Annotated in this window: 49 protein-coding genes (2 of these 49 cut by a window edge); 27 read left to right on the plus strand and 22 right to left on the minus strand. The window is 65.9% G+C overall.

Translation table 11 applies throughout. The features are described from left to right. From P7F68_RS04725 to greA, 4 genes are all read left to right on the plus strand, one after another. Positions 1 to 534, plus strand: the final stretch of a protein-coding gene (locus P7F68_RS04725) for a response regulator (RefSeq protein WP_277831096.1). It extends 1920 nt beyond the left edge of the window; 534 of the gene's 2454 nt are visible here — the last part of the coding sequence; the start codon falls outside the window, past its left edge; the stop codon is at positions 532 to 534. Between the two features lie 345 nt (positions 535 to 879). Next, positions 880 to 2022 (plus strand): glutamine-hydrolyzing carbamoyl-phosphate synthase small subunit, encoded by a 1143-nt coding sequence (gene carA, locus P7F68_RS04730; protein WP_277831098.1) that lies wholly within the window; start codon positions 880 to 882, stop codon positions 2020 to 2022. 88 nt (positions 2023 to 2110) lie between these two features. Next, positions 2111 to 5341 carry a carbamoyl-phosphate synthase large subunit gene (gene carB, locus P7F68_RS04735; protein ID WP_002928135.1) on the plus strand — a complete coding sequence of 1077 codons (3231 nt, stop codon included), beginning with the start codon at positions 2111 to 2113 and terminating at the stop codon, positions 5339 to 5341. After that, on the plus strand, positions 5338 to 5814 hold the full coding sequence (gene greA, locus P7F68_RS04740) for a transcription elongation factor GreA (RefSeq protein WP_002928138.1): 477 nt from the start codon (positions 5338 to 5340) through the stop codon (positions 5812 to 5814). Before carB ends, greA begins: the two co-directional genes overlap by 4 nt. Positions 5815 to 5900: 86 nt before the next feature. Here greA and yhbY read toward each other — a convergent pair whose 3' ends face one another. Then, positions 5901 to 6356, minus strand: coding sequence for a ribosome assembly RNA-binding protein YhbY (gene yhbY, locus P7F68_RS04745; RefSeq protein ID WP_277831102.1), 456 nt, complete (start codon positions 6354 to 6356; stop codon positions 5901 to 5903). Between the two features lie 97 nt (positions 6357 to 6453). Between yhbY and P7F68_RS04750 the strand changes: the two genes are divergently transcribed. From P7F68_RS04750 to pstB, 8 genes are all read left to right on the plus strand, one after another. Further along, positions 6454 to 7077, plus strand: coding sequence for an RlmE family RNA methyltransferase (locus P7F68_RS04750; RefSeq protein ID WP_277831104.1), 624 nt, complete (start codon positions 6454 to 6456; stop codon positions 7075 to 7077). Positions 7078 to 7199: 122 nt separating this feature from the next. Further along, positions 7200 to 9092 (plus strand): ATP-dependent zinc metalloprotease FtsH, encoded by a 1893-nt coding sequence (gene ftsH, locus P7F68_RS04755; RefSeq protein WP_002943801.1) that lies wholly within the window; start codon positions 7200 to 7202, stop codon positions 9090 to 9092. Positions 9093 to 9222: 130 nt separating this feature from the next. Continuing rightward, complete coding sequence (gene folP / locus P7F68_RS04760) at positions 9223 to 10053, plus strand: dihydropteroate synthase (RefSeq protein WP_002928143.1); 831 nt, start codon at positions 9223 to 9225, stop codon at positions 10051 to 10053. Positions 10054 to 10084: 31 nt separating this feature from the next. Further along, positions 10085 to 11437, plus strand: a complete 1353-nt coding sequence (gene glmM, locus P7F68_RS04765) for a phosphoglucosamine mutase (protein ID WP_002928147.1) — start codon at positions 10085 to 10087, stop codon at positions 11435 to 11437. Positions 11438 to 11711: 274 nt separating this feature from the next. Next, complete coding sequence (locus P7F68_RS04770; protein WP_002943800.1) at positions 11712 to 12689, plus strand: PstS family phosphate ABC transporter substrate-binding protein; 978 nt, start codon at positions 11712 to 11714, stop codon at positions 12687 to 12689. A gap of 77 nt (positions 12690 to 12766) precedes the next feature. Beyond that, on the plus strand, positions 12767 to 15400 hold the full coding sequence (locus P7F68_RS04775; RefSeq protein ID WP_277831109.1) for an ABC transporter permease subunit: 2634 nt from the start codon (positions 12767 to 12769) through the stop codon (positions 15398 to 15400). A 50-nt stretch (positions 15401 to 15450) separates the two neighbouring features. Next, entirely contained in the window at positions 15451 to 17172 is a 1722-nt protein-coding gene (gene pstA, locus P7F68_RS04780) for a phosphate ABC transporter permease PstA (RefSeq protein WP_277831111.1), read from the plus strand. Between the two features lie 19 nt (positions 17173 to 17191). Beyond that, positions 17192 to 18013 carry a phosphate ABC transporter ATP-binding protein PstB gene (gene pstB, locus P7F68_RS04785; RefSeq protein ID WP_002943794.1) on the plus strand — a complete coding sequence of 274 codons (822 nt, stop codon included), beginning with the start codon at positions 17192 to 17194 and terminating at the stop codon, positions 18011 to 18013. A 123-nt stretch (positions 18014 to 18136) separates the two neighbouring features. Here the strand turns inward: pstB and P7F68_RS04790 are convergent, their stop codons facing one another. After that, complete coding sequence (locus P7F68_RS04790; RefSeq protein WP_277831115.1) at positions 18137 to 18976, minus strand: aldo/keto reductase; 840 nt, start codon at positions 18974 to 18976, stop codon at positions 18137 to 18139. Between the two features lie 244 nt (positions 18977 to 19220). Here P7F68_RS04790 and P7F68_RS04795 point away from each other — a divergent pair, with 244 nt between their 5' ends. Further along, complete coding sequence (locus P7F68_RS04795) at positions 19221 to 21869, plus strand: molybdopterin-dependent oxidoreductase (protein ID WP_277831117.1); 2649 nt, start codon at positions 19221 to 19223, stop codon at positions 21867 to 21869. Between the two features lie 68 nt (positions 21870 to 21937). Here the strand turns inward: P7F68_RS04795 and torT are convergent, their stop codons facing one another. Then, complete coding sequence (gene torT, locus P7F68_RS04800; RefSeq protein ID WP_277831119.1) at positions 21938 to 23077, minus strand: TMAO reductase system periplasmic protein TorT; 1140 nt, start codon at positions 23075 to 23077, stop codon at positions 21938 to 21940. 153 nt (positions 23078 to 23230) lie between these two features. Here torT and P7F68_RS04805 point away from each other — a divergent pair, with 153 nt between their 5' ends. After that, complete coding sequence (locus P7F68_RS04805; RefSeq protein WP_002936909.1) at positions 23231 to 26221, plus strand: ATP-binding protein; 2991 nt, start codon at positions 23231 to 23233, stop codon at positions 26219 to 26221. Positions 26222 to 26408: 187 nt separating this feature from the next. Here the strand turns inward: P7F68_RS04805 and P7F68_RS04810 are convergent, their stop codons facing one another. The 7 genes from P7F68_RS04810 to P7F68_RS04840 form a co-directional block, all read right to left on the minus strand. Next, a complete protein-coding gene (locus P7F68_RS04810) occupies positions 26409 to 27152 on the minus strand; it encodes a response regulator (protein WP_277831125.1) in 744 nt (247 codons plus the stop codon). Next, positions 27145 to 28830: a glucose-6-phosphate isomerase gene (gene pgi, locus P7F68_RS04815; RefSeq protein WP_277831127.1), complete on the minus strand. Its 1686-nt coding sequence runs from the start codon at positions 28828 to 28830 to the stop codon at positions 27145 to 27147. Before pgi ends, P7F68_RS04810 begins: the two co-directional genes overlap by 8 nt. A gap of 122 nt (positions 28831 to 28952) precedes the next feature. Then, on the minus strand, positions 28953 to 29867 hold the full coding sequence (gene yghU / locus P7F68_RS04820) for a glutathione-dependent disulfide-bond oxidoreductase (protein WP_277831129.1): 915 nt from the start codon (positions 29865 to 29867) through the stop codon (positions 28953 to 28955). Between the two features lie 88 nt (positions 29868 to 29955). After that, entirely contained in the window at positions 29956 to 30192 is a 237-nt protein-coding gene (locus tag P7F68_RS04825) for a DUF2789 domain-containing protein (RefSeq protein WP_198291745.1), read from the minus strand. Further along, positions 30131 to 30451, minus strand: a complete 321-nt coding sequence (locus P7F68_RS04830) for a thioredoxin family protein (RefSeq protein WP_277831229.1) — start codon at positions 30449 to 30451, stop codon at positions 30131 to 30133. The genes P7F68_RS04825 and P7F68_RS04830 overlap by 62 nt, the downstream gene beginning before the upstream one ends. Positions 30452 to 30466: 15 nt before the next feature. Next, a complete protein-coding gene (locus tag P7F68_RS04835) occupies positions 30467 to 31171 on the minus strand; it encodes a hypothetical protein (RefSeq protein ID WP_338405585.1) in 705 nt (234 codons plus the stop codon). A gap of 129 nt (positions 31172 to 31300) precedes the next feature. After that, a complete protein-coding gene (locus P7F68_RS04840; protein ID WP_277831135.1) occupies positions 31301 to 31747 on the minus strand; it encodes a MarR family winged helix-turn-helix transcriptional regulator in 447 nt (148 codons plus the stop codon). A 61-nt stretch (positions 31748 to 31808) separates the two neighbouring features. Between P7F68_RS04840 and P7F68_RS04845 the strand changes: the two genes are divergently transcribed. The 3 genes from P7F68_RS04845 to P7F68_RS04855 all read left to right on the plus strand — a co-directional run bounded on the left by P7F68_RS04845 (position 31809) and on the right by P7F68_RS04855 (position 34910). Beyond that, the gene (locus tag P7F68_RS04845; protein WP_277831137.1) at positions 31809 to 32993 is read left to right on the plus strand and encodes an aminotransferase-like domain-containing protein; all 1185 of its coding nucleotides are present in this window, start codon (positions 31809 to 31811) and stop codon (positions 32991 to 32993) included. A 95-nt stretch (positions 32994 to 33088) separates the two neighbouring features. Then, positions 33089 to 33700 (plus strand): sigma-70 family RNA polymerase sigma factor, encoded by a 612-nt coding sequence (locus P7F68_RS04850; RefSeq protein ID WP_277831139.1) that lies wholly within the window; start codon positions 33089 to 33091, stop codon positions 33698 to 33700. Positions 33701 to 33962: 262 nt separating this feature from the next. Next, entirely contained in the window at positions 33963 to 34910 is a 948-nt protein-coding gene (locus P7F68_RS04855; protein WP_277831141.1) for a toll/interleukin-1 receptor domain-containing protein, read from the plus strand. 25 nt (positions 34911 to 34935) lie between these two features. Here the strand turns inward: P7F68_RS04855 and P7F68_RS04860 are convergent, their stop codons facing one another. The 9 genes from P7F68_RS04860 to P7F68_RS04900 form a co-directional block, all read right to left on the minus strand. Next, a complete protein-coding gene (locus P7F68_RS04860) occupies positions 34936 to 35133 on the minus strand; it encodes a zf-HC2 domain-containing protein (RefSeq protein WP_277831143.1) in 198 nt (65 codons plus the stop codon). 325 nt (positions 35134 to 35458) lie between these two features. Continuing rightward, entirely contained in the window at positions 35459 to 36574 is a 1116-nt protein-coding gene (locus P7F68_RS04865) for an FAD-dependent oxidoreductase (RefSeq protein ID WP_277831145.1), read from the minus strand. Next, a complete protein-coding gene (locus P7F68_RS04870) occupies positions 36571 to 37227 on the minus strand; it encodes a TIGR04282 family arsenosugar biosynthesis glycosyltransferase (protein ID WP_277831147.1) in 657 nt (218 codons plus the stop codon). The genes P7F68_RS04865 and P7F68_RS04870 overlap by 4 nt, the downstream gene beginning before the upstream one ends. Beyond that, complete coding sequence (locus tag P7F68_RS04875) at positions 37224 to 37925, minus strand: TIGR04283 family arsenosugar biosynthesis glycosyltransferase (protein ID WP_277831149.1); 702 nt, start codon at positions 37923 to 37925, stop codon at positions 37224 to 37226. Before P7F68_RS04875 ends, P7F68_RS04870 begins: the two co-directional genes overlap by 4 nt. A gap of 45 nt (positions 37926 to 37970) precedes the next feature. Further along, entirely contained in the window at positions 37971 to 38741 is a 771-nt protein-coding gene (locus tag P7F68_RS04880) for a DUF3047 domain-containing protein (protein WP_277831151.1), read from the minus strand. A gap of 97 nt (positions 38742 to 38838) precedes the next feature. Further along, positions 38839 to 40983: an FAD-dependent oxidoreductase gene (locus P7F68_RS04885; RefSeq protein WP_277831153.1), complete on the minus strand. Its 2145-nt coding sequence runs from the start codon at positions 40981 to 40983 to the stop codon at positions 38839 to 38841. Between the two features lie 20 nt (positions 40984 to 41003). Continuing rightward, positions 41004 to 41966, minus strand: coding sequence for an arsenosugar biosynthesis radical SAM (seleno)protein ArsS (arsS, locus tag P7F68_RS04890; RefSeq protein ID WP_277831155.1), 963 nt, complete (start codon positions 41964 to 41966; stop codon positions 41004 to 41006). Between the two features lie 153 nt (positions 41967 to 42119). Beyond that, a complete protein-coding gene (locus tag P7F68_RS04895; protein ID WP_277831157.1) occupies positions 42120 to 42998 on the minus strand; it encodes a universal stress protein in 879 nt (292 codons plus the stop codon). Between the two features lie 10 nt (positions 42999 to 43008). After that, positions 43009 to 44484 (minus strand): SulP family inorganic anion transporter, encoded by a 1476-nt coding sequence (locus P7F68_RS04900; RefSeq protein ID WP_277831159.1) that lies wholly within the window; start codon positions 44482 to 44484, stop codon positions 43009 to 43011. Between the two features lie 484 nt (positions 44485 to 44968). On the opposite strand from P7F68_RS04900, the gene P7F68_RS04905 reads away from it, so the two are divergent. Then, complete coding sequence (locus P7F68_RS04905; RefSeq protein ID WP_277831161.1) at positions 44969 to 46324, plus strand: permease; 1356 nt, start codon at positions 44969 to 44971, stop codon at positions 46322 to 46324. An 18-nt stretch (positions 46325 to 46342) separates the two neighbouring features. Here P7F68_RS04905 and P7F68_RS04910 read toward each other — a convergent pair whose 3' ends face one another. Both P7F68_RS04910 and P7F68_RS04915 read right to left on the minus strand, forming a co-directional pair. Then, on the minus strand, positions 46343 to 46573 hold the full coding sequence (locus P7F68_RS04910; protein ID WP_002936953.1) for a thioredoxin family protein: 231 nt from the start codon (positions 46571 to 46573) through the stop codon (positions 46343 to 46345). Then, the gene (locus tag P7F68_RS04915) at positions 46570 to 47913 is read right to left on the minus strand and encodes a hypothetical protein (RefSeq protein ID WP_277831164.1); all 1344 of its coding nucleotides are present in this window, start codon (positions 47911 to 47913) and stop codon (positions 46570 to 46572) included. The genes P7F68_RS04910 and P7F68_RS04915 overlap by 4 nt, the downstream gene beginning before the upstream one ends. Positions 47914 to 48156: 243 nt before the next feature. Here P7F68_RS04915 and P7F68_RS04920 point away from each other — a divergent pair, with 243 nt between their 5' ends. The 6 genes from P7F68_RS04920 to arsH all read left to right on the plus strand — a co-directional run bounded on the left by P7F68_RS04920 (position 48157) and on the right by arsH (position 53198). Beyond that, complete coding sequence (locus tag P7F68_RS04920; protein WP_277831166.1) at positions 48157 to 49200, plus strand: ArsJ-associated glyceraldehyde-3-phosphate dehydrogenase; 1044 nt, start codon at positions 48157 to 48159, stop codon at positions 49198 to 49200. Between the two features lie 5 nt (positions 49201 to 49205). After that, entirely contained in the window at positions 49206 to 50465 is a 1260-nt protein-coding gene (gene arsJ, locus P7F68_RS04925; RefSeq protein WP_002936955.1) for an organoarsenical effux MFS transporter ArsJ, read from the plus strand. Between the two features lie 22 nt (positions 50466 to 50487). Next, positions 50488 to 50820 (plus strand): ArsR/SmtB family transcription factor, encoded by a 333-nt coding sequence (locus tag P7F68_RS04930; protein WP_002928258.1) that lies wholly within the window; start codon positions 50488 to 50490, stop codon positions 50818 to 50820. 164 nt (positions 50821 to 50984) lie between these two features. After that, positions 50985 to 52046, plus strand: a complete 1062-nt coding sequence (gene arsB, locus P7F68_RS04935; RefSeq protein WP_277831170.1) for an ACR3 family arsenite efflux transporter — start codon at positions 50985 to 50987, stop codon at positions 52044 to 52046. Beyond that, positions 52046 to 52468: an arsenate reductase (glutaredoxin) gene (gene arsC / locus P7F68_RS04940; protein WP_277831172.1), complete on the plus strand. Its 423-nt coding sequence runs from the start codon at positions 52046 to 52048 to the stop codon at positions 52466 to 52468. Before arsB ends, arsC begins: the two co-directional genes overlap by 1 nt. Next, complete coding sequence (gene arsH / locus P7F68_RS04945; RefSeq protein ID WP_277831174.1) at positions 52446 to 53198, plus strand: arsenical resistance protein ArsH; 753 nt, start codon at positions 52446 to 52448, stop codon at positions 53196 to 53198. The genes arsC and arsH overlap by 23 nt, the downstream gene beginning before the upstream one ends. 99 nt (positions 53199 to 53297) lie before the next feature. Here arsH and P7F68_RS04950 read toward each other — a convergent pair whose 3' ends face one another. Next, entirely contained in the window at positions 53298 to 54578 is a 1281-nt protein-coding gene (locus tag P7F68_RS04950; RefSeq protein ID WP_277831177.1) for an NrdH-redoxin, read from the minus strand. Between the two features lie 209 nt (positions 54579 to 54787). Between P7F68_RS04950 and P7F68_RS04955 the strand changes: the two genes are divergently transcribed. From P7F68_RS04955 to P7F68_RS04965, 3 genes are all read left to right on the plus strand, one after another. Further along, positions 54788 to 56104, plus strand: a complete 1317-nt coding sequence (locus P7F68_RS04955) for an enoyl ACP reductase FabMG family protein (protein WP_277831179.1) — start codon at positions 54788 to 54790, stop codon at positions 56102 to 56104. Next, a complete protein-coding gene (locus P7F68_RS04960; protein WP_002928273.1) occupies positions 56104 to 56325 on the plus strand; it encodes a VF530 family protein in 222 nt (73 codons plus the stop codon). The genes P7F68_RS04955 and P7F68_RS04960 overlap by 1 nt, the downstream gene beginning before the upstream one ends. 153 nt (positions 56326 to 56478) lie before the next feature. Continuing rightward, positions 56479 to 57671, plus strand: the 5' portion of a protein-coding gene (locus P7F68_RS04965; protein WP_277831182.1) for a YdgA family protein. It continues 220 nt past the right edge of the window; only the first 1193 of its 1413 coding nucleotides appear in the window; it begins with the start codon at positions 56479 to 56481; its stop codon lies beyond the right edge, outside the window.

Below are 57671 nucleotides of genomic sequence, written 5' to 3' on the forward strand. Positions count from 1 at the left end.
ATCATTGCCATGACTGCGCATGCGATGGAGGGCGACCGGCAGCGTTGCCTGGACGCCGGTATGGACGACTATGTCTCGAAGCCGGTTCATCCTCGCGAGCTGCTGGCCGCGATCGAGCGCGCCTGTGGTGAGCGCGCAGGGGGCGAAGCGGATGAAGAGGCCGACGTCAGCCTGCTCGAGCTCGGCGAGGCGGGGCGCAGGCAGATCGCCTGCCTGGACGAGGCACGTGCGATGTTCGACGGTGACGAGGATATCGTCCGCCAGTTGGTCGACGTGTTTCTCCGCGATCACGAGCGCACGGTGGTCGAATTGCAGCGCGCGTCATCGGCGATGGACTACGCCCAGCTCGCCGAGATCGGTCACGCGGTCAAGGGGTCGGTGGGCTTGTTCTCTGCCAATCGGGCGGTCGAGGCTGCACGCAAGCTCGAGTCGCTCGCGCGTACCAGCGATCCAGAGGCGGCGACCTCGCAGGCGCGCATCCTCATTTCCGAGCTCGGCTTGCTCGCGCGCGTGTTGCGTAACGACTCGGCGTAGGGGGCTGGCCATCCCGGACGGCCTGCTCGGGTGTCGAATCCATCGTGGGGTTTGCCTTCAAAGGCCCAAAAATATACAATTTCGCAGTTTTCATCGACCCGGGCATGAAAGGTTTCTTCCCCGAATTAAACACTTTCGTCTGCGGTGCGGCCGCGGATCGGTTGTCGTCGTGATTGACGACCATCGTTCGGGTCATGGCGAATTGGAGCCAGGTGGCGATGACTGCCGGCTCAACAAGCGGGATTGGCCCCGAGGCCCGTCCCGCTTTTTGTACGTCTTGCTTTTTCTCGTATCGGGGCGCGCCATGCGTGTCCCGGATCTACAAGCTGAATCCAGGAGCTTCTCGTGAGTGCATACCCGTCCGCCCTTCTTGCGCTTGCCGACGGAACGATCTTCCACGGCAAGGGTATCGGCGCGGTTGGCAGCACGGTTGGCGAGGTCGTGTTCAACACATCGATGTCGGGTTACCAGGAAATCCTGACCGACCCGAGCTATTCCCGCCAGATCGTCACGCTGACCTACCCGCACATCGGCAATACCGGTGTCAATGCCGAGGACGTCGAGTCCACCCGCGTCCACGCAGCCGGCCTCGTCATTCGCGACCTGCCGCTGCTGCCCTCCAACTTCCGCATGACGCAACGTCTGGACGCCTACCTGCGCGCCGAGAACATCGTCGCGATCGCCGGGCTCGATACCCGCAAGCTCACCCGCGTGCTGCGCGAGAAGGGGGCGCAGGCCGGCTGCATCGTCACTGCCGCAGACGGCGAGGCGCTGAATGCAGATGCCGCCATCGCCCAGGCGCGCGCGTTCCCGGGCCTGGCCGGCATGGACCTGGCCAAGGTCGTGAGCGCGACCGAGTCGTACGACTGGAAGCAGGCCGAGTGGAAGCTTGACCAGGGCTACGTCGATCAGGCCGAGCCGCGCTTCCACGTCGTCGCCTACGATTTCGGCGTCAAGTTCAACATCCTGCGCATGCTGGCCGAACGTGGCTGCCGCCTGACCGTGGTGCCGGCGCAGACGCCCGCCGAGGACGTGCTGGCGCTCAAGCCGGATGGGGTGTTCCTGTCCAACGGCCCGGGCGACCCCGAGCCGTGCGACTACGCCATCGAGGCCATCCGCGAGATCGTCGCCACGCGCACGCCCACCTTCGGCATCTGCCTTGGCCATCAGCTGCTGGCGCTCGCCTCCGGGGCGAAGACCATGAAGATGAGCACCGGCCACCATGGCGCGAACCATCCAGTGAAGGACCTCGACACCGGCAAGGTGCTGATCACCAGCCAGAACCATGGCTTCGCCGTCGATCCGTCGACGATGCCGGCGAACCTGAGGGTGACCCACGTGTCGCTGTTCGACGGCACCAACCAGGGTATCGCGCGCACCGATGTGCCGGCCTTCTCCTTCCAGGGACACCCGGAAGCCAGCCCCGGTCCGCACGACGTCGCCTATCTGTTCGACCGCTTCATCGGTCTGATGGAAGCCGCCAAGTAAGCCGTCACCGGGCAGGTCACGGCCTGCCGCTACTGTTTTGGACGCGCGCGCATCCTGCGCGCCGTCGAGGAATCATCGAGGCAAGACAATGCCGAAACGTACAGACATCAAGAGCATCCTGATCATCGGCGCAGGCCCGATCATCATCGGCCAGGCCTGCGAGTTCGACTACTCCGGCGCCCAGGCCTGCAAGGCCCTGCGCGAGGAAGGCTTCCGCGTCATCCTGGTCAACTCGAACCCGGCCACGATCATGACCGATCCCGAGACGGCCGACGTGACCTACATCGAGCCGATCACCTGGCAGGTCGTCGAGCGCATCATCGAGAAGGAGCGCCCCGACGCCATCCTGCCGACCATGGGCGGACAGACGGCGCTCAACTGCGCGCTCGACCTCGGCCGCCACGGCGTGCTGGCCAAGTACGGCGTGGAACTGATCGGCGCCTCCGAGGAGGCCATCGACAAGGCCGAAGACCGCCTCAAGTTCAAGGACGCGATGACCAAGATCGGTCTCGGTTCGGCGCGCTCGGGCATCGCCCACAGCATGGAAGAGGCGCTGCAGGTGCAGGGCGGCATCGGTTTCCCGGTCATCATCCGCCCGAGCTTCACGCTCGGCGGTACCGGCGGCGGCATCGCCTACAACATGGAAGAGTTCCACGAGATCTGCAAGCGCGGTCTCGAGGCCAGCCCGACCAACGAACTGCTGATCGAAGAGTCGCTGCTCGGCTGGAAGGAATACGAGATGGAAGTCGTGCGCGACCGCGCCGACAACTGCATCATCGTGTGCTCGATCGAGAACCTCGATCCCATGGGTGTGCACACCGGCGACTCGATCACCGTCGCGCCGTCGCAGACGCTGACCGACAAGGAATACCAGATCATGCGCAACGCCTCGATCGCGGTGCTGCGCGAGATCGGGGTGGATACCGGGGGCTCGAACGTGCAGTTCGCCATCAACCCCCAGGATGGTCGCATGATCGTCATCGAGATGAACCCGCGCGTGTCGCGTTCGTCGGCGCTGGCGTCCAAGGCCACCGGTTTCCCGATCGCCAAGGTCGCGGCCAAGCTGGCGGTGGGCTATACGCTCGACGAGCTCAAGAACGACATCACCGGCGGCGCCACGCCAGCCTCGTTCGAGCCTTCGATCGACTACGTCGTCACCAAGATTCCGCGTTTCGCCTTCGAGAAGTTCCCCCAGGCCAACGACCGCCTCACCACCCAGATGAAGTCGGTGGGCGAGGTCATGGCCATGGGCCGCAGCTTCCAGGAGTCCTTCCAGAAGGCCCTGCGCGGCCTCGAAGTGGGCGCCTACGGCCTGGACGAGATCGAGGCCGACAGCGCAGACCTCGAGCACGAACTCTCCAGCGCCGGCCCGCAGCGCATCTGGTACGTCGGCCAGGCCTTCCGTGAGGGCATGAGCCTCGAGCAGGTGCACAACCTCACCAAGATCGACCCCTGGTTCCTCGCCCAGATCGAGGACATCGTGCTGTCCGAGAAGGCGCTTGCCGGCCGCTCGCTGAAGGCGATCCAGGCTGCCGAACTGCGCGACCTGAAGCGCAAGGGCTTCTCCGACCGCCGCCTGGCCAAGCTGCTCAACGCCGACGAGACCGCGGTGCGCCTGCATCGCCACGCGCTCGGCGTGCGCCCGGTGTTCAAGCGCGTCGACACCTGCGCGGCAGAGTTCGCCACCTCGACCGCCTACATGTACTCCTCCTACGAGGACGAGTGCGAGGCACGTCCGACCGACAAGAAGAAGATCATGGTGCTTGGCGGCGGTCCGAACCGCATCGGCCAGGGCATCGAGTTCGACTATTGCTGCGTGCATGCCGCGCTCGCCCTGCGCGAGGATGGCTATGAAACCATCATGGTCAACTGCAACCCGGAGACCGTGTCCACCGACTACGACACTTCGGACCGCCTGTACTTCGAGCCGATCACGCTCGAGGACCTGCTCGAGATCGTGCACATCGAGAAGCCGGTCGGCGTGATCGTGCAGTTCGGCGGTCAGACGCCGCTCAAGCGCGCCCAGGCGCTGCAGGACAACGGCGTGCCCATCATCGGTACCAGCCCCGACATGATCGACGCCGCCGAGGACCGCGAGCGCTTCCAGAAGCTGCTCAACGACCTTGGCCTGCGTCAGCCGCCCAACCGTACCGCGCGTACGCCCGAAGAGGCCGTGCGCCTCGCGGCCGAGATCGGCTACCCGCTCGTGGTGCGCCCGTCCTACGTGCTGGGTGGCCGCGCGATGGAGATCGTGCACGAGCAGAAGGATCTCGAGCGCTACATGCGCGAGGCGGTCAAGGTGTCCAACGAGTCGCCGGTGCTGCTCGACCGCTTCCTCAATGACGCCACAGAGGTGGACGTCGATGCGCTGTCCGACGGCAAGCAGGTGATGATCGGCGGCATCATGGAACACATCGAGCAGGCCGGCGTGCACTCGGGCGACTCCGCGTGCTCGCTGCCGCCCTACACGCTGTCGGCCAAATTGCAGGACGAGCTGCGCCGCCAGACCGAGGCGATGGCGCGCGCGCTCAACGTCGTCGGCCTGATGAACGTGCAGTTTGCGATCCAGGGCGAGGGCGACAACGCGGTCGTGTATGTGCTGGAGGTGAATCCGCGCGCCTCGCGTACGGTGCCCTTCGTGTCCAAGGCCTGCTCGTTGCCGCTGGCGAAGATCGCGGCGCGCTGCATGGCGGGCCAGAGCCTGGTCAGCCAGGGCGTCACCGGCGAGATCGTGCCGCCTTACTACTCGGTCAAGGAGGCAGTGTTCCCCTTCGTCAAGTTCCCGGGCGTGGATACCATCCTCGGGCCGGAGATGAAGTCCACCGGCGAGGTCATGGGCGTCGGCCGCAGCTTCGCCGAGGCCTTCGTCAAGAGCCAGATCGGCGCGGGCGTCAAGCTGCCGACCAGCGGCGCGGTGTTCATCAGCGTCAAGCCGAGCGACCGCCCTGTCGCGGTGGAAGTGGCACGCGAGCTGCACGACCTTGGCTTCACCCTGGTTGCCACGCGCGGCACCGCTTCGGTAATCGAGGCCGCAGGCATCCCGGTTGCTGTGGTCAATAAGGTCAACGAGGGGCGTCCGCACATCGTGGACATGATCAAGAACGAAGAGATCGTCATGGTCATCAACACGGTCGAGGAGAAGCGCCAGGCGATCACCGATTCGCGCTCGATCCGTACCAGCGCGCTGGCCGCCAAGCTGTCGATCTTCACCACGATCGAGGGCGCTCGCGCCGCGTGCATGGGCATGCGCCATCTCGCTGGCGGGCTCGATGTCTATTCCGTGCAGGATCTGCACACCGAGCTGAAGCAGCAAGCATGAACAAGACTCCGTTGACCGTCGCAGGTGCAGAGAAGCTGCGCGCCGAACTGCACCGCCTGAAGACCGTGGACCGTCCGAACGTGATTGCGGCGATCGCCGAAGCGCGCTCGCATGGCGACTTGTCCGAAAACGCCGAGTACGAGGCTGCCAAGGACCGCCAGGGCTTCATCGAAGGCCGCATCATGGAGGTCGAGGCCAAGCTCGCCAATGCCCAGATCATCGACCCCAAGCTGCTCGATGCCGATGGCCGTTGCGTGTTCGGTGCCACGGTCGAGCTCGAGGACATGGATGCCGGGCAGGTCGTGACCTACCAGATCGTCGGTGACGACGAGGCCGATATCAAGGAGAACAAGATCTCGATCAGCTCGCCGATCGCGCGTGCGCTGATTGGCAAGTTCGCCGGCGATATTGCGGAGGTTCAGGCACCGGGCGGCGTGCGCGAATTCGAGATCATCGACGTACGCTACGTCTGATTGTCGCCGGACGTGAAGAAGGCGGTGCGATGCACCGCCTTCTCGCATGGCCGGCTCAGGCGTGGCGCCGATCACGGCGCCATACTTCAGCGGCCGCGTGCTCCAGTTGTACGGCCGCGTGCAGCCGGCGCGCGGGCGGGTGAACGACGGGTTTCTGCGCTTGCCTTGGCAAGGGCGGCACGGCGCGCAGCGGCGGCGAAGGCCGCAGCGGACTTGGCGGTCGCGGCCCGGGCGGGTTTCTTTTCGGGTGCTGCAGCGGGCCTGTCTTGCTCACGGCGTTCGCGCCAGACGACGAGGATGCTGCCGATGTGCTGCACAGCCTGGGCTTCCAGGCTCGCACACAGCGCTTGCATGAGGGCGTCACGCTGTTCGCGTTCGGTGCCCTGGACCTTGACCTTGATGAGTTCGTGCGCCTGCAGCGCGCGTTCGATCTCGGCGAGGACGGCAGGCGTAAGGCCGTTACCGGCGATGGTGACCACCGGGTTGAGGTGATGGGCGCGGGCGCGCAGGTCGCGGCGCTGCGCCGGGGTAAGCTCGGTCATTGAGATTCTCTGGATACTTGAAGCATCGGGAACCGGATTCTACTCCGACGAAGGCCTAGCGGCCGTGTGGAAATGCCCCTTAGTGGCGGATGGAGCGATGAAAAAGAACAAGACGAGCCGGGCCTGGGTCCATGACCATGTGAATGATCCCTACGTCCAGCGGGCGCAGGCAGATGGTTACCGCGCTCGCGCGGCTTACAAGCTGCTCGAGATCGACGAACGCGACCACCTCCTGCGCCCCGGCGCAGTCGTGGTCGATCTAGGCGCGGCGCCGGGCTCGTGGTGCCAGGTGGCAGTCAAGCGCTGCGGGCCGAAGGCGAGGGTGTTCGCGCTCGATCTGCTGCCGATGGAGCCTGTTGCGGGCGTTGATTTCATCCTCGGCGACTTCACCGAGGACAGCGTGCTCGAACTGCTCGAGGCCCGTCTCGAGGGCGCGCGGGTCGACGTCGTGCTCTCGGACATGGCGCCCAACCTGTCGGGTGTTGCAACCGTTGACCAGGCGCGCTCGATCCATCTGTGCGAACTGGCACTCGATTTCGCGGCGCGGCATCTCAAGCCGGGGGGGCAGTTTGTCGTAAAGGTTTTCCAGGGCGAGGGCTTCATGGACTTTCGCAAGCAGATGGAGGGCGCATTTGCGTTGGTCCAGGTGCGCAAGCCGAAGGCCTCGAGGGACCGCAGTGCCGAGGTTTATCTCGTCGGCAAGGGGCCGCAGACAGCCTGACCGGCATGCCGGCGCGGGGATTGCCTTTGCCAATCGCCGTCATTGGTTTGCCGGTGGGAACGTTCACCACTAGAATCGGTCTGTCGCGTACATGGCCGGAATGGCTTTCGGGGAATAGAAAGTTGAACAATCTCTTCAAGAATCTCGCGATCTGGATGGTTATCGGCGTCGTGCTGATGACGGTATTCAACCAGTTCAATGCGCGCCAGGCTCCCATGAACACCATGGAGTACTCCCAGTTCCTGGAAGAAGCCAAGGCGGGACGCATCACGAGAGCGACGGTGGACGGTCGCGTGCTCAAGGCAACCACGCAGGAAGGACGCACCATCACGGTCTATACGCCGGGCGTGCAGGATATCTGGATGGTGTCCGACCTCATGCGCTACGGCGTGCAGGTCAACGCCTCCAAGCCCGACGAGGAGCAGTCCTTCCTTGCGAGCGTGTTCGTCTCCTGGTTCCCGATGCTGCTGCTGATCGGCGTATGGATCTTCTTCATGCGTCAGATGCAGGGCGGGGGCAAGGGCGGTGCGTTCTCCTTCGGCAAGAGCAAGGCGCGCATGCTCGACGAGTCGGCCAACTCCATCACCTTTGCCGACGTTGCCGGTTGCGACGAGGCCAAGGAAGAGGTCTTCGAGCTGGTCGAGTTTCTGCGTGACCCCTCCAAGTTCCAGAAGCTCGGCGGACGCATCCCCAAGGGTGTGCTCATGGTGGGCTCGCCCGGTACTGGCAAGACCTTGCTCGCCAAAGCGATCGCGGGCGAAGCCAAGGTGCCGTTCTTCTCCATCTCCGGCTCGGACTTCGTCGAGATGTTCGTCGGTGTGGGTGCGGCACGGGTGCGCGACATGTTCGAGCAGGCCAAGAAGCACGCGCCTTGCATCATCTTCATCGACGAGATCGATGCCGTTGGACGCCAGCGCGGTGCTGGCCTGGGTGGTGGCAACGACGAGCGCGAACAGACCCTCAACCAGCTGCTGGTCGAGATGGACGGCTTCGAAGGCCAGACCGGCGTCATCGTGATCGCGGCCACCAACCGGCCTGATGTGCTCGATCCCGCGCTGCTGCGCCCGGGGCGCTTCGACCGCCAGGTCGTCGTTTCGCTGCCCGATATCCGTGGTCGCGAGCAGATCCTCAAGGTGCACATGCGCAAGGTGCCGATTGCACCCGATGTCGACCCGCAGGTGCTGGCGCGTGGAACGCCAGGTTTTGCCGGCGCCGACCTCGCCAACCTGGTCAATGAGGCAGCACTTTTCGCTGCGCGCGGCAACAAGCGCCTGGTCGACATGGACGACTTCGAACGCGCCAAGGACAAGATCATGATGGGCGCCGAGCGCCGCTCGGTGGTCATGCCCGAGGAAGAGCGCCGCAACACGGCCTACCACGAGTCGGGCCATGCCGTCGTCGCGCGGCTGCTCGACAAGACCGACCCGGTGCACAAGGTCACGATCATTCCGCGCGGTCGTGCACTGGGCGTGACCATGCAGCTGCCCACCGAAGATCGCTACAGTCAGGACCGCGAGCGTCTGCTGCAAACCATTGCGGTGCTGTTCGGCGGTCGAATCGCCGAAGAGATCTTCATGAAGCAGATGACCACCGGCGCGTCGAACGACTTTGCACGTGCCACCGACCTGGCACGTCGCATGGTCACGCAGTGGGGCATGTCCGACAATCTCGGACCGATGGTGTATGGCGAGGAGGAAGGCGAGATCTTCCTTGGCCGCCAGGTCACCACGCACCGCAACGTGTCCGAGGCAACGATGCAGAAGGTCGACGCCGAGATTCGTCGCATCATCGATCAGCAGTACGGTCTGGCCCGGCGTCTGATCGAAGACAACAGCGACAAGGTCGAGGCCATGACCAAGGCGCTGCTCGAATGGGAGACCATCGACGCCGACCAGGTCAACGACATCATGGACGGTCGCCCGCCGCGTCCGCCCAAGCCGGTTGCCGCACCGACGCCCCGTCCCAAGGACGATGCGCCAGGTGCAGCACCCAACGCGGCTGCGCCTGCTGCCTGAGCGCTTACGTTGTATTGCTTGCGGGCCTCCGGGCCCGTCCCCTGAAAGGGCCGGTCGATCCGGCCCTTTTTCATGATGGGCCGATGACGATGCAGCCCATTCCGATTCCTCCGTTGCCGAGTGAGTGTTCATGAGCATCCTGCAATGCGGTCGCTTCCGCCTCGATCTTGCCCAGCCCAAGGTGATGGCGATCATCAACCTGACCGATGACTCGTTTTCGGGCGATGGCGTGCATGGCGACGTTGCCGCCGCCCTTGGTCGCGCCGAGCGAGCGATCGAGGAGGGGGCCGACATGCTCGACATTGGCGCCGAGTCCTCGCGCCCGGGCGCCGAACCGGTGACCGAGGCGCAGGAGCTGGAGCGTGTGGTGCGCTTCGTCGAGCACGCGCGCGGCTGGCAGGTGCCATTGTCGATCGACACCCTGAAGCCCGCAGTGATGCGCGAGGCACTTGCGGCCGGCGCAGACATGATCAACGACATCAACGCCTTTCGTGCCCCTGGCGCGATCGATGCCGTGGCTGCCGGCGACGCAGCCGTGTGCGTGATGCACATGCAGGGCGAGCCGCGCACCATGCAGCTCGACCCGCGCTACGACGATGTCGTGGGCGAGGTGGCAGCCTTTCTCGATGAACGGGTGGCGGCGCTTCAGTCTGCGGGCGTCGATCGCGGGCGCATTGTCCTCGACCCCGGTTTTGGCTTCGGCAAGCGCACGGTGCATAACTACACCTTGCTGCGCGAACTCGCCCGCTTCGGCGCGGGCGGGCTGCCTGTGCTGGCGGGCATGTCGCGCAAGTCGATGCTGGGTGCAGTCACGGGGCGTGAGGTCGGCGAGCGCACGGCGGCGAGTGTGGCCGCGGCCCTGATCGCGGTACAGCGTGGGGCGGGCATCGTGCGTGTACATGACGTTGCTCCCACGGTGGACGTCCTCAAGGTATGGCAGGCGGTGTCGGCAGTGTCATAATCGCGCTTTCGTCTAGTTCACGGGAGCAGGGATGGGGCGCAAGTATTTCGGTACCGATGGGGTGCGCGGCCGCGTGGGTGAGGAGCCGATCACACCCGAGTTCGTGATGCGCCTGGGTTACGCCGCGGGCGTGACTCTGGTGGCGCGGGAAAAGCTGCCTGCGGGAGAGCACCCCGCAGTGCTGATCGGCAAGGACACGCGCGTCTCGGGCTATATGCTCGAAGCGGCGCTCGAGGCCGGTTTTGCCGCGGCGGGGGTCAACGTGATGCTCGCCGGGCCCATCCCGACGCCTGCCGTGGCCTACCTCACCCGCGCCCTGCGGTTGCAGGCCGGGGTCGTCATCTCCGCTTCTCATAACCCCTTCTACGATAACGGCATCAAGTTCTTCTCCGCCGGTGGTACGAAGCTGCCGGATGCGGTAGAGGCCGAGATCGAAGCCCACCTTGACGAACCGATGGGCTGCGTGGATTCGGCGCAGCTCGGACGCGCGCGCCGGGTGGAGGATGCGGCAGGGCGCTACATCGAGTTCTGCAAGAGCACCTTTCCCAACGAGCTCGACCTGCGCGGCCTGCGCATCGCGGTCGATTGCGCACACGGCGCTGCCTACCACATTGCGCCCAAGGTGTTGCACGAGCTTGGCGCCGAAGTGTTGCCCGTCGGGGTGGAGCCCAACGGGCTCAACATCAACGACGGCGTGGGTGCGACCCGTCCGGAGAATCTGCGCAGCGCAGTGCTGGCACAGGGAGCGGACCTCGGCATCGCGCTCGATGGCGATGCAGACCGCCTGATGATGGTCGATGCGCGCGGCGAGATCTACGACGGCGACAAGCTGCTCTACGTGATCGCGCGAGCGCGCCATGCCGAAGACCGGCTCGATGGTGTGGTCGGTACGCTGATGAGCAATCTCGGCTTCGAGCACGCAATCGGCCGCCTCGGTGCCCCCTTCGCCCGCGCAAAGGTGGGCGACCGCTATGTGCTCGAACTCTTGCACGAGCGCGGCTGGAAACTCGGCGGCGAGAACTCGGGCCATATCATCTGTCTCGATCGCCACACCACGGGCGATGGCATGGTCTCTGCCCTGCAGGTGTTGGCCGCGCTCAAGCAGCGCGGAGAGACGCTGGCAGATGCCTGCGCCGACCTGGTGTTCTACCCACAGCGCCTCATCAACGTGCGCATGGCAGCGGGTTTCGACTGGCAGGCCGACGCCACGATTGCACGTGCGCGCGACGACGCCGAGCGCGAGCTGGGCGAGAGCGGGCGAGTGTTGCTGCGCCCCTCGGGCACCGAACCGCTGCTGCGAGTGATGGTGGAGGGGTGTGACGGGGCGCAGGTGGACCGCCTTGCCAAGTCCATCGCCTCGGCGGTGGAGCACGCCATCGGTTGACCGCCGATTATTTTTCTTGCGCCGCAGCATGCGGCGTCGCCAAGCAAGGGCTTGCTGCGGAATCGCGGCAAGCCCTTGTCACATATGAGGTTCAGGTTCTCAAGTCGAGGGGTTTAATGTCATCTGGAAGTATTGCAGATGCTGCCCCTGCGATTGTTTCGTGACGTTTAACAGAACTGTCATCTTGTGTCCTGATAATCCAGTCCGTTCCCCGTGTGACGGGGGCACCGGCCCGCAGGGGCAAGATGAATTCACGAATCTGGAGAGTCTGTACATGTTCAAGAAGAGCCTCATCGCGACCGCCGTCGTGGCCATGACCGCCTCGTTTGCCGCTCAGGCGCAGGTGCAGGTCGATCCCTCGCTGCCGTCCTACGAGCCGGTCAGTGGCGTGTCGGGCAACCTGAAGTCGATCGGTTCCGACACCCTGAACAATCTGATGACGCTGTGGGCCGAAGGCTTCAATGCGATGTACCCCAACGTCAAGATCGAGATCGAGGGCAAGGGCTCGAGCACCGCTCCGGCTGCGCTCATCGCCGGTACTGCGCAGTTCGGTCCGATGTCGCGCCCGATGAAGTCGAAGGAAGAAGACGACTTCGAGAAGAAATACGGCTACAAGCCTACCGCCATCCGCGGTGCGGTCGATGCGCTGGCCGTTTATGCACATAAAGATAACCCGATCGAGTGTCTGACCCTGCAACAGGTTGACGCTATCTTCTCCAAGACCCGCAATGGCGGCCTGGACAAGGACATCAAGACCTGGGGTGACGTCGGCGTGACCGGCGAGTGGGCGAGCCGCCCGATCTCCCTCTATGGCCGCAACTCGGCCTCGGGCACCTACGGCTACTTCAAGGAAGTCGCGCTCTTCAATGGCGACTACAAGGATGAGGTTAAGGAGCAGCCGGGTTCTTCCACTGTGGTTCAGGGTGTAGCTTCGGATATCGGCGGTATCGGCTACTCGGGCGTGGGCTACAAGACCGCCGACGTCAAGTTCGTGAAGCTGGCTTCCGCCCCGGGCGAGACTTGCTACGAGCCGAGCGCTGAACACGCTTCGAGCGGTGACTACCCGGTCTCGCGCTTCCTCTACATCTATGTCAACAAGAACCCGAACGAAGCTCTGGATCCGGTCCGCGGCGAGTTCATCCGCTTCGTCTATTCGAAGCAAGGTCAGGAAGCGGTGGTCAAGGACGGCTACTTCCCGGTGGTCAAGGCCCTGGCTGACGACGACCTGAAGCGCTTCGGTCTGGCCAAGTAATCGCTTTGGTGTGCTGAGGGCGGGCACGGCTTTTGCCGTGCCCGCCATTTGTTCGAACGTAGCAATGGATATCCTCCATGAGTGAAACAACGGCCAAACAGTCGGGTAAGCGAGAAGGCTACAAGCGTCTGCTACCCATCGGCCGGACGACGCGCAAGTCCGTCCTCCTCGCGGATCGCACGGCGGATGTGACGATCACCGTCGGCGGCCTTCTCGTCATCCTCGCCGTATTCGGCATCCTCGCCTTTCTCGCCAAGGAGGCGATCCCGCTGTTCATGGGCGGCGAACTCAAGAAACAGGATACCTATGTCCTGCAGCCGATGCAGGACGTGATCTGGAGCAATGCCGACGAGTACCAGACCATGGGGCTGCGTATCGGCAGCAACGGCCGGGTCGACAGTTTTCACATCAATTCGGGGCGCCCGCTCTCCTCACTGGAACTGGATTTCGGCGGCGATACTGCGACTGCGGTAGGGGCCACGAACAGTCGCAGCGACATGATGTTCGGCTTCGCCGACGGTAGCGTGCGCTTCGCCCATATTGCACTCGAGGTCCAGGTGCTGCGCGCCGAGGACATGCCTGCAGGCCTGACGCAGCTCGACGAGAATGACTATACCGACGGCAGTGCCGTGTATCGTCGCATTCCCGGCAACCAGATTCGCCGTATCTTCATCGATGCCAAGGTGATGCCGCCCGAGCAGATTGCGGCTGAGGGTGTAGCGATCAAGGCCATCGGCTTCGCCCTTGGCGGTACGGTTGAGCGCCCGACACGCTCTTATGTCAGCTTTGATGCAGAGGGCGTTGGCCGCCTCACGCGCGCGGAGACCCGGGTCAACCTGATGACCCGCCAGGAGACTGTCACCACCCGCAGTTCGACACTGCCGGCGTTGCCGGAGGGCACGAAGGTCGCGAAGGTGCTTCTGACTGCGCAGGCAGACCAGGTTTACGTCGGCCTTGCCGATGGAACGGTGCATCGCTTCGATACCCGCGACTTCAACAAGCCGGTGTTGGCCGAGACTGCTCGCCTGACGCCGGACGGCGCGCAGCTCGGTGTGCTTGGTTTCCTGATCGGCGACCAGACCATCGTCGTCGGCGGCAACGACGGCTCGCTGCGTATGTATTTCCGGCTGCAGCCCGAGAACGCGGGCACGGTCGATGGCTACAAGATGGTGCTCGCCCGCGAACTGGAGCGCCAGCCGGCAGGGATCGTCGCCTATGACGTTTCGCAGCGCCGCAAGAGCCTGGTGACGCTCGATGCCGCGGGCAACCTGTGGTTCCGCCATGCCACCAGCGAGCAGGTGCTGCTCCAGCTCAAGCAGGACAAGCCGCTTGCCGAGGTGGGCGTGCAGGTGATGCTGATGCCGCGCGACGACGGCGCGGTGGCGATCACGCCGGCCGGCCTGGTCGACCACTGGACCTTCTACGTGCCGCACCCGGAGACGACCTGGCGCGCGATCTTCGGCAAGAGCTGGTACGAGGGTTACCAGGAGCCGAGCTACACCTGGCAGTCCTCCTCGGGTACCGACCTCTTCGAGCCCAAGTTCTCGCTCGTGCCGCTGATCTTCGGCACCCTCAAGGCCACCGTCTATTCGCTGATGTTCGCCGTGCCGATCGCGCTGTTGGCGGCGATCTACACCTCGGAGTTCGTACACCGTAAGGTCCGTGCGACCGTCAAGCCAATGATGGAGATGATGGAGTCGCTGCCGACGGTGGTGCTGGGCTTCATCGCGGCACTCATCCTGGCGCCCATCGTAGAGAGCTGGATTGCAGCCGTGGTGCTCGGCTTTGTCGCCTTGCCGATGGGTTTGATGATTGCCGCCTATGTGTGGCAGATGCTGCCGCCCGCTATGGCGCTGAAGCTCAACGGCATCCCCAAGTTCAGTTTCATGTTCGTGGTCATCGCGCTGTCGGTGTGGGTCGCGGCCGCACTCGGGCCCTGGTTCGAGCAGACCTTCTTCTATGGCGACTTCAAGGCCTGGACCAACCACGACGTCGGTACCGGCACGCCCTTCATGGGCCTGCTGCTGTGGCCGCTGTCCTTCGTGCTGCTCACCATGCTGTTCAATCGAACGGTGGGCACATCCTATCGCCTGCATGTGCGTGGCCTGAGCCGGCAGCAGGCGGGTGTGCTCGATGGCGCGCGCTGGCTGGTGATGATCGTGCTGTCGATCGCGCTGTCCTTCGGCTTGGCAATGGCGCTGACGGCGGTGGGTTTCGATCCGCGCGGTGGCGTGGTTGATACCTACGTGCAGCGCAATGCACTGGTCGTCGGCATGGTCATGGGCTTCGCCATCATCCCCAACATCTACACGTTGGCGGAGGATGCGCTCAACTCGGTGCCCGCCCAACTGCGCGCCGCCAGCCTCGCCGCCGGTGCTACGCCCTGGCAGACGGCGATGTGGGTGGTGCTCCCGACCGCGATGTCCGGGGTGTTTGCCGCCTGCATGATCGGTATGGGCCGCGCCGTGGGTGAGACGATGATCGTGGTGATGGCGGCGGGCAACACCGCGCTGCTCGACTGGAACATCTTCAACGGCCTGCGCACGCTGTCGGCGAATATCGCGGTGGAGCTGCCCGAGGCCGTGATCGGCGGCACCTTGTACCGCATGCTGTTCCTCGCCGCGCTGACGCTGTTCATCATGACCTTCGTCATCAACACCGTGGCGGAGATCATCCGCCAGCGCTTCCGCAAGCGCGCCTTCCAGCTCTGACCGGGGAGGAACAGACCATGACGACACATGTGGAAGAAAAGGCGCCGAACATGAGCACCGCAAACGCTGCAAGCAAGGAAGCGAAGGCCGTCCGTCGCTACACCGCGGACCTTTCGGCGGTGGGTGAGCCCGCACTCTGGGGGTTTGGTGGCGCGCTGGCGCTGGGCATCATACTCATCTGTGGTTTTCTGCTGATGATCTTCTGGAACGGCATCACTACCTTCTGGCCTAAGCCGATCGAGGTAGTGACGCTCAATAGTGGTCAGAAGGTGGCGGGGGAGCCTTCGCGCTTCAATGTCTATCGGCCGGAAGGCGGCTTCCTGGCTGGTCTTCCCGCTGAGATCCAGCAGCAGATCGCGGACAATGATGGCTACGCCGAACGTACCCTCTACCGTATCGGCAACTATGACCTGTACAACGAGGATTTCCGCTGGGTAAATACCTTCGATGTCGCCAACGTCGTCCGCGACCCTGCGTTCTACTACCTTGAGCGCCAGGAGTGGGGGCCGTTCGTCGGCCGTATCAAGTCCGTGATCATCGATGGTGTCGAGCAGGATCCGGCTGCGCTGGGCCTGTCCCGGCTGCGCCAGGAGCAGGTCGCCGCACGCGCTCGCTTTGCGGAGATTCGCAAGATCGAACGCTCGGACATCGGTGTCATCAACCATGAGCTCAACCAGCTTCGCCTCGGCTTGCGCCGCGTCGAGCTCAACAGTGGAGCAGACAGCGCCGAGTATCGCGCCGAACTGACGCGCGTCGAGCAGCGTACTGCGGAACTGCAGCGCGAGTTCGATCGCCTGCAGGCCCAGGCCAACGAGATCAAGGCCCGGGATGCGCGCTATCGCATCGTGCTCGAGGAAGTGGGCGGCAATACCAAGAACACGCAGCTGTCACAGATCGTGCGCTTCTATCCCGCGAACGACCTTACCGTGTTCCAGAAGATCGGCATCTATTTCTCGCGTTGGGGCGAGTTCCTGAGCGCAGAACCGCGCGAGGCGAATACCGAGGGCGGGATCCTGCCCGCAATCTTCGGCACCGTGGTGATGACCTTGCTGATGGTCGTCGTCGTGGCCCCATTCGGCGTGATCACCGCGCTCTACCTGCGCGAATACGCCAAGCAGGGCAAGGTTGTGGCGATGGTACGGATCGCGGTCAACAATCTCGCTGGCGTGCCCTCGATCGTCTACGGTGTGTTCGGCCTCGGCTTCTTCGCCTACACCGTGGGTGGCTCCATCGATGCACTGTTCTTCCCCGAGCGCCTGCCCAATCCCACCTTTGGTACCGGCGGCATCCTGTGGTCGGCGCTGACCCTGGCGCTGCTTACCGTGCCGGTCGTGATCGTGGCCTCGGAAGAGGCGCTGTCGGCGGTGCCGCGCTCGATTCGTGAGGGCTCGCTGGCTTGTGGTGCATCCAAGTGGCAGACCATCCGCTCGGTGGTGTTGCCCCATGCCATGCCGGGCATCATGACCGGCCTCATCCTGGCCATGGCACGCGGCGCGGGCGAGGTGGCCCCGCTCATGCTGGTCGGTGTGGTCAAGCTCGCGCCGGAACTTCCGATCGACGGCTTCGCACCCTTCATTCACCTCGAACGCAGCTTCATGCACCTGGGCTTCCATATCTTCGATGTGGGCTTCCAGTCGCGCAACTCAGAGGCCGGCAAGCCCATGGTGTTCGTCACCACGCTGCTTCTGCTTGCGCTGATTGTGCTGATGAACTCGTCCGCCATCTACATCCGCAACCGACTGAAGAAGAAGTTCGTCGGCAGCCAGTTCTGAGATTCAGGAGTCGAAAGCAATGAGTACTGCAACCCTGGAAGCGCCGAGCATTCCCAAGACCGTCTATCACGTGACCGATTCCGGTCAGGGATCGGCGATCTCGATCCGTGACTTCAACCTTTTCTACGGTGAGGCCCAGGCACTCTACAATGTCAATATGGAAGTGCAGCGCGGCATGGTGACCTCGCTCATCGGCCCTTCGGGCTGCGGCAAGTCGACCCTGCTGCGTTCGCTCAACCGGATGAACGACCTCATCGACAACCTGCGCATCAGGGGGAAGGTGATCGTGCATGACAACGATATCTACGCGCCCGGCGTGGATGTCATTGCGCTGCGCAAGCGCATGGGCATGGTGTTCCAGAAGCCGAACCCCTTCCCGAAGTCGATCTTCGAGAACGTGATCTTCCCGCTGCGGGTAGAGGGCATCAGCGACAAGGCGATGCTCGAGGAGGCCTGCGAGCGTGCGCTCAAGGGCTCGGCACTGTGGAACGAGGTCAAGGACCGCCTCAATGAGAGCGCGCTCGGCCTCTCGGGTGGCCAGCAGCAGCGCCTGTGCATCGCGCGCGCGATTGCAGCCGAACCCGAGATCCTCCTGATGGATGAGCCGTGCTCGGCGCTCGACCCGATTGCCACCGCGAAGGTCGAGGAGCTGATTCATGAACTGCGTGGCCAGTTTTCGATCGTGATCGTGACGCACTCGATGCAGCAGGCGGCACGCGTCTCTGACAATACCGCCTTCATGTATCTCGGCAAGCTCATCGAATACGGCGCGACTGACACCGTGTTTACCACGCCCAAGGATAGCCGTACCGAGGACTACATCACCGGCCGTTTCGGCTGATCGAAGCCCGGGCAGACATTCATGGGGCAAGGGGGGCGCAATTGCGCCCCTCTTGCCGTTTCTGAACCGCGACCTGCGCGCGCCCGCCACAGGCGTGAGCGTATGCCGTGGCGGGCGGGCCGATCAGTGCCCGAAGCGATCGGCGTCGAACATCTCGGGATCGGGGCGGTCGAGCCTGCCCAGCGCCGCCATCTCGTCATCGCTGAGAGCGAAGTCGAAGATGGCCAAGTTCTGCGCCATGCGCGTCGGGTTGGAGGATTTCGGCGTGGCGACGAAGCCCTGCTGCACCAGCCAGCGCAGCACGATCTGCGCACTCGTGCGACCGTGACGCTCGGCGATCGCGGTGATCGCCGGGTCGGCCAGCATGGCGTTGCCGTAGCCCAGCGGGCGCCAGGCGCCGGTCACGATGCCATGCTCGCGGTGGAGGGCGACGAGGTCGTCGCGCAGGTGGTAGGGGTCGAGTTGGATCTGGTTGAGGTGCGGCACCAGGCCGAGATCGAACAGGCGCTGCAGGTGGGCGGGCTTGAAGTTGGAGGTGCCGATTGCACGCACGACACCAGCCTCGAGCAGCTTCACGAGGCCCTGGAAAGCTTCGAGGTAGCGGTCCTGGTCAGGGTTGGGCCAGTGCACGAGCAGCAGGTCGATGTAGTCCAGCCCGAGGCGTTTCAGGCTGGCCTCGCAGGCTTGACGGGCGCCGTCCACGCTGTGCCACTTGCGATTGAACTTGGTGGTAACGAACACCTCGCGGCGCGTGACGCCCGAGTTGCGGATGCCTTCGCCGACGCCACGCTCGTTCTCGTAGTTCTCGGCGGTGTCGATATGGCGGTAGCCCATCTGCAGCGCGGCGGCCACGGTGACGGCGCACTCGGCATCGTTCATCAGCCAGGTTCCGAGTCCAAGCTGTGGAATCTGCACGCCATTGAGCAGACTGAGGCAGGGCGCGGGCTGGATGCGTTGGGTCATGGTCTCGTTCTCCGAGATCGTTGGCGGGGAGCGCCGGGGGGAGTGGCTTCGAGCATAACGCAGGGCTGTCCGCTGCCGCCAGCCGTGGTGGCGTGTGCCGCCATGTGAATGTGATTAACACATCCGCAGCGTCCATTCGCAATTCTCCGGCCGGTGTTTACCGTGGGTGTGGAAGATGATCCTCAGCAAAGGCACTCGCCAAGCGAGGCCTCACGCAAACCAGATCCGCTCGAGGAGAATCGTCATGTCGCTCAGCCGCCGCGCCTTCCTGAAATCCACCGCCGCCATCGCCATTGCCACGGGTGGCCTCAAGCTTTTCGGCGTCAACGAGGTGTTCGGTTCGGACACCATACTGATTCCGCACGCCTCGCACTACGGCCCCTTCAAGGCGGTGGTCAAGAACGGCGTGCTGATCGGTGTGCAGCCGCTGAAGGATTTCGACCCCATGCCCACGCAGATGCTGCTCGAGGGCGTACTCAGTCGCACCTACCACCCGACCCGCGTGCAGTACCCGATGGTGCGTCGCTCCTACCTCGCCAATCCACGCGGTGACACCAAGCCCCACCTGCGCGGCAAGGAGCCGTTCGTGCGCGTGTCCTGGGAAGATGCGCTGGCCCTGGTGGCCGACGCCAGCCTGCGCACGATCGAAGAGCACGGCAACGATGCGCTCTTCAGCTCCTCCTATGGCGGCTGGTCGCACGCCGGCGTGCTGCGCCCGCAAGTGCTGCAAGGTCGCCTGTTCGGTCTCATCGGCGGCCACAGCGTGACCACCGGCGACTACTCGGGCGGCGCTTCGCAGATCAGCCTGCCTCACATCATCGGCGACATGGAGGTGTATTCGCCGCAGACCTCGTGGGAGGTGATCCGCGACCACACCGAGGTGTTCGTGCTGGTCGGCTGCGACCCGTGGAAGAACAACCGCATCGAATACACGGTGGCCGACCACCAGATGTATTCGCGCTGGGAGGCGATCCGCGACGCCGGCGTGAAGTTCGTGTCGATCAACCCGCAGCGCACCACCACCGACGAGGCCATGCGCGCCGAGTGGGTGAAGATCATCCCCAACACCGATACCGCGTTGTTCCTGGCGATGTGCTGGCATGTGTATACGACCGGCAAGGTCGACAAGGCCTACCTGGAAAACTATACCGTTGGCTTCGAGAAATTCCTGCCCTATCTGCTGGGCAAGGACGCCGATGGAACGCCGCCCAAGACCCCGGAATGGGCCGAGAAGATCACCGGCATCCCGGCGGCCAGGATCGTCGAGATGGCCGATCTGTTCGCCAGCAAGCGTACCGAGTTTGCCGGTGCCTGGTCGCTGCAGCGCGCCCACCACGGCGAGATGAGCCACTGGGCGATCATCGCCTTCGCCGCCATGACCGGCAAGATCGGCAAGCCGGGCGAAGGCGTCGGCTTCTCTTGGCACTACGGCGGTGGCGGCATGCCGGTGTCGGGCAAGCGCGGTGCAGTCGGCATTCCGCAGGGGCGCAACCCGGCCAAGGGGCGCTGCCCGGCCTCGCGCATCTCGGAAATGCTGCTCAACCCGGGCAAGGCCTATACCCGCGACGGCCAGCGCTTCGAATACCCCGATGTGCACATGATCTACAACGCCGGCAACAACTTCGTCCATCACCAGCAGAACACCAACGAGCTGATCGAGGCGATGGCGAAGAAGGTGCACACCGTGGTCAATCAGGACCCGTGGTGGTGCGCGTCCTCGCGCTATGCCGACATCGTGCTGCCGGCCACCAGCCACCTCGAGCGCGACGACATCAGCACGGGCGGCACCTACAGCAACGACAAGATCTGGGCGATGCGTCAGGTGATCCAGCCCTACGGCGAGAGCCTGGACGACTTCGAGATCTTCCGCCGCCTGGCCGAGCTCTTCGGTGTCGAGTACGGCTTCACCGAAGGCCTGACCGTGATGGACATCGTCAAGAACAGCTATGCCAACACCGACGCCACGATCCCGTTCGAGGCGTTCTGGGAAGCCGGTGTCGCCGAGATGGAGGTGCCCGAGTCCGCACGCGGCTGGGTGCGCCATGGTGACTTCTACACCGATCCGCAGAAGAGCCCGCTGCACACCGCATCGGGCAAGATTGAACTCTACTGCGAGAGCTTTGCCCGCTTCGGTACCGAGGAATGTCCGCCGATCCCGAAGTATCTCGAGCCCGCGGAGTTTCTCGGCAACGCCAAGCCCGGCCAGGTGCACGTTGTCAGCCCGCACCCCTACATGCGCGTGCATTCTCAGATGGCCAACGCCGAGTGCGCCAAGCACCTCAACATCGACGGCCGGGAGTTCGCTCTGGTCAGCGAGGAGGATGCCCGTGAGCGCGGCATCAAGGACGGCGACCTGATCGAGGTCTACAACGACCGCGGCGCGCTCATCGTCGGCGCCCGCGTGTCGCCCAACATCATGAAGGGTGTGATCAGCATCTACGAGGGGGCCTGGCTGTCGAAAGACAGCAAGGGCCGTTGCAACAGCGGGGCGATCAACGTGCTCACCACCAGCGTGGCAGCGAGCGATCTCAGCCAGGCGACCAGCGCCAACACCTGCCTGGCGTCCTTCCGCAAATGCACCGACGTCGAGGGGCCGAACCGTGCCTACGAGCCACCCCTGGTCGAAAACGCCTCCGGTCGCATCGATGCCGCAGCCTTCAGCCTCACCGAGCGTGCAGCCAAGGCCAAGGCCTCGGCCACCGCAGGCATGACGCCGGGCGAGAAGCTGTTCTACGAGCGTTGCACACTGTGCCATGTGCCGCGCGAGCCGGGCGACTTCACGGTCAAGCAGTGGCAGGGCATCACCGAGAGCATGTTCCCGCGCGCCGGCCTGACCGAGGACGAACGCAAGCTGGTGCTGGACTTCCTGCACAAGAACGCGCGCGCCGATTGAGCGCGTGAGCCTGATGGCACGCCCGGGTGTGCAGCCAGGGCGTGCATCTGCGAGACGCCGGTAGTGGCCTATGGCCGGGCCGGCGTCGTCGTACGAGGCTTCTCCGGCTCGACGGGGATAACCTCGTAGATGGGGACGAAACCGGCTGGCGGCAGCATCCAGTCGAGCGGATACTGAGCCAGATTATCTGCATCCAGGCGTTCAACCCTGGGGCCCAGGTAGGGTTCGACAGCCCGGCCTTCGAGCAGGTGCAGGGCCTGGCGTACGGCCAGGCGACCCTGCAGCACCGGGAAATCGCTTACCGATACACGGATGCGACCGCGTGCGAGGCCGCTGTGCACGCCTGGCGTGATGTAGGAGGCGATGATGCCGACGCTGTCCTCGCGGCCACGTCGGCGCAGTTCGGCAATTGCCGCCTCGGCCATCGGCGCGTTGCCCACCAGATAGTCGAGCCGGGGGTGAGCGTCGAGCACCGCCTCGATCAGCTGACGCTGAATGGAGCGCCCCGTGTCGCCGCCGCTAACGACCACGATGCGTACCGCGCTGCCGTCGAGGGCGGCGCGAAAGCCACGGTCGACGAAGTTGACCCAACTCGCTTCGAGCGGCCCGGGGAGCCAGGCCATGGTGGCCTCCGCACTGCCCGCCGGGTGGCGTTCGGCCAACCAGCGGCCGATCTGCCAGCCGAGCTGGTACCAGGGCACGCCCACCCGGCTGCTCACCACGCTGGCATCGATGTCATTCACCAGCCCCAGCACGGGGTGCTGCGCCGCATAAGGGCGGAGCAGGTCGTTGAGGCCGGCAAAGCTCACCGTGCCGACCAGCAGCGCATCGGTGCGCGTGTCGGCGATGCAGTCCGAAACGCCCGCGCGCTGGCTTTCGAGATTCTCGTAGCCCTTGCCCATCAACACTCGCAAGCCCAGCCCGAGCGCGCGTGCTTCATCGACCATGCCGTAATTCACCGCCAGCCAATAGCTGTCCTTCAGATGCGGGTACACCGCACACAAGGTCCACGGCCGTGATGCAGGGATGCGCGGCAGCTGTGGCGGCGCGCGGGTGGATTCTGGGGCGCCAATATCCAGGCGGGCTGGGCCATCACCCTCCCAGCGCTCGAGCGCCCATTCCATGCCGTTTGACGCCGATGCGGCCGGCACCGGGGCGAGGGACAGCAGCGCGGCGAGGATCGGTGCGCATAGTGCGCACATGGACATGCTGCCCGTGCTCCGGTGCCGGTAAGATGAAACCATGTCTTTACTGCTCGTCGCATGATGTAAGGCGGTTGGTCGTGCTCCAGCGCCCGGGCGCGCGAGCGTGTGATGGCCACCTTCTGCCGTCCTTCCCCACCGCCCGCGCTTGCCCTGACTATGGACGCCTCATCTTACGTCAAAGCCCCGTCCCGACGCCGCTTCGGCCTGCGTGAACGCCTGCTGCTCGGGCTGCTGCTGGCGGCGCTAGGCACCGTGATGGTTGCCGTGGTGGGCTGGGTCAGTTTCCAGCGCGTGGTGGCAAGCCAGCAGGCCATCGTACGCGATACCTTGCCGGCGGCTGACGCACTGCATGAGACGGTGCGCGGCAACGCCCGCCTGGCGGCGCTGGCGCCGCGCCTGGGGCGTGTCGAGTCGAGGGACGAGCTGGCGCAACTGCAGGCAGCGCTGGAGAAGGATCTTGCCCTAGTGCGTGAGCGCCTGGACAGCTTGTCGGCCGCCCACGTCGAGGCCGAGTTGCGCAGCCGCCTGATGGCCACCGCCAGCCGCCTTGCCGAACGCCTGCGCACAATGGCCGATACGGTCGGTGCGCGCCTGCTGCTGCGTGAGGCCAGCCTGGCAGAGGGTCAGCGCCTGCGCGTCCAGGTCGATGCACTCGACGCGCTGGCCCGCACGCAGTCCGACAACGCTACGGCCTTGCTCGTGTCCACGCTGACTGTGCTGCTGCAGGACGGGGAGGCGTCCTCTGCTGCGATCGAGGCTGTGCGGCCGGGTGCTCGTGACCGCCTGCTTGATCTGGATCTCGATACACTCGAGCGCATGCACGAGCTCGTGCTCGCCGCCCATGCGCTCGGGGGCTTGCTTGACCGGCTCGATGAGGTGGACGGCGAAGACCGCCTGCGGGCCGCACGCCAGGCCTTCGACGCCGAACGGGTGTTGCTCGGGCGGCGCCTGCGTGATATCGCCGACCCAGCGGGCAGGGCCGAGGGTGAGATGCTGCATGCAGGCCTGGGGGCTGCGTTGGCGCCGGCGGGTGCTTTCGCCCTGCGCGGGCAGGAGATCGCGCTGCGCAGCAGCGCCGAGGGTCTGCAGGCCGAGATCGGCCAGCTCACCACCGAGCTCGACGCCCTCGCCGGCGAGCTGATTCACCGTGGCGGCCGACTGCTCGCCGCCGCTGGCTTGGCCGCCGAGCGCAGTGCCACCTCCGGCCTGGTGGCGTTCGGTGCCATTGGCGGCGCGCTGCTGCTGGTCACGGCGCTCGTCATCATCCATGTCCTGCGTCGCCACACGCTCGGCCGCCTGCTGGCTTTGGAGGAGGCGACCCTGGCGCTGGCCGCGGGCCGGCGCGACGTCGTCATCGACACCGCCGGCGATGACGAAATCGCTTCGCTGTCTCGTGCCCTGGTGCACTTTCGCAACGATGCCCTCGAGCGCGATCGCCTTGCCGAGGCCTTGCGCGAGCAGCAGCAGGCGCTGGAGCGCCAGGTCGCGGAGCGCACTGCCGAGCTGCGCAGCAGCAATGCCGCGCTGGCAATCGAGACGGCGGAGCACGCCAGTGCCCGCACTGCGGCGGAGCGTGCCGACCGCGCCAAGACAGCCTTCCTCGGCACGGTCAGCCATGAGCTGCGGACCCCGATGGCGGGCATTCTCGGCCTGCTCGAACTGCTCGAGGATAGTCCGTTGCAGCCCGAGCAGCACCAGTATGCGGTGCAGATGCGCGCCGCCGCGGTGCTGTTGCTCGAGCTGCTCGAGGATATGCTCGATTTCGCTCGCATCGAGGCCGGCGGCGTGCATGTGGAGCGTAGCGTCTTCAGCCTTCGCGACACCGTCAACGATGTGTTCGCGGTACAGGGCACGCGCGCAGCGGCACGCGGGCTCGCATTGGTGGCGGACATCGCACCCGCCGTGCCGGACCTGTTGCACGGCGACCGCCGCAAGCTCAGCCAGATCCTGCTCAACCTGGTTGGCAATGCCATCAAGTTCAGCGACGAGGGCGCCGTAACGGTGCACATCACCTGTGGCGCTCGTCCGGACACCTTGCTCTTTGCGGTGCAGGACCATGGCATCGGCATCGATCCCGAGCGCCAGCGCGAGGTGTTCGACCCCTTCGTGCAGGTGCGCGACAGTGGTCGCCACCATGCCGGCACCGGGCTTGGACTGGCGGTGTGCAAGCGTCTGGTCGAGGCGATGGGCGGGCAGATCGGCCTGCAGAGCAGACTGGGCGAGGGCACGACGGTCCACTTCGAGCTGTACTTCGAGCGTCAGGTTGGAGTGGACGAGGTGCACGCGCAGGGGGAGCAGGGCGAGCGTGCAGGGGAAGACAATGTGCAAGCCGCCAACGCATCCACCCCGTACGCCCTGCCGACGCGTCAGCGCGTGCTGGTGGTGGAGGACGACGCGGTCAACCGGATGGTGATCGAGCGTTTTCTCGAGGCGCTGGGGCAAGAGGTGCTGAGCGCGCCCGATATCCACCACGCGCTGGAGATCGCGGCGAGCCAGCCGCTTGCGCTCGCGCTCATCGACATGAACCTGCCCGATGGCGATGGGCGCGAACTGCTCGCCCGTTTGCGCAGCTCGCCGGCCACGCGTGACCTGCCAGCGGTGCTGATGTCTGCCCATGTACCCGCCCAAGAGGTGCAAGCCCTGCTGCGGGCGGGCTTCGCCGCCTTTCTGCCGAAGCCCTTCTCGCGGGCGCAGTTGCGTAGTTTGCTGAGCGGACTGCTCCATGGTGCGGCACCGGTTGCTCCTGTACGGGTGGTGATGGCAGACAGTGAGGTGCAGTCCGCTCTGGACCCGACCGCGGCGGTATCGGCTTGGGTGGATCTGGCGTTCCTGCGCAGCGAGCAGGCGGCCCTGGGTACTGCGGTGGTTGCCGACATCGCCGCAGTGTTCGAGCGCCAGGGCGACACCCTGCTGGCTGAACTCGAGCAAGCGGCAGCGCAGGGCGACGCCATGGGATGCGCTCGTCTGGGACACAAGTTGCGCGGCGCGGCGCAAAGTATGGGGTTGGCGCGCCTTGGCGAACTGGCGGCTAATTTCGAGTCGGCGTGTCACGCTGGTGGCGAAGCACTCGATACTCGCGTCCAGAAGCTGGTGGAGGGCTACCGAATTACGCTGCAGGCGCTCCGTGCAGCATTGGATGAAGATTAGTAAAGTGCTGCAGGTGTTCAGCCCTGTTGCAGGCGCCGATTGACGGCATTGGCACGATGGGGTTGAAGTCGGAATTTGTGAAGAAGGCCTGACGCGGCCCGCCGCAGCGCAGGCCGAGTGCAGTGCATTGGCCCGTTCGAGCGTGACGACACCGCGAATTCCGCATGTCCTTCCGTGGCGCCAGCGTTCAGGTGGCGGGGCCGGCCACCACGTCGACCGCCAGCCGGTAGCCTTCGCCGCGTACGGTGGCGATCAGCGAGGGGGCGCCGTCATCGCCCGTTCCGCCATCGAGTTTGCCGCGCAGGCGGCGGATCAGGACATCCACGGTGCGATCCTGCGGTTCCCAGTCGCGACCGCTAACGGCGCGCGACAGGCGATCGCGGCTCAGTACCTCCTGGGGGTGGCGTGCGAGCAGCGCCAGTACCTCGAACTCACCCCGGGTGAGCGCGACTTCGTTCGCGTTGATATCGATGAGGCGGCGCTTTGCGAGATCCAGGGTCCAGCCGCCGAAGCACAGCGGGCGCGTGCTGGCCTCGGCGGTAGCTGCGTGTTCACCGCTGCGCCGCAGCAGGCTCTTCACCCGCGCCAGCAGTTCGCGCGGGTTGAAGGGCTTGGTCACGTAGTCGTCGGCACCCACCTCGAGGCCGACGATCTTGTCTATGTCGTCATTGCGCGCGGTGACCAGAATGATGCCGATGCCGGCGTCGCGTGCACGCAGCGCTCGGGCAAGCGACAGGCCGTCCTGCCCAGGCAGGTTGATGTCGAGCAGCACCAGGTCGACTGCGTCGCGCGCGAGCGCAGCCCAGAAGCCTTCGCCGTCGTCGGCAGCGAGCACGCGATAGCCTTCCTGGCTGAAATAGGCCTTGAGCCTTGCCTGCGCGACGAGGTCGTCATCGACCACCAGGAGCGTGGGGACGCGGGCCTCACGCATGTTGGACGGGGTCTGTCGCGCGCGCGCCACGGCGGTAGCGGTCGATCAAGGCCGTCGTGCTGGCGTCATGGGCGTTGATATCGGTGCTGCGATCCATGTCCTCGAGTACTCGCCCGGCGAGCTGCTTGCCCAGTTCGACGCCCCACTGGTCGAAAGGATTGACTCCCCACACCACGCCTTGCACGAAGGTGCGATGTTCGTAGAGCGCGATCAGGGCGCCGAGAGTGCGAGGGTCGAGGCGATCGAGCAGCAGGGTGTTGCTCGGGCGGTTGCCGGCGAACACCCGATGCGGCAGCAGTGCGTCAATGCGTTCCTGCGGCAGGCCGGCGGCGTGCATCTCTGCGGCGGCCTCGGCTGCGCGCTTGCCACGCATCAGGGCTTCGGCCTGCGCCACCATGTTGGCGAAAGCGATGCGGTGTTGTGCGTGCAGATGGGCGGGGTGCTCGAGCACGCCGATGAAATCCACCGGCACCGGGCGCGTGCCCTGGTGCAGCATCTGGAAGTAGGCATGCTGGCCGTTGATGCCGGTCTCACCCCAGATCACCGGGCTGGTGTGGCAGCCGACCGCGTGTCCGTCCGATCGCACCGACTTGCCGTTGGATTCCATGTCGAGCTGCTGCAGGTAGGCGGGCAGCCGGTGCAGGCCCTGGTGGTAGGGGGCGATGAGCTGGGTGGGCGCGTCGAGGAAGTCGACATTCCAGATCCCGAGCAAGGCCAGGATGACGGGCAGGTTGTGCTCGAAGGGCGCGTCGCGGAAGTGCACGTCCATTGCGTGCGCGCCCGCAAGCAACTCGTCGAAGCGCTCGGCACCGATCTGCAGCGCGAGCGGCAGGCCAATCGCACTCCACATCGAATAGCGCCCGCCCACCCAGTCCCAGAAGCCGAACATGTTGGCAGTGTCGATGCCGAAGCGTGCAACGGCCTCGGTGTTGGTCGACACGGCGACGAAGTGGCGGGCGATGGCCGCTTCGCTGCCCGCATGGCCGAGCAGCCAGCGCCGTGCGACATTGGCGTTGGTGAGGGTTTCCTGGGTGGTGAAGGTCTTGGAGGCGACGATGAACAGCGTCGTGCCTGGATCGAGCGTGCCCAGCAGGCGGTCGAGTGCGATGCCGTCGACGTTGGAAATGAAGTGCAGCCTCAGCTCGCGGTGGGCGAAGTCGCGCAGGGCCTCGCAGGCCATCTGCGGGCCGAGGTCGGAGCCGCCGATGCCGATGTTGACCACGTCGGTGATGCGACGGCCATCATGGCCGCGCCATCCGCCCTCGCGCACCGCCGTGCTGAAGCGGCGGACACGTTCGCGCACCGCGGTCACGTCCGCCACCACGTCGTCGCCGTCGACCATCAGCGTGCTGCCTGCCGGCATGCGCAGCGCCACGTGCAGCACCGCGCGCCCCTCGGTGCGGTTGATGCGTTCGCCGCCGAACATGGCTGCGCGCTGCTCGGCGACGCCGGCCTCGCGTGCGAGCTGGAAAAGCAGGGCCAGGGTGGGCGCATCGACACGGTTCTTGGCATAGTCGAGGAAGATGCCGCAGGCCTCGGTGTGCATGCGCTCGGCGCGCCCGGGGTCGGCAGCGAACTCATCGGCGATGTGGCGCCCGGCCGCGGCCTCGCAGCAGGCCCGAAGAGCCTGCCAGGCGGGCAGCTGCGTGGTACTGGGGCGGGGCGCGGGTTGGTTCATTGCGGGCACTCGATCGGCCGTGACTGGGTGGGCGGCCATTCTATCGTCTATCCCGTACGCTTGAAATCGTCGCGTCCGCAACACTGGCCAAGGGGGCTTCAGCCCCCTTGCGGGTCCGCCATTCAGACCTCCTGCAGCTTGTCCTGGGTGCGGGTGTCGAAGTCGCTTGCGTCGTGGCGCTCGTGCAGCTGCTGCTCCAGCGGGCCGGTGACGCGGTTGACCATGCGCCCGCGCCGCACCGCCGGGCGACGCGCGATCTCATCGGCCCAGCGCACGACATGGGTGTAGTCCTCGACCTGCAGGAACTCGCCCGCGTCGTAGAGCAGCCCCTTCGCCATCGCACCGTACCAGGGCCAGATCGCGATGTCGGCGATGGTGTAGTCGTCCCCGGCCACGAAGCGGCTTTCGGCCAGGCGGCGATCGAGCACGTCGAGCTGGCGCTTGACCTCCATCGAGAAGCGGTCGATGGCGTACTCGATACGGGTTGGCGCATAGGCGTAGAAATGGCCGAAGCCACCACCGAGGTAGGGCGCGCTGCCGACCTGCCAGAACAGCCACGACAGGCACTCTGCGCGCTGTGCCGGCGCGGTGGGCAGGAAGGCGCCGAACTTCTCGGCCAGGTACATCAGGATGGCGCCGGACTCGAATACGCGGGTCGGCTGCGGGCTGCTGCAGTCTAGCAGGGCGGGGATCTTCGAGTTCGGATTCACGCCGACGAAGCCGCTGCCGAACTGGTCGCCCTCGTTGATGCGGATCAGCCAGGCGTCGTACTCCGCCCCGGCATGGCCGAGCGCGAGGAGTTCCTCGAGCATCACCGTCACCTTCACGCCATTGGGCGTGGCCAGCGAGTACAGCTGCAGCGGGTGCCGGCCGCGCGGCAGCTCGCGCTCATGCGTGGCGCCGGCGATCGGACGGTTGATGCTGGCGAAGTGTCCGCCATTGGGCTTGTTCCAGGTCCACACCCGGGGCGGGGTGTAAGTGTCGGCGTCGGTGTTGCCGAGCCCCTGACTTGGGGCTTGTGACTGCGAGTTGCTCATGATCGATCGTTCCCGGGCTCTCCGGCCAAGCCGTTCGCGGCATGATAGGCCATCTGGTGCGCGCCATGTCGGCCGCTAAATCTTCCGCTCAAGTGCGCCGCAGCGCTGCACTGAGCTGATCGATGACCTCGGCCCAGTCGGCGTCTTCTGCCAACTCGTCGCGCAGAAAGGCCGCCTGTGATTGCGTCCAGCATGGCGCGTCCGCCAACTTCACGAAGTCGGGCAGTGGGCTGTGAGCCCGGATGAAATCGGCGATTTCAGCGTCACTGTTTGGCAAGCCAAGTTGAGCGAATAGGTCCCTGAAGGCGTGGATACCGGTTTCCATGGTGAACTCCTTTTCGTTGAATCCTGTTGCAAGGATGACGATGAGCCGAAAGGCTGCGACAGCCGCGTTTTCCGCCATCAATGGTTGCGCTCGCCCGGCAGTCCTGCACAGGCGGGCATGCTCGGAAGCAGCCTTCGACCTGGCTGCGTGCGGGCACTCCGCCGGTGTGCACTACAGTACCGTCGATGACCACTTCCGGTGTCGACATCACGCCATAGTTCATGATTCTCTGTATGCCCTCAACCCTCTCGAGCGCGATCTGCTTGCCCTTGGCTCAGTCGTCGAAAGGCCCCCGGCCTCCAGGGCGGGCGAAGCCGCTGACGATCCAGGCCGTCGCGCTCGTGGTGTTGAGGCGAAAGTCCGGTGCCACGCGTACCTGGGCGACTTCATCGCCGGCTTCGTCGTACGCGCTCAGGGTTGCAAAGGGCTCGTACTCGTCCGGCGTGATGTCGAGGCGAACGTCCCATTGGGCGTCAAGTGCGAACACCGTGAGCGACTTGTGCAGCATTGCGTGGGCCTGCTGGGCATGGCGCTGCAGCACTTCGGTCGCGGTCTTGACCAGGGTGTTGAAGGCCGCCTGGTCGAGCGGCTTGGGGTTCTTCTTGTCACGCCCCATGGTCCATGGGCCGACCAGCGCCGGCTCGGCCTCGCCGTCCTTGAGCATCTCCACCGCCCAGCCGTCGTCGTCCTCGTTCTTGATTACGCGGGCGGTCCAGCCGTCGAGCTGCCACAGGCGGTCGCTGCGGATGGCGTCCGGGGTGTCGTCGGGAGCGGGGGCGATGGAGGGCATGGGGTCGTTATCGGTCATGGCGGGTGTGGCCTCGTGGGGAATCAGTTGCAGGGGCAGCAGCGCAGCCTGGGGCGCATCGTCGGGCGCGGAGCGTGTCCGGACCGCTCGCCGAGGTAGTGCCTGACGCGCGGGCTGCGACTCGGTTGGGGCGGTCGGGACCGCGAACAGGGTCATCTGGTCGTGAGTCATCATCAGTCTTCCTGGGTGACTGATATTTTATACAGTTTAAGGGGTGGGGAACACCTCAGGTGTCCGTGCCGGATGCTGCGTCGTCGAGCGTCGCCGGGATGTCGCGCCGGTGCTTGCCGTCCGGCCCGTTCAGTTGGCGGCGAGTCGCTTCATGACTGCGTGCCAGCCATCGGTCGCTTCGCCGCCGCAATCGGCAAAGGCGCGGCCGAGCAGGTCGGTCTGGATCTCGGTGAGCTGGGCTTCGAGCGCCTGGCCTTGTGGGCTGAGCGACAACTGACGCACGCGGCGGTCTTCGGCGGCAGGCTCGGCACGGATAAGGTCGCGTTCGACAAGCTCGCGCAGCGGGGCGTTGAGGGCCTGCTTGCTGACACCCAGGGCGTCGATCAGGGCGCCGACGGAAATCCCGGGATTGCGGCCGATGAAGTAGAGCACGCGGTGATGAACGCGCCCAAGGCCACGCGCTTCCAGCAACTGGTCGGCGCCCGCAGTGAAGGCGCGGTAGGCGAAGTAGAAGCGCTCGATCGCGCGACGCGGGTCCTTGTCGTCGAATGCGTCGGTTGTTGATTGGTCAAGCATGTTGACATGATAGGCGGAGGTGCCTATCTTGGCAAAAGGTCAACAACATTGACGCTTAGCCATGAACAGCCGACAACAGCCCAAGCTTTCCGAGCGCGTGGATCGCCTCCAACCCTCTGCGATCCGCGAGATACTCGCCGTTATCGATCGTCCCGGCATGATCTCGTTCGCGGGCGGCCTGCCGTCGGCAGACAGCTTTCCCGATCTGTCAGGCATGCCATTGCCGCGCGAGGTGCTGCAGTACGGTCCAAGCGAAGGCGAGCCGGCGCTGCGCGAGCAGATCGCGGCCGAGGTCGCCGCCATCGGCCTGCGCTGCACGGCCGACCAGGTGCTCGTGCTGTCGGGATCGCAGCAGGGCATCGATCTGGTGGCAAAGCTCTTCATCGACCCGGGTACGACGGTGGCGGTGGAAGAGCCGACCTACCTCGCAGCGCTGCAAGTGTTCCGCTTCTTCGGAGCCCGTTTTGCGCCACTGCGCCCGCGGCAGCCGCTCGCCGGCCTCGACGCCGATGTGCCGCCCGCGCTGGCCTATGCGATCCCGAGTTTCCAGAACCCCACCGGCCATTGCTACGACGCCGCCGAGCGCGCTGTGCTCGCCCGTGCCTGCGACACCCTGGGCGTGCCGCTGTTCGAGGACGATCCGTATCGCGACCTGGCTTACGACGCCTGCGAGCGCACGCCGGTGTGCGCTCATCTCGAGCGCGCACCGTGGATCTACCAGGGCTCCTTCTCCAAGACGCTGGCACCCGGCCTGCGCCTGGGCTATCTGGTGGCCGCGCCCGCGCTGGTGCCGCTGCTGGTGCGTCTGAAGCAGGCGGCCGACCTGCACAGCAACCGCGTCAGCCAGCATGTCGTGCTGGCGCAACTGCGCTCGCCCGACCGCGCAGAGCGCATGCAGCGGGTGGTGGACGCCTATCGGCGCAAGCGCGACTTCTTCGCCGCCGCGCTGCAGCGCCATTTCGGCGAGCTCGCACGTTGGCGGACGCCGCCTGGGGGGCTGTTCTTCTGGATTGACCTGCTGGCGCCGATCGACACCCGTGCCTTGTTGCCCGCAGCGATCGAGCGCGGCGTGGCATTCATGCCGGGCGAGCTGTTCCATGCCGGCGAGCCAGCCGCGAACGGCAGCATGCGGCTCAACTTCAGCCATGCGGACGAGGCGGGCATCGAGCGCGGGCTGGCCGTGTTGGCCGAGCTTGTCCGGCGCGCGATCGAGCACCCGGTAGCCCGCAGGGTGGCGGCGCGTTGAGCACCGGCTCGTGCGCGGGTCTGCTGCAGCAGCGCACGGAGCTGTCGTCCTCACGATCGCGGTATTCTTGCGAAGACAAGAGACAGGAGCGATCTATGACCGAGGCCAGCGCGCAGGCCCTGAGCCCGCCCTGGGACGACGCCTCGATCACCGCGATCCGGCGCGACATGCTGCGCTTCGCGCGCCTGCAACTGCGCGACAGCGGCGCGGCCGAGGACATGGTGCAGGAGGCGCTGATGGCGGCGATGACCGGCGCCAAGCGCTTCGCCGGGCGGTCGGCCTTCAAGACCTGGATGTTCGCGATCCTGCGCAACAAGATCGTCGACCACATCCGCGCGTCGGCGCGCGAGATCAGCCGTAGCGACCTCGCTGCGCGCGCGGAGGTCGACGCCGGCCTGGAGGACTTCGACGCGCTGTTCGAGCAGCGCGGTCACTGGAACCCCGATGACCGGCCATCGACCTGGTCGGACCCGGAAGCCTCTTTCGAACAGGATGCGTTCTGGACGGTTTTCGACATCTGCATGAACAACCTGCCCGAGCACATCGCTCGCGTCTACACGATGCGTGAGCTTCTGGAACTCGAGACCACGGAGATCTGTGCGGAGCTCGGCATCACCAGCAACAACTGCTTCGTGATCCTGCACCGCGCGCGGCTGGGTCTGAGGGAGTGTCTGGAGAATCGCTGGTTCCAGGGAGAGGGCCGATGAAGATGCTGAGTTGCAAGGATGTGATGCGGCTCATGTCCGCACGCTAAGAGCGCACGCGCGACGCTCGCCTGAGCGAGGGCAACGCGGGCGGCGAGCACGACGCGCCAGGTCTCTCCCGAACGGCTAGAATCGAGGCGCGCTGCCGCTCGGGAGTGCCCCAACTTCCATGGCGCCAGACCGGCAGCACCATCAAGGCTTGCACAAGGACGACATGAGCGGCGTCGATCGCGCCGCGGCGAGCACATTCACAGCGGAGGCCGGCATGGCAGCGAAGCACGAAGAGACACGCCACTACGCGCTGGCGACAGCCCTGCTGTTCGAAGGAGGCCGCGCCGCCTTGTCGGAATGCGGCTTCACCATCGAGCGTGCGCTGCCGGACGAAGGACGCATCGAGGCGAGTGCAGGCGTCAACTGGAAGTCCTTCGGCGAAGACATCGAGCTCACGGTGCGGGACGGTGCCGTCCATGCGCGCAGCAGTTGCAAGGTGAGCACGACGGTATTCGACTTCGGCCGCAACAGGCAGAACGTCGAAGCGGTCTTCAGAGCGCTGGAGTCGTCCCTCGCTCGGCTCCCGGCAAGCCGACCCGATACCATCGTTGGCGTCGTCCCCGCTGCTGCGACAGGCCGGGCGCCCGTGCCCGGCGAGCTGACGCGCGAGGTCTTCGTCTCCTATGCCTGGGGCGGCGAGAGCGAGGCCCTGGTGGAGCGGCTCGAGCGCGCATTCGCAGAGCACGGCATCACGGTCGTGCGCGACAAGCAGGCGCTCGGCTACAAGGCAGATATCCGTGCCTTCATGGAACGGCTGGGCGGCGGTCGCTGCGTGATCGCAGTGATCGGCGACAAGTACCTGCGCTCGCCGCACTGCATGTTCGAGCTGATGCGGGTCGCCGCGCAGGGCAACTTCCAGGACCGCGTATTCCCGGTGCTGCTCGACGACGCGAAGATTCATCGATCAGTTGATCGGGTGCGCTACGTGCAGCACTGGGAAGCCGAGATCCGCGAACTCGACGAGGCCCTCAAGACCGTCTCGGCAGCCGACCTGAAGGGCTTCCGCGAGGACATCGACCGCTACGCCGAAATCCGGCGCACGATCGCCGAACTGACCTCCATCCTCGGCAACATGAACACGCTGTCGCCACAGATGCACAGCGAAAGCGATTTCGCCGCGCTCGTCTCCGCAGTCAGCGCGAAGCTGGGCGCACAAGATTGACGGCGGGCTGCTGGTTGCGGCCTGCTCATCGTTCGTCGCTGGTCTTTCCTTCGCGCAACCGAGCCATGGCCTTGCGCAGCACGTCCATGTGCCTGCCGTAATTCGTGCAACCGATGCACATGGCCGTATGCACCTTCAGCGACAGCCGCTCGCGCAGGCTGAGCGTGCGCTCATAGCGTTCGGACATGAGCCGCGTCACATCCTTGCAGTCCATCATCTTCATCGGACCTCTCCCTGGTAACGGCGATTCTCGAGACACTCCCGCAGGCCGAGCCGTGCTCGGTGCAGGATCACGAAGCAGGCCTCGTGATCCGACCATATCGCGGGGCGATCGTCGGGGTTCCACAGTTCCCGCTGGTTGAACAGCACATCGAACTCGTCCAGCGTCGCGCAGCTGCATGCGGGCAAAGCGCAGCATCTCATGCCGGATCGCGGTGACCGAGGCGTCGTCCCAGGGCGGGTTACTGAACCGGGCGCGTGCCCGTGTTGCAGGCGCAGGCCCCTGACGGAGCTTGCGGTCGATCTTGTTGGCGCCAGCACATGCATGCTCATTCTTCGCCCGAGGATTGATACTGGCGCATGAAACGCCGGTCGATCCAGTCCTTCCATCGCCACGCAAGGCTGCCGCTTGCCGCAAGCGGGCCCCATGAGACGATCGCCTCCTGCGGTCCGGTGGCCAGCAGGTACAGGCTGCGGCGTTGCGGTCGATAGGCCTCGATGGGGCGCCCTGCCAGGGCACGCCGCAGGTTCCCGCTCAACACCGGGCCCGCACGCACCGCATAGACGCCCGACTTGGCGTGCGGTGCGTCGATGCGCGAAGCGACGTCGCCCGCGGCGAACACGTTCGGGTGTGAAACGCTCTGCTGGCCTTTTCCCACAGCGAGGAAGCCATCCGGCGCGAGCGCCAGCCCCGATTGGGCGAGCCAGCCGGGTGGGGCTACGCCCGTAGCCGCGATCACCCACGCTGCGGCAAGCGGCGTCCCTGCCGCGGTCTCCAGTGCGGATGTGCCGGCCCGCACCCGCTGTTCGACGAGTTCGACGCCCTGGCGTGCCAGCGCTGCGCGCGCGCGCTTGACGACCCCGGGCGCGTGCCCCGGCAACAAGCCACCCCCGCATGCAAGTGTCACCCGCTGCACTGCGGCGCCGGTCTCGCGACGCAGTCGGTACGCGACTGCCAACGCGAGTTCGACGCCTGCCGCGCCGCCACCGATTACGGCCACCCGCGCCTGGGCGTCGTCGAGCAGCGTTGCCAGGGCCTGTTCCCATCTCGCCACGAAGGGCTCGAGTGGGCGCACCGGCAGCAGCCCAGGGTGATCCGACAGGCCTTCATCCATGGCGAGGCCGGCACCGGTGTCCAGCGACAGCACGTCGAAGTTGATGCGGCCGCCTTTTGCCAGCGTGACATGGCCCCGCGCCGCATCGACTGCGCACACGACATCCTGGACGACGCGTACACCCGCGGCAGCCGCCAGCGGCAGGACGGGGGCGACGCAGTCCTCGAGGCGGTAGTGCCCCGCGATCCAGCCCGGCACCATGCCGGAGTAGATCTGGCGCGGGTAGGGCGTGACGAGGACGACCTCCACGCCCGGCCAGCGCGCCGCGCCGAGCGTGCGCAGCACGTGCAGGTGGGCGTGCCCGGCGCCGGCGAGGACGAGGCGCTTCATGCCTGCTCCGGCGTGGCGACCAGCGAGCGTAGTGCCGGCATGCCTGCGGCCAGACGCTCGAAGTCGGCCGGGCGGTCGACATCCCACAAGGGCGCGGTCTCGTGCCAGTCGAGACCGAGGTTTTGCAGGCGCAGGCGCGTCTGCGCCATGACGCGATCCGTGCTCCAGTCGATGGCCTCGAACAGGCGCGGATCTGCACGCCGCAGCGCGATCAGCACATAGCCGCCATCCTCCGCGGGGACAAGCACCGCGTCGTGGCGGCCGAGGGCGTCGGCCACCTGCCGGATCAAGCCGGGCGTCAGCGCCGGGCAGTCGGTGCCGATGATCAGCGTGCCCGCCGGCGTGCGCGCTGCGGCAACTGCGGCATGCATGCGTGCGCCAAGATCCCCCTGTGGCTGGGGCAGCAGGCGGACATCGCCGAAGGCCCGGCAGCGCTGGAAGTCGGGGTGGGTTTCGTCGGGCGCACACCACAGGCTGACCGGCCCGATGTCGGCGCTCACCGCCGTGGCCACCGCGCGCTGCAGCAGCCAGCCTTGCAGCGCCGCCGCGCCGGCCGCGCCGAGGTGCGGAATCAAGCGGGTCTTGCACAGGCCGGGCAGCGGCGCCTTGGCCAGGATTGCCAGCTCGATGCGGGTCGAGGCGTCGTCGTTCATCGCGGGGTGTATCCGTAGGCGCGCGCAAGCGCATCCGGTGAGGCGCCGAGCCAGAAGCGCAGGCGCAGCCACCACATGGTCAGCACCGTGCGCACCAGCCCATGACGCGCCCAGCGCCGGCCGGACGTCTCCACCCGCTGGCGCAGGCAGGCCGGGCGTGAACGCGCACGCAACCGCTGCGAGAGCACGATGTCCTCCATCAGCGCGATCTCGGGAAAGCCACCCGCCGCCGCGAAGGCCTCGCGTGTGCAGAACATGGCCTGGTCTCCAGTCGCGATGCCGGTGACGCGCGAGCGCAGGTTCATCGCCCAGGCGACCACCGCAATCCCCGCGGGCCCGTCCACGATGCGAACGTCGAAGCGCCCCCATGCGGCACCGCTTGCGCGGGCCTGGCGCACGGCCGACATCGCGTCGGGGGGCAGGGTCGTGTCGGCATGGAGAAAGAGCAGCACCCCGCCGCGCGCGCAGGCTGCACCGGCGTTCATCTGCCGCCCGCGTCCACGGCCTGTGCTCAAAAGCCGATCTGCCAGGGGAGCGGCCCGTTCGACGGTGTCGTCCCGGCTGCCACCGTCGACGACGATGAGTTCGACCCCCTGCCTGCGCAGCGCCTGCAGCGACTGCAGGCGCGCGACGATGCCGGCGGCCTCATCGAGCACCGGCATCACGATCGACACGTCGTTCTCAGCGCCTTCGTGCACGGACCTTGGCGTCCGTTCCGGCGCCTGCATCGGATCACTCAACTTTCAGCCTCCATCCACGGCCCCAGGCTGCGGGGTGTCACAGTCGCCTGCATCGGCGACGAAGCGGAACTGCGCAAAGCCGGCACGCGCCACGCTCGCGGTGTTGTCCGTATCGGAAGCCAGCGCCAGACCGCTGAGCTTCGCCGGCAGGTCGCCGAACGCGCGCCGGAAGTCCTCGGCGACATTGCGCCGCTCCAGCACCCAGCGCCCGGCATCCTCCGCGCCCGATCGCAGCACGAGCATGCGTGCGCGATCGGTGTAGGCATTGTCGCGCAGCGTGCCGATCGGGTGGCGGTTGTCCCACACGTAATTGAGCGCGGCGTCGGGTACCTGGTTGCCGTAGATCGAGCGCGCAAGGGCCAGCTTGGTGCGGGTGCCGAAGCCGAGCGCCTCGGGTGCCACGTCGAAGCTCAGATACACGCGCGCCGCGTAATCGTCACCCGCCTTGCGCGTCATGTCGGCGTCTGCCACTGGGGCATCGACCCGCCACAGCCAGCACAGGTGCGGCGTTGCCGCGAGGTCCACCTCGAGCGGGCGGCCGAGCAGCGCCATGCTGCGCTCGGCCAGCGCCTCGACGGCAGGCACGCCGTCCCACTCGCGCAGCGTGTAGCGAGTGGGCGGGATGCGCTCGTCGAGCTGCTGGATGCGCCAGGGCTCGGGCAGCAGTCCTGCGCCGTCAAAGCGCCCCACCCAGGCTGTGGCGGACAGCGCGCCCGGGGCGACCAGCAGGAGCAGCAGGCCTGCGGTCCATGAGACGTGACGGTGCGGATTCATTCGATGGCCTCGAGTTGGGTGTTCATGCCTCGGGTGTTCAAGAGCGGGGTGTTCATGCGCCTGTGTTCGGAGTTGCACCGCATCCGGGTGTCGACACCTATCCGCGGCGCCAGGTGTGGAAGCGCTCCACCCACTGCAGCAGGCGCTCGGGGGCGTGAGCCCGCTTCCAGGTGCCGGCCACGTACTTGTTGGCTTCGGCCAGGGTCGGATAGATGTGGATGGTGCCGAGGATGCGGTTGAGCCCGATGCCCTGCTTCATTGCCAGCACATACTCGGCGATGAGGTCGCCCGCGTGCTCGCCGACGATGGTCACGCCCAGGATGCGGTCCTTGCCGGGCACCGTCAGCACCTTGATGAAACCGTGTGCCTCGCTGTCGGCGATGGCACGATCGAGGTCGTCGATGCCGAAGGTGCTGAGTTCGTAGGCGATGCCCTGTTCGCGTGCTTCCTGCTCGTTGAGTCCGACGCGGGCAACCTCGGGCTCGATGAAGGTGGCCCAGGGGATGACGCGGTAGTCCGCCCTGAAGGTCTTGATCGGGTCGAACAGCGCGTTGACCGCGGCGTACCAGGCCTGATGCGCGGCGGTGTGGGTGAACTGGTAAGGCCCGGCCACGTCGCCCGCGGCGTAGATGCTCGGGTAGTTGGTCTGCAGCAGCGCGTTCGTCTCGATCGTGCGGCCACAGCGCACGCCGAGTTCCTCCAGTCCGTAGCCCCGCAGGTTGGCGCTGCGCCCGAGCGCGATCAGCACGGTGTCGAAGGGGATGCGCACCTCCTTGCCCGCATGCTCGGCGATCAGGATCTTCTGTTCGCCGTCCGTGATGAAGGCCTTGGCCTGGTGCTCGAGGCGCAGGTCGATGCCCTCGGCGCGAAAGCGCTGCATCACCAGTTCTGAGACGTCGGCGTCCTCGCGCGGCAGCAGGCGCGGCCCGCGTTCGACCTGGATGACCTGGGCGCCGAAGCGGGCGAAGGCCTGCGCCAGTTCCGAGCCGATCGGCCCGCCGCCCAGCACCAGCAGTCGGCGTGGCAACTTGCGCAGCGACCAGACCGTGTCGGAGGTGAGGTAGCCCGTATCTTCGATACCGGGCAGCTCGGGCACCGTCGGGCGGGCGCCTGTGGCGATGACGATGGCGCGTGTGGTAAGGCGTCGGCGCTCGCCGTCGGCGGTATCGATCTCGACTTCCCACGGCGACACGATGCGCGCAGCGCCCTGCACCACGTCGACCCCCAGCCCGGTGTAGCGCTCGGCCGAGTCGTGCGGCTCGACCTGGGCAATGATGCGCTGCACCCGCTCCATCACCTCGGCGAAATCGAAGCGCGCATCGGCCGAGGCAATACCGAACTCGGGCGCGCGCGCGACGTGCGACAGGAACTTCGCCGAGCGGATCAACGCCTTCGAGGGCACGCAGCCGGTGTTGAGGCAGTCGCCGCCGAGCTTGTGGCGCTCGACCAGCGTCACCTTGGCCTTGACCGCTGCGGCGATATAGGACGTGACCAGGCCGGCGCTGCCGCCCCCGATCACCACCAGGTTGCGGTCGAACTGTTTCGGCTGTGTCCAGCGCGCATTGACCCGATTGCGGCGGACGCGCTCCACTACGCGCCGCGCAATCAGCGGGAACACGCCCAGGATGGCGAAGGAGCCGAGCAGGGCGGGCGACAGGATGCCGCCCAGGCTGTCGATGCGCGCGAGCTGGGTGCCGGCATTCACATACACCACGGTGCCCGCGAACATGCCGAGCTGACTGACCCAGAAGAAGGTCCAGGTGCGCATCGCCGTCAGGCCCAGCAGCAGGTTGACCAGAAAAAACGGAAACACCGGCACCAGGCGCAGCGTGAACAGGTAGAACGCACCTTCCCGCTTGATGCCCTCGTCGATGGCCGCCAGGCGCTGGCCGAAGCGCTGCCCGACCCAGTCACGCAGCAGGAAGCGCGCGATCACGAAGGCGGCGGTGGCGCCGAGGGTGGAGGCGAAGGAGACGATCACCGTCCCCCACAGCAGTCCGAACACGGCGCCGCCGGCCAGCGTCAGCAAGGCCGCCCCGGGCACCGACAAGGCGGTGACGGCCACGTAGATGAGGAAATAGACGGCGACGCTCAGCACCGGATTGTGCTCGCGATAGTCCGCAATGGCGGCCTGCTGCGCCTTCAGCGTCTGCAGGTTGAGGTACTGGCCGAGATCGAGCAGGAAGAAGCTGCCGATCGCGGCGGCGAGGATCACGAGCAGGGCGAGTTTGCGAGGATTCATCTGGATGTCTGCCAATGCGCTCAATGCTCGAGCGCGCCGCCGCAGCTGCTGCCCTGGCCGGCGGTACAGCCATAGCAATGCTCGCCAACCCGGATTGTGCCGTCCTCCATGTCATTGCCCAGAAGATCGGACAGATGCGTGGCCTGTGACCGAGCCCCGAGCGGCAGCCCTAGCATCTGATTGAAGTCACAGTCATGAACCTGCCCCTGCCAACTCACTGATACCAGCGCCCGACACATCACCCCGACCAGGTTTTCTGGCCGGTGGGCACCCTTGAGCAGGGCCATGTAGCCGTCGAACTGCCCGCGTGATATCAGCTGGCTGCCGAAGCGCTGGATCGGCATGTTGGCGAGCGCGAACAACTGGTTGAACACGATGCCGTAGCGCGCCGCCAGCTCGCGCTTGTACGCCTGCTCCAGCCCGTGCTGCTCGGGCGGGAGGCTGGGGCCGAGCGGGTTGTAGACCAGGTTCAGCACGAGCCCGGAGCCGGGCTGGCCGTAGCCAAGCGCGTTGAGCGTGCGCAATCCGTCGATGCTCTGCCGGAACACCCCGTCGCCGCGCTGGGCGTCTACGTTGTCCTCGAGGTAGCACGGCAGCGAGGCGACGACATCGACGCGCTGCGCGGCGAGGAAATCGGCCAGCCATTCGTAGCCCGGCTCGCCCAGGATGGTGAGGTTGCAGCGGTCGATGACATTCAGCCCCATCGCCCGCGCTTCGGCCACGAGCCGGCGGAAGTTGGGGTTCATCTCCGGCGCGCCGCCGGTGAGGTCCAGGGTGCGCACCCGGTGACGGCGCGCCACCTCGAGCAGCAGCGCCATCGTGTCCCAGCTCATTTCTTCCGTGCGGCGCGGGCTGGCGGCCACGTGACAGTGCAGGCAGGCCTGGTTGCAGCGGTAGCCGAGGTTGGCCTGCAGCACCTCGAGACGGCCGCGCGTGAGCGCGGGGAAATCGGTCTTGACCAGCAGGGGGAGGGTGTCGCGCATTGGAGTGCTCCGGGTCGGTTTTTACCTTGGTCGGAGGCGCGCGCGAATCCTTACAGCAAATTTCACGAAACGACCGAAGCAAGGGCCGACGGCCGGAGCGGGCCGCGGCCCATGATCCGCTGCGGCCCTGTCTGGCTCGAAGGCCTGCCCAATTTAGCGCAACAGCAGGGTCGGGATGGTGGCGGCGCGCAGCAGGTCGGTGGTCTTGCTCCCGAACAGCAGCGCGCGCAGTGGCGAATGCGCGTAGGCACCCATGAGCAGCATGTCGATGTTGCGCGCCTTGACCTCGCGTGCAATCACCGCTTCGGGGTCGCCCGAGAGGATGTCGGCGACCACCTCGAAGCCCGCGGCGGTGAGGGTGTCCTTTGCCCAGGCGACCTGCTTCGGTGCGTCTGCGCTGTCCTTGCCAGCCATCACGATGTGGATCGGCAGGCCCTTGAACAGCGGGCTGCCGGCGATCATGTCCACGCCCTTGCGCGTTACCGCGCTGCCGTCGTAGGCGAGCATCACGCGTTCGGGCTCCTTGAAGCCCTCGGTGACGGTGAGGATGGGCTTGTGGATGGCGCGCACCACGCGCTCGACATTACGGCCGAGCGTGTTCGATCCTTCCGGCCGCGTTTTTGCGGCCGAGGCACCGCGCCGACCGAAGACGAAGAGGCGTACGTTGTCCTCCTGTTCGGCCAGGGTGTCGTCGAGCGCGCCGTGGCGCTGGCGCATGTCGGCCGAGGGGGCGCCTGCAGCCAGTGCGCGTTCGCGCAGATGGTTGAGGAAGATGCGCCCCTGCTCGCGCTTGCTGCGGGCGAGGGCGGCGTCCTTGTCGCTGAGGCTGTGCAGCAGGTGTTCCTGCGCGTTGAAGCCGATGGCGCCGCTGTGGTCGTCGCCCGAGCCTTGCTCGAGGTGGCGGTCGATCACGTGCAGGAGCTCGAGCGGTGCGTCCATGCGGCGCGCGGCCCAGGCTGCGTAGTCGGCGACGGTGTCGGCAAAGTGGGACTGGTCCACGCAGGCCAGCACTTTTCTGTCTTGCTTGTTCATGCTGTTCTCCTCAGTGGCCGGTGAGCAGGTCGGTGCCGTCGCTCTTGTCGTGCACGCCGAACTTGTCGACCATCGTCGCGCTGGCTTCGTTGAGGCCGACGACTTCGACATCGGTGCCTTCGCGGCGGAACTTCACCACCACCTTGTCCAGTGCGCTGACCGCAGTGATGTCCCAGAAGTGGGCGCGCGAGACGTCGATCACCACCTTGTCGATCACTTCGCGGAAGTCGAAGCTGGCGATGAAGGCGTCGGCCGAGGCGAAGAACACCTGCCCGGTGACGGTGTAGCGGCGCTGACGCCCTTCGTCCTCGGCAATCGAGCGCACCCTCAGGATGCGCCCCACCTTGTGGGCGAAGAAAAAGCCCGAGGCCAGTACGCCGACCAGCACGCCCTGGGCCAGATCGTGGGTGGCGACGGTGACCGCCACCGTAGCCATCATCACGATGCTGGAGCTGGGCGGGTGTTCGCGCAGCTTGCGGATCGAGTTCCAGTCGAAGGTGCCGATCGACACCATGATCATCACCGCCACCAGCGCCGCCATCGGGATCTGCGCCACCCAGTCGCCCACCAGCATCAGCAATGCGAGCAGGAACAGGCCTGCCGACAGCGTCGACAGCCGGCCGCGGCCGCCGGACTTCACGTTGATTACCGACTGGCCGATCATCGCGCAGCCGGCCATGCCACCGATGAAGCCGCTGGCGATGTTGGCCACGCCTTGGCCGACGCATTCGCGGTTCTTGTTGCTGGTGGTGTCGGTGAGATCGTCGACGATGGTCGCGGTCATCAGCGACTCGAGCAAGCCCACCACCATCAGCGTCAGCGAGTAGGGGAAGATGATCGCCAGCGTCTCCAGGTTGAGCGGCACGTCGGGGAGCAGGAACACCGGCAGGCTGTCGGGCAGCTCGCCCATGTCGCCCACGGTGCGGATGTCGAGGTCGAGCACGATGGCCACCGCGGTCAGCACCACGATAGTGACCAGCGGCGAGGGAATCGCCTTGGTTATGTAGGGAAACAGATAGATGATGCCGAGGCCGGCAGCCGTCATCGCATACACATGCCAGGTGACGTTGGTCAGCTCGGGCAGCTGCGCCATGAAGATCAGGATGGCGAGCGCATTGACGAAGCCGGTGACCACCGAGCGCGACACGAAGCGCATCAGCGCGCCGAGCCGGATCCAGCCGGCGATGATCTGCAGCACGCCGGTGAGGATGGTGGCGGCGAGCAGGTATTCGAGGCCGTGGTTCTTGACCAGCGTGACCATCAGCAACGCCATCGCCCCGGTGGCGGCCGAGATCATGCCCGGGCGGCCGCCGGTGAAGGCGATGACCACCGCGATGCAGAAGGAGGCATAGAGCCCGACCTTGGGGTCCACGCCGGCGATGATGGAAAAGGCGATGGCCTCGGGGATGAGGGCGAGCGCGACGACGAGACCCGCGAGCAGGTCGTTGCGAATGTTGGACAGCCAGTCCTGGTGGAGGGATTTCATTTGTCGTTATGAGTCCATCTAGTTTGCGCGCGCCCCGGGCAGGGGCGCGATGAACTCACGCGAGGCGGATTCGCATTGAAGCGCCGAGCCCTGGGCGGCCGGGCACGCAGCCTGGTCGCATGGATTGGGGCAGATGCGCGCCATGTGATAGGTCGTGCTGCGCAGCCCGTGCAGGGATGAGTCAAGCGAACGCGTTGCAATAGCCTCGCGCGAGCGGGAAGGGGTGGAGCAGCTCGCAGGCTGGGGCAAGGCTTACATGGGTCGCTTGTGGGGAGGCTTGTTGGGGGGGCGCGGTTCGGCGCAAGTACTTGGGCCACGCAAGTGTGGCGGATTCTAGCAATGATGCTGCGCCGCAGCAAGATCGGGAGGCTGTATCGAGGCCTGAACGAAGTCATGGCACCCGACCGGGCGTTGTCGCGGCGACGCCCTATTTGCGGCCAAATAGTCGCATCATTCCGGTGAGGCTTCTTGTGTGGGGTGTCCCATGGATGGCAACAGCTTCTGGCGCAACGAGTGGAAGCCGCTGGCGCTGATCGTGGGCGTTTTCATCGCCTGCTTCTACCTGCCGGTCGAGGCCCTGCAGGGCTGGGACCGGCTGCACAATGCCTTCTGGGAAGCGCTCTATCTGGTGCGCTGGTATGCCGAAGAGCATGTGCTGCTGTGCCTCATCCCTGCCTTCTTCATCGCCGGTGCGATTGCGGTCTTCGTCAGCCAGGCGGCGGTGATGAAATACCTCGGGCCGGCTGCGCACAAAGGCATGGCCTATGGCGTGGCTTCGGTGTCGGGGACGATCCTGGCCGTGTGCTCCTGCACGGTGCTGCCATTGTTCGCCGGCATCTATCGCATGGGCGCCGGACTGGGGCCAGCGATCGCCTTCCTGTATTCCGGGCCGGCGATCAATGTACTGGCGATCATTCTCACCGCCCGCATCCTGGGGCCGGAGCTCGGCATCGCGCGTGGCATCGGTGCCGTGGTGTTCAGCGTGGTCATCGGCCTGATGATGGCTTTCCTGTACCGCAAGGAGGAGCTCGAGAAGCTCAACAGCAAGATCGTGCTGCCTGACGAAGGCCCGAGTCGGCGGCTGTGGCAGAACGCGATGTTCTTCGGTGTGCTGGTCGCGATCCTTGTGTTTGCCAACTGGGCGAAGCCGGCGGTGGATGAGGGGGCCTGGCACGCGATCTACGCGGCCAAGTGGTGGATCACGGGGGCGTTCGGCATTGCGCTTGCGGCCATCCTCGTCGGCTGGATGAAGATGTCACACATCCGCGTGCTGCTGGTGGCCGCCGCCGGCGTGGCAGCGGCGGTCGTGTTCGGCGAACAACCACTCGTGCCCTTTGCGCTGCTCATCATCGGTCTGTCGTGGATCACCAGCACCGACAAGGGCGAGGGCGCCGGCTGGTTCGCTTCGTCCTGGGACTACGCCAAGAAGATCCTGCCGCTGCTGCTCGTCGGCGTGCTGATTGCCGGCGCACTGCTCGGCCGACCTGGCGAGGAAGGCCTGATTCCCTCGGAATGGGTGGCCTGGGCGGTGGGGGGCAATTCGCTGGCGGCGAATTTCTTTGCTGCGTTTGCCGGTGCCTTCATGTACTTCGCCACCCTGACCGAGGTGCCGATCGTGCAGGGCCTGATCGGCAATGGCATGGGTGAGGGCCCAGCGCTTGCGCTGCTGCTTGCCGGCCCGGCGCTGTCGCTGCCCAACATGTTGGTGATCCGTAGCGTACTGGGCACGAAGAAGACGCTGACGTTCGTCGCCATGGTCGTGGTGATGGCGACGATCAGCGGGATGCTGTTCGGCATGTGGGTAGAGAGGGGGCTGCCGGTTTCCTCGCTACCCGGCTGATCGTCTGGTCCGCTGCGATCAGAACCAGCCCTCAACCTTGCTGCGCGCGGGTACGCCGCCGGAATGAACTACGCTGCCGTCGATTACGACAGCTGGCGTCGCCATCACGCCGTAGCTCATGATCTTCTGTAACTCCTCGACCTTTTCGAGCGCAATCTGCTCACCCATTTCGCCGGCGACCTCTTCGATGAGCTTGACCGTGTTCTTGCAGTTGGCGCAACCGGTACCGAGAACCTTGATGTCCTTCATGATGCTTCTCCTTCGCTGGTCATTGTGTCGGTGAGAAACACGGGCGCAAAGCCTCCACCCGCGGTACGGAAGTTGGTGGTCTGCCCTGTGTAGAGCCTTGCTGCGACAAGCTGAATCTCGCCTGCATAGGCATAGGCGCGAATGTCGAGCTTGAGATCGTTACCGGCGTCGTCGACCCGGACACGCCGTTCGGAGGGCAGGGCAAGGCTCTGGGCAACGTAGCCGCCGTCGAGGATGCTCTTCCACACCCGCTGGGTGAGCTTGTCTCCGCGGTACGCCGCGCGGCTGCCGAAGCCGCTGGTAGGCTTGAAGAACAGGCTGCGGCGTGCGGCCCACAAGGCGTCGGCGCGCTCGGGCATGACCTCGACCGTACGCGGGATGCCCGCCACCAGGCAGTCGATCGTATGCTGCGGAACACCGAGGGCTGCGAGGCGAGCCGCGTCGGTGAGCAGCGCGAGATTGCGTTTGTCCGCGTACAGCGCATGTGCGCGTGGGTGGGGCGTGAGCGCGACTGCTCCGGCCTCATGGGCGGCGCGCAAGGCTACTGCAGCGGGCGATTGCAGGTAGAAATCGGTCAGGCGGTTGTAGACGAGGTCGACCGGCCGGCCGTTGTGTGTCAGCGCGCGGCTGTCGAAGGCGAGTTCGCCCGGATCGCAGATGACCGTGTCGATGCCTGCGCTGCGGAACAGGTGCTGAAAAAGCAGGAACTCGGGATGTAGGTATTGCTGTTCGGGTGTTTCGTCGACGATCGCGATGCACTCCGGCTTGCCGTGATGGCCCTGCAGCGCCCATTCGTTGAAGAAGGCCTCCAGCCAGCGCTGATCGAGCGCGTCGAGCCTGGCCGTGGGGCGCAGATGCGGCACGATCTGCGCGCAACAGGCCTGCTGTGCGCACGCAAGTGCTCGGTTCAGCAGGGCGCCGCCCGCGTTGGTGTTGATTTCGATGAGCTGTGGGCCAGTGTCGCAGACATGGAAGTCGAAACCCATGAACACACCCTTCGGGCCGTTATCGAAACGGGCGATTGCCGGCGCGCGCGCGAGCACCTCGGCCTCGTAGCCGGGCAGGGCGATCACGGTTTCGATCGCCGCCACGATGTCGGCCATGGCCTGCAGCGTCTCCGGGGCCATGAACACCGCGGTAGCCGAGAACATGTGTGGGCGGCTGCGCTCGATTTCGGTCGCCAGTCCGAGCAGTGCGGGTTCGGCTTCGAGTTGCTGGCGCAGGCGCAGGGGGTCGAGGCTGCGGCAGTCGCAGCTACGGTTCAGCGCCTGCGCTACCGCCAGCGCACTGCTCGTGGCGCTGGGGCGGTGTTGTTCGGGCGCTACGGCGGTTGGTATCACGAGGGGCTCACTGGGCGGACTAGAAGCGCAGGTCGGCGCGGCTGACGTTGCTGCAATGCAGTGCTTCGCGATGTGGCTAACGCTGCAAGTTTAGTCGAGCACAGGCCAGGGAAGGTGCGTGGGGGATGCGGTCAGGGAGTGACCGCTGTACGAAGGGACGGGTTGGTGGTCAGTAACCTGCATGTCACACATCGTTGCTAAGATTTCAATTATTCTATAAGTGTTGTGTTATTGGAGATTGACATGAGGATTGGCATCAATGGCATGGGCCGCATCGGGCGCCTGGCGCTGCGCGCCGCGATGGGGGCTGCGGAACGGCAGGTGGACGACCCGCGCGCGGGCAACCGGCTGGAAGTGGTGCACCTCAACGAACTGAAGGGCGGCGCGGCGGCTACCGCACACCTGCTCGCCTTCGACAGCGTGCAGGGCAAGTGGCGTGCGGATATCGCCGCCGAAGGCGAGGGCGCGATCCGCATCGACGATCGCCGGCTGTCCTTCTCCGCGCACGCTACCGCGGCCGAGATCCCCTGGGGCGATCTGGGTGTGGATGTGGTGCTGGAATGCACCGGCAAGTTCCTTACCCCCGAAAGCCTGCAGGGCCACCTCGACCGCGGCGCCAAGCGTGTGATCGTGGCTGCCCCGGTCAAGACCGGCGGCGTGCTCAACATGGTGGTCGGCATCAACCACGAAGCCTATGACCCGGCACGCGACCGCATCGTCACCGCGGCCTCGTGCACCACCAACTGTCTGGCGCCGGTGGTGAAGGTGGTGCATGAGAACCTGGGCATCCGCCACGGGCAGATCACCACCATCCACGACCCCACCAACACCAACCTGGTGGTCGATGCGCCGCACAAGGACCTGCGCCGCGCGCGCAGCTCGCTGATGAGCCTGGCGCCCACCACCACCGGCAGCGCCACCGCGATCGCGCTGATCTACCCGGAGTTGAAGGGAAAGCTCAACGGCCACGCGGTGCGCGCGCCGGTGTTGAACGCCTCGCTCACCGACTGCGTGTTCGAACTCGAGCGCGCGACCACGGCTGAGGAGGTCAATGCGCTGTTCAAGGCCGCGGCCGAAGGCGAGCTCGCCGGCATCCTCGGCTACGAGGAGCGCCCGCTGGTGAGCGTCGATTACGCCCGCGATACGCGCAGCTCGATCGTCGATGCACTCTCCACCATGGTCACCGACGGCACGCTGCTCAAGGTGTACGCCTGGTACGACAACGAGATGGGTTACGCCTGCCGCATGGTCGACCTCGCCTGCCATATGGAAACCGTGGGTATCTGACAATCATGCAACACGCTGCGCGCAACTACGCCATCGTCACCGCCGCTTACTGGGGCTTCACGCTCACCGATGGCGCGCTGCGCATGCTGGTGCTGCTGCACTTCTACCGCCTGGGCTATTCGCCGTTCACGCTCGCCTTCCTGTTCCTGCTCTACGAGGCGGCGGGCGTGCTGGCGAACCTGGTCGGGGGCTGGCTGGCGACGCGTTACGGCATCGCGCGCATGCTCAGCGTGGGGCTGGTGACGCAGATCGTCGGCTTCGTGCTGTTGTCGCTGCTCGACCCGGGGTGGACGGCGGCGATGGCGGTGGCGTGGGTGGTGGTGGCGCAGGGTATCTGCGGCGTGGCCAAGGATCTGACCAAGACCGCGAGCAAGTCGGCGATCAAGCTGACCCAGTCCGAGGCTCAGGCCGAGGCGAAGGCTCAGGGCGGGGATCAGGGCCAACTCTTCAAGTGGGTGGCCTGGTTCACCGGCAGCAAGAACGCGATGAAGGGCTTCGGGTTCTTTCTCGGTGGTCTGCTGCTGGAAACCTTGGGCTTTCGTGGCGCGCTGTGGGCGATGGCGGGTTTGCTGGCACTGGTGCTTGCCGGCGTGCTGCTGTCCTTGCCGCCGATGATGGGCAAGAGGAAGGCCTCGAAGTCGGTGCGCGAACTGTTTGCCAAGAACCCCGGCATCAACGCGCTGGCCGCGGCGCGCGTGGTGCTGTTCGGCGCGCGCGACGTGTGGTTCGTGGTCGGTGTGCCAGTGTTCCTGTACTCGGCAGGGTGGTCCTTCACCATGGTCGGTACCTTCCTCGCCGCGTGGACCATCGGCTACGGCCTGGTGCAGGCGGCCGCGCCGCACATCGTGCGCCGCAGCGCCGACGGCCTGAGCCGTGAGGTGCCGGCGGCGCGCTTGTGGTCGGCGCTGCTGGCGCTGATCCCCGCTGGGCTGGCAGTGGCGGTGTGGCTGCAGCTGCCCAGCCTGGAATGGGTGGTGGTATGCGGCCTGGGACTGTTCGGCTTTGCCTTCGCGGTGAACTCCTCGGTGCATTCCTATCTCGTGCTCGCCTACGCGGGCTCGGAGAAGGCGGCTGAGGACGTGGGCTTTTACTACGCCGCCAATGCGCTCGGCCGCTTCATCGGCACGCTGCTGTCGGGGCTGCTGTACCAGTGGGGCGGGCTGCTTTACGCGCTTGCGGGTTCGGCGCTGATGCTGCTGATCTGCTGGCTGGCGACGCTGGCATTGCCGCTGGTGCGTGACGCCGCCGCCCGGATGGAGACCTGAGCTGACGGTCTGGAGAACAAACATGGAAAAGAACACTGCACTGCCGATCTTCGAGGCGCTGTCCTCCGGCATCCGGCTGGACGTCTTTCGCCTGCTCGTGCGCGTCGGACCGGCCGGCATGGTGGCGGGCGAGCTGTCGGCCGCGCTCGACATCCCGCCCACCAACATGTCCTTCCACCTCAAGACGCTGACCCATGCGGGCCTGGTGTCGGCAGAGCAGGAGGGGCGCTTCCAGCGCTACCGCGCCAACATGGCGCTGATGCGCGAACTGGTGGCCTATCTCACCGAAGAATGCTGTGCCGGCATGCCTGAACTGTGCGGGGTCGATACCTGCGCCGACGGGCTCGATTGCTGAGTCGAATCACATCGCCCGATCCGGGCTCATAACGAAAAAGGGGCCTCCCATGTACGACAGGATCTACTGCGTGCCCTCACGCGGCCTGACCTCGATCAATCACGACCGCCTGGTCATCAATAACGAGATTGGCCACATTGGCCATCTGCCGACGGAGGCTTGATATGGGGCTGTTCGAGCGCTACCTGACGGTCTGGGTCGGGCTGGGGATTCTCGCTGGCGTGGGGTTGGGGCTGGTCGCACCGGGTGCGTTCCAGCTCATCGCCGGACTGGAGTTCGCGCAGGTGAATCTGGTGGTGGCTGTGTTCATCTGGGTGATGATCTACCCGATGATGATCCAGATCGACTGGCACGCCGTGCGCGATGTGGGCAAGAAGCCCCAGGGCCTGATCCTGACCCTGGTGGTGAACTGGCTGATCAAGCCCTTCACGATGGCGGCGCTGGGGGTGCTGTTCTTCCACCACCTGTTTGCGCCCTGGGTCGATCCGCAGTCGGCCAGCGAATACATCGCCGGCATGATCCTGCTCGGCGTGGCGCCGTGCACCGCGATGGTCTTCGTATGGAGCCAGCTCGTGAAGGGCGACCCCAACTACACCCTGGTACAGGTGTCGGTGAACGACATCATCATGGTGTTCGCCTTCGCGCCGATCGCCGCCTTCCTGCTCGGCGTCACCAACATCACCGTGCCTTGGGAAACGCTGGTGCTGTCCACCGTGCTTTACGTCGTGCTGCCGCTGCTTGCCGGCATGGCAACGCGGCATGCGCTGGAGCGGCGTTCGCCGACGGCGGTGGCAGATTTCGTCGCCCGGCTCAAGCCCTGGTCCATCGTCGGCCTGATCGCCACCGTGGTGCTGCTGTTCGGCTTCCAGGCCAACACCATCGTCGACAAGCCGCTGGTGATCGCGATGATCGCGGTGCCGCTGATGGTGCAGACCTACGGCATCTTCCTCATCGCCTACCTTGCCGCCAAGGCGCTCAAGTTGCCGCACAATGTGGCCGGTCCGGCCTGCCTGATCGGTACCTCGAACTTCTTCGAGCTGGCGGTGGCGGTGGCGATCTCGCTGTTCGGGCTCAATTCGGGCGCGGCGCTGGCAACCGTGGTCGGCGTACTGGTCGAGGTGCCGGTGATGCTGTCGCTGGTGGCCATCGTCAACCGCACGCCGCACTGGTTCGCCCCTGCCGCCGTTGCCGCGCGGCGGGCTGTCATGAAAGAGGAAACACGCTGATGAGCGACATCACGATCTACCACAACCCGCGTTGCGGTACCTCGCGCAACACGCTGGCGATGATCCGCAACAGCGGGGCGGAGCCGGCCGTCATCGAGTACCTGAAGACCCCGCCCAGCCGAGAGCAACTTGTCGCGCTGATCGCGGCCGCCGGTCTCGGGGTGCGCGGCATCATGCGTGCCAAGGAGGCCATGTTCTCCGAACTGGGCCTCGCAGACCCGGCGAAGACCGACGGCGAGCTGATCGAGGCGATGATGACGCACCCCATCCTCATCAATCGGCCGATCGTCGTCACCCCGCTCGGCACGCGGCTGTGCCGGCCGTCCGAGCTTGTGCTCGACATCCTGCCGCAGCCGCAGCGCGGCGCCTTCACCAAGGAGGATGGCGAGAAGGTCGTCGATGCGGAGGGGCGTCGTGTCTGAGCCGCTGCCCGGCCAGTCCCTGCCTGACCTGCCGAACGTGGACGCGGCGCTGTTCCGTGAGCCCGATCCCGCGCAGTTGCAGGCTACCCAGCCGTCGACCCATCCGCCGCGCATCGTGCTGCTTTATGGTTCCTTGCGGGCGCGCTCGTTCAGCCGCCTGCTGGCAGAGGAAGCCGCCCGCGTGCTTCGCGCCATGGGCGCCGAGACGCGGGTCTTCAACCCGAGCGGCCTGCCGCTGCCGGACGATGCGCCCGACACCCACCCCAAGGTGATCGAACTGCGCGAGCTCACCCAGTGGGCCGAGGGCATGGTGTGGTGCTCGCCCGAACGTCATGGCGCGATGACCGGCATCATGAAGACGCAGATCGACTGGATACCGCTGTCGGTCGGCGCGGTGCGCCCGACCCAGGGCAAGACCCTGGCGGTGATGCAGGTGTGCGGCGGCTCGCAGTCGTTCAATGCAGTCAATCAGATGCGCGTGCTCGGGCGCTGGATGCGCATGCTGACGATCCCCAACCAGTCTTCGGTGGCAAAGGCCTTCCTCGAGTTCGACGAGCATGACCGCATGAAGCCTTCGGCCTATTACGACCGCGTGGTGGATGTGATGGAGGAACTGGTGAAGTTCACGCTGCTCACGCGCGACATCGCGCCTTACCTGGTCGATCGCTACAGCGAGCGCAAGGAGAGTGCAGCCGAGCTGTCGGCGCGGGTGAACCAGTCTGCCATTTGAGTCCGAGTTCGGCGTGCATGAGGGTGTCCTGGCCGATGGTGAGGGAGTGAGCCGCCCCGAGTCGTGACGCTTCACTGATCCCTTGCGGTCGATGCCGGATCAATGTTTGCCCAGTCTGCCGGCAGCGACCGTGAGTCCGACTGCCACCGCCATCAGCCCAAAGGCGACGCCTACGCGGGTGATCAGCTCGGGGGCCAGCAGCAGCAAGGCACCCAGCCCTAGCATCATCAGCCCCGACATGAGCTTCAGCAGCCGTCCCTCGCGCTCGCTCAGCTTGCGCGCGCCCAGGGTGTGTGCGAAGGCGACCACGATCAGCGCAAGCGGCAGCACGTAGATGAGGTTGTACATCCCGAGGTAGGCGTAGCGGGTGGCGGTGGGCAACTCGGCCAGGGTCAGCAGGCGGGTGAACACCATCGGGAAGCCGGCCGTGCACAGCAGCTCGTAGAAGTTTGCCGCCACTGCGAGGAAGACGGTGGCGCCGATCATGGCAGGCAGGCGTTCGGCGTTGAGGATGGCGCGGGCACGGCGGAATATGTCGGGCTTGCGCGATTCCGGGATCGACAGCGAAAGGCCCTTTTCGAACCAGAAGTAGTCCTTGACGTTGACCGCGCCGACGAACATCGCGAGCGCACCGGCTGCGAGCGTGACCCAGGCAAGGTGGCCGAACACCTGGAACAGATTGAGCCACGCGGCCATGAAGGCGAAGTACATCAGCCCGGAGACGCTCACGAAGATGCCGCCGATGAGCAGCATGCGGCCGCGGCTGCGCTGATGCGCCATCATCGACAGCAGGAACAGCAGCACGAAGAAGGCGCAGGGATTGAAGGCGTCGAGGCTGGCGAGGACGAGGGTGAGCGCTGGCAGCGAGAGGGCGCTGGCGTCGATACGACCGATGAGCGGGAGATCGATGCCCGGGTCCGCAGCACCCCGCGATCCGGGGGCGGGCCGTGGGGCCGGCTCAAGGCCATCCTGCAGGCGGGCATGGCAGGCATCCAGGCCGGTGAGCAGTTGTGCGCCGACGCCTTCGCCGCTGTCCCAGCCAATGTGCAGTTCGCCACAGAAGGCGAAGCTGGGCACGGCTGCGGCTTCGCCGCCAGCGAGCGCCGCGATGTGCTGGAAGCGCGCGACGTTGTGCGCGCTGCGCGACAGTTCGAGCGCCTGCACCCGCACCCATGGCCGTTCCTGCGCGATGGCGGTGATGAAGGGCTTCGCCTCGGTGCAATGCGGGCAGGTATGCGACCAGAAGAAATAGAGTTGTATCTCGGCTTCGCCCGAGTCGTTCCGGCTGACCCAGACTTCGTCTGCCGCTGCGCTGGCGCCGATCGCGGTCAGGGCCGCGAGCAGGAGGGCAAGCAGGGCTGTGCGGATGCGCGCGAGCATGGCGTGCTGGCCTCGTGATGCTGCAACGCGTACATGCTGGCACGGCTGGTCGCGCAAGGGGCTGACCAAGGTCAATCGTCCGCGTCAGGGGGCGGCTCGCGCTGCTTGCGCCCGTCGTCCAGACTGCCGCCTCGATGGTGGAGGTCTGCTGCCGATGTAGAATCACGCGATTCCAACCAGACCAGCCCCGGGCCTTGCCCCACATGATCATGACCCAGCCGACTCCCCTGACCCAACTTCCGCAGTCCGAGCTCTTTCGCAAGGATGACGTGTTCGTGCTCTTCGGCGAGCTCTTCGGGCGCGGATACGCCACCGGCCTCGTCGACCAGGCGCGTGCGGCCGGCATGCAGATCGTCGGCATCACGGTGGGGCGGCGCGACGACAACAACGCCCTGCGTCCGCTCAACGACGAGGAACTGGCAGCGGCCGAGGCCAACCTGGGCGGCAGGATCATCAACGTGCCGCTGATGGCCGGCTTCGATCTCGACGCGCCCGCTGGCGAGCCGACCCCGACCGAACTGCTCAACGCCATGACGCTCAAGACCTGGGAGCAGGACAAGCTCGACTGGGCGCATATCGACAAGTGCCGTGCGATCGGCACCGAGCGCTTCCGCAAGGGGGTGGCCGAGGTCATGGCCGTGCTCGACGGCATGATCGCCGACGGGCGCAATGTCCTCTTCGCGCACACCATGGCGGGCGGCATTCCCAAGGCCAAGGTGTTCATGGTCATCGCCAACCGCATCTACAAGGGCCGCGGCGAGCGCTTCATGTCGTCGCAGACCCTGCTCGACAGTGACCTGGGCAAGCTCATCCTGCAGAACTTCGACGAGGTTTCGGCCAACACCTTCCTGCACCTGATCGAAGGCAGCGCGGCGATCCGCGCCCGCGTCGAGGCCGCGGGCGGCCAGGTGCGCTACACCGCGTACGGCTACCACGGCACCGAGATCCTCATCGAGGGACGTTATCAGTGGCAGACCTACACCAACTACACCCAGGGCTACGCCAAGATGCGCCTCGAACGCATTGCGCGGGCGGCGTGGGAGCAGGGTGTAAAGGCCACGGTCTATAACTGCCCCGAGATCCGCACCAACTCCACCGATGTGTTCGCCGGCGTGGAGCTGCCCCTGATCGCACTGCTCGAGGCGCTCAGGAAGGAAGGCGGCGGCGCCTGGGCCGAGTCGCAGTGGCAGGCATGTCGCGACCTGCTGGTCGACGGCGTCACCCTGGAAGACGTGCTGAAAAAGGTCGCCGATTTCCAGACCAGTGCCGTGATGCAGCCCTTCCACGACTTCGACGCCTGGCCGATGCCGAACAACCCGGAGCAGGCCGACCTGCAGATCGGTACCTCGGAGGACATCGTGCAGATGCACAAGGACCGCAAGGCCCTGGTCACCGACCTGCTCAGCACGCTGGTGCTCGAGGCCAGCGGGGCGCTCATCTTCCGCGAGTCTGCGGCGCCCGCCGGCCCGGTGCTGTGGCTCAACCACGACGTCGTGGCGCGCCAGCTCAACCATCTGCACGCCTGATGACACCGGCCCAGCCCAACAACCCACTTCATGGCCTTACCCTTGAGCGCATGCTCACCGAGCTGGTCGCCCGCTACGGCTGGGCGACGCTCGGCAGGCGGGTCAGCATCCGCTGCTTCAATCACGAACCCAGTGTCGCATCGAGCCTGAAGTTCCTCCGCCGAACTCCGTGGGCGCGGGAGCAGGTCGAAGCGCTCTACCTGGAGTCGCTGCGGCGCTAGCAGGGGGCGCCCGCATCGCTTGGTCGTCATCGCGGCTGTCTCCGGATTAGCGCTTTGGCATATACTCGGCCGCGCCAGGGTGCTCGCGGGGCGCGGCCACGCACCTGCCTGCCCCTATCCCTGGATTACTTCAAAGACACGGAGTTTCACCACATGAGCCGCCCCACCCGAATCGTCGCCGCGCTGGCCGCGGTCGCGTTGATCTATCCCGCCGCAAGCTGGTATTCCGGCACGCGCATCCAGCAAGTCCTGGACGAGCGCTACGCGGACATCCAGTCCCACCCGGCGCTCAAGGTCAGCGAACGCGTCTACGAGCGTGGATTCTTCAGCAGCACGGAAAAGCTGAAGGTCGACATTGCCATGACGGTCACGGCCGAGGATGGCTCGCTGCAGATGGGCGAACCCCTGCGCATGAGCGTGCTCAACCGCATCCAGCACGGCCCCCTGCCTCGACTCGGAACCCTGGCGGCGGCAACGCTCGACAGCGAGCTTGACGTCGAAGGGGAGGCGGGCGCCAAGTTGCGGGAGACGCTGGGTGACAAACCAGCACTGCAGGCGCAGACCGTGGTCCGGTTCGACGGCAGCGGCCATTCGCGGATGACGACGCCGGCCCTGGAACTCGAACTCGCGGCGGATACGGAGCGTGCCCTGCGCGTCGCCTTCAGCGCCTTTCAAGCGGACATCGATTTCGGTCCCGGCATGCGCCAGTACACGATGAAGCTCGGTATCGACCGCTTCTCGATGGAGGATCCGAGCCTGCGCATCGTCATGTCGGAGCTGGCGCTCGATGCCGACCAGCGTCGCCTGTTCGACGATGAGGCCTGGCTCTATGTCGGCAAGCAGCGTGCAACGATCGCCTCCCTGCACGCCGAGGGCAAGGATGATGGCGAGATGGCGGGGATCGACCTGCAGCTCGAACGCCTGAGCTACGAGGTTGATGCCTCGGCCGAAGGCGACTACGTGGATGTCATCGCCATGCTGGGAACGGAGGTGCTGCGTGTCGGGGGCAGCGATTACGGCCCCGCGCACTACGACTTCTCGATCAAGCATCTGCATGGGCGGACGCTGATGGAGCTGTATCGCAGCTTGATCGAGGTCAGCAGCGACCCCGCCCAGCTTGCGCTCCAGGCCGAGGATCCGGCGGCAATGTTCGCGCCCCTTGCCGAGCCGGCGCTCACCCTGCTGGCCCACGACCCCGAGTTCAGCATCGACCGCATCAGCTTCACCAGCCCGCATGGGACGGCATCGCTTTCTGCTCACGTCAATCTCAAGGGCATCGAGCCCGACGAGCTCAACAACCCCATGATGCTGCTCGCCAAGATCAACGCCGCCGCGGAAGCCTCTTT

Origin of the sequence: Thauera mechernichensis (assembly GCF_029588855.1) — a bacterium.
Taxonomy (GTDB): domain Bacteria; phylum Pseudomonadota; class Gammaproteobacteria; order Burkholderiales; family Rhodocyclaceae; genus Thauera; species Thauera mechernichensis.

Bases quoted from the DNA above. Each gene is read 5' to 3' on its own strand.
- carB (WP_002928135.1), top strand. From the start codon at position 2,111: ATGCCGAAACGTACAGACATCAAGAGCATCCTGATCATCGGCGCAGGC.
- greA (WP_002928138.1), top strand. From the start codon at position 5,338: ATGAACAAGACTCCGTTGACCGTCGCAGGTGCAGAGAAGCTGCGCGCC.
- yhbY (WP_277831102.1), bottom strand. From the start codon at position 6,356: ATGACCGAGCTTACCCCGGCGCAGCGCCGCGACCTGCGCGCCCGCGCC.
- P7F68_RS04750 (WP_277831104.1), top strand. From the start codon at position 6,454: ATGAAAAAGAACAAGACGAGCCGGGCCTGGGTCCATGACCATGTGAAT.
- folP (WP_002928143.1), top strand. From the start codon at position 9,223: ATGAGCATCCTGCAATGCGGTCGCTTCCGCCTCGATCTTGCCCAGCCC.
- glmM (WP_002928147.1), top strand. From the start codon at position 10,085: ATGGGGCGCAAGTATTTCGGTACCGATGGGGTGCGCGGCCGCGTGGGT.
- P7F68_RS04770 (WP_002943800.1), top strand. From the start codon at position 11,712: ATGTTCAAGAAGAGCCTCATCGCGACCGCCGTCGTGGCCATGACCGCC.
- P7F68_RS04775 (WP_277831109.1), top strand. From the start codon at position 12,767: ATGAGTGAAACAACGGCCAAACAGTCGGGTAAGCGAGAAGGCTACAAG.
- pstA (WP_277831111.1), top strand. From the start codon at position 15,451: ATGAGCACCGCAAACGCTGCAAGCAAGGAAGCGAAGGCCGTCCGTCGC.
- pstB (WP_002943794.1), top strand. From the start codon at position 17,192: ATGAGTACTGCAACCCTGGAAGCGCCGAGCATTCCCAAGACCGTCTAT.
- P7F68_RS04790 (WP_277831115.1), bottom strand. From the start codon at position 18,976: ATGACCCAACGCATCCAGCCCGCGCCCTGCCTCAGTCTGCTCAATGGC.
- P7F68_RS04795 (WP_277831117.1), top strand. From the start codon at position 19,221: ATGTCGCTCAGCCGCCGCGCCTTCCTGAAATCCACCGCCGCCATCGCC.
- torT (WP_277831119.1), bottom strand. From the start codon at position 23,077: ATGTCCATGTGCGCACTATGCGCACCGATCCTCGCCGCGCTGCTGTCC.
- P7F68_RS04805 (WP_002936909.1), top strand. From the start codon at position 23,231: ATGGACGCCTCATCTTACGTCAAAGCCCCGTCCCGACGCCGCTTCGGC.
- P7F68_RS04810 (WP_277831125.1), bottom strand. From the start codon at position 27,152: ATGCGTGAGGCCCGCGTCCCCACGCTCCTGGTGGTCGATGACGACCTC.
- pgi (WP_277831127.1), bottom strand. From the start codon at position 28,830: ATGAACCAACCCGCGCCCCGCCCCAGTACCACGCAGCTGCCCGCCTGG.
- yghU (WP_277831129.1), bottom strand. From the start codon at position 29,867: ATGAGCAACTCGCAGTCACAAGCCCCAAGTCAGGGGCTCGGCAACACC.
- P7F68_RS04825 (WP_198291745.1), bottom strand. From the start codon at position 30,192: ATGGAAACCGGTATCCACGCCTTCAGGGACCTATTCGCTCAACTTGGC.
- P7F68_RS04835 (WP_338405585.1), bottom strand. From the start codon at position 31,171: ATGACTCACGACCAGATGACCCTGTTCGCGGTCCCGACCGCCCCAACC.
- P7F68_RS04840 (WP_277831135.1), bottom strand. From the start codon at position 31,747: ATGCTTGACCAATCAACAACCGACGCATTCGACGACAAGGACCCGCGT.
- P7F68_RS04845 (WP_277831137.1), top strand. From the start codon at position 31,809: ATGAACAGCCGACAACAGCCCAAGCTTTCCGAGCGCGTGGATCGCCTC.
- P7F68_RS04850 (WP_277831139.1), top strand. From the start codon at position 33,089: ATGACCGAGGCCAGCGCGCAGGCCCTGAGCCCGCCCTGGGACGACGCC.
- P7F68_RS04855 (WP_277831141.1), top strand. From the start codon at position 33,963: ATGGCAGCGAAGCACGAAGAGACACGCCACTACGCGCTGGCGACAGCC.
- P7F68_RS04860 (WP_277831143.1), bottom strand. From the start codon at position 35,133: ATGAAGATGATGGACTGCAAGGATGTGACGCGGCTCATGTCCGAACGC.
- P7F68_RS04865 (WP_277831145.1), bottom strand. From the start codon at position 36,574: ATGAAGCGCCTCGTCCTCGCCGGCGCCGGGCACGCCCACCTGCACGTG.
- P7F68_RS04870 (WP_277831147.1), bottom strand. From the start codon at position 37,227: ATGAACGACGACGCCTCGACCCGCATCGAGCTGGCAATCCTGGCCAAG.
- P7F68_RS04880 (WP_277831151.1), bottom strand. From the start codon at position 38,741: ATGAATCCGCACCGTCACGTCTCATGGACCGCAGGCCTGCTGCTCCTG.
- P7F68_RS04885 (WP_277831153.1), bottom strand. From the start codon at position 40,983: ATGAATCCTCGCAAACTCGCCCTGCTCGTGATCCTCGCCGCCGCGATC.
- arsS (WP_277831155.1), bottom strand. From the start codon at position 41,966: ATGCGCGACACCCTCCCCCTGCTGGTCAAGACCGATTTCCCCGCGCTC.
- P7F68_RS04895 (WP_277831157.1), bottom strand. From the start codon at position 42,998: ATGAACAAGCAAGACAGAAAAGTGCTGGCCTGCGTGGACCAGTCCCAC.
- P7F68_RS04900 (WP_277831159.1), bottom strand. From the start codon at position 44,484: ATGAAATCCCTCCACCAGGACTGGCTGTCCAACATTCGCAACGACCTG.
- P7F68_RS04905 (WP_277831161.1), top strand. From the start codon at position 44,969: ATGGATGGCAACAGCTTCTGGCGCAACGAGTGGAAGCCGCTGGCGCTG.
- P7F68_RS04910 (WP_002936953.1), bottom strand. From the start codon at position 46,573: ATGAAGGACATCAAGGTTCTCGGTACCGGTTGCGCCAACTGCAAGAAC.
- P7F68_RS04920 (WP_277831166.1), top strand. From the start codon at position 48,157: ATGAGGATTGGCATCAATGGCATGGGCCGCATCGGGCGCCTGGCGCTG.
- arsJ (WP_002936955.1), top strand. From the start codon at position 49,206: ATGCAACACGCTGCGCGCAACTACGCCATCGTCACCGCCGCTTACTGG.
- P7F68_RS04930 (WP_002928258.1), top strand. From the start codon at position 50,488: ATGGAAAAGAACACTGCACTGCCGATCTTCGAGGCGCTGTCCTCCGGC.
- arsB (WP_277831170.1), top strand. From the start codon at position 50,985: ATGGGGCTGTTCGAGCGCTACCTGACGGTCTGGGTCGGGCTGGGGATT.
- arsC (WP_277831172.1), top strand. From the start codon at position 52,046: ATGAGCGACATCACGATCTACCACAACCCGCGTTGCGGTACCTCGCGC.
- arsH (WP_277831174.1), top strand. From the start codon at position 52,446: ATGCGGAGGGGCGTCGTGTCTGAGCCGCTGCCCGGCCAGTCCCTGCCT.
- P7F68_RS04950 (WP_277831177.1), bottom strand. From the start codon at position 54,578: ATGCTCGCGCGCATCCGCACAGCCCTGCTTGCCCTCCTGCTCGCGGCC.
- P7F68_RS04955 (WP_277831179.1), top strand. From the start codon at position 54,788: ATGACCCAGCCGACTCCCCTGACCCAACTTCCGCAGTCCGAGCTCTTT.
- P7F68_RS04960 (WP_002928273.1), top strand. From the start codon at position 56,104: ATGACACCGGCCCAGCCCAACAACCCACTTCATGGCCTTACCCTTGAG.